Source organism: Flavobacterium sp. JLP, assembly GCF_015350755.1.
Classification (GTDB): Bacteria; Bacteroidota; Bacteroidia; order Flavobacteriales; family Flavobacteriaceae; genus Flavobacterium.
In genome coordinates, this window is the sequence record NZ_JADKPS010000009.1 from 1 (window position 1) to 57,671 (window position 57,671).

Below are 57,671 nucleotides of genomic sequence, written 5' to 3' on the forward strand. Positions count from 1 at the left end.
TGTATCATCAATAATTACATTTTGAGCAGCTGTTGCAATATTTCCGTTTCCGTCATCAAATGTCCATGTAACCACTGTTGTTCCTTGAGCTGTTATTGGGAAAGCTGTAGTGGTTGTTCCTGTTATTGTACCTGCGCAGGCGTCTACTGCTGTTGGTACTGCAGGGGTTGCATTACATTGTCCTGTTACATCTGCCAATACTGGTGCAACCGGAGCAATCGTATCATCAATAATTACATTTTGAGCAGCTGTTGCAATATTTCCGTTTCCGTCATCAAACGTCCATGTTACCACTGTTGTTCCTTGTACTGTTATTGGGAAAGCTGTAGTGGTTGTTCCTGTTATTGTTCCTGCGCAGGCATCTACTGCTGTTGGTACTGCAGGGGTTGCATTACATTGTCCTGTTACATCTGCCAAAACAGGTGCAACCGGCGCAACTGTATCATCAATAATTACATTTTGATTCGCTGTTGCAATATTTCCGTTTCCGTCATCAAATGTCCATGTAACTACTGTTGTTCCCTGGGTTGTAATTGGGAAAACGGTAGTGGTTGTTCCTGTTATTATACCTGCGCAGGCATCTGCTGCTGTTGGTTCTGCAGGGGTTGCATTACATTGTCCTGTTACATCTGCTAAAACTGGTGCAACCGGAGCAATCGTATCATCAATAATTACATTTTGATTCGCTGTTGCAATATTTCCGTTTCCGTCATCAAATGTCCATGTAACTACTGATGTTCCTTGTGCTGTAATTGGGAAAACGGTAGTGGTTGTTCCTGTTATTGTTCCTGCGCAGGCATCTGCTGCTGCTGGTGCAATTGGAGTTGCATCACACTGACCTGTTAAATCTGCTAAAACTGGTACAACTGGCGCAACAGTATCGTCAATGATTACATTTTGATTTGCTGTTGATGTATTTCCGTTTCCGTCATCAAATGTCCATGTAACTACTGTTGTTCCCTGGGTTGTAATTGGAAAAGCTGTAGTCGTTGTACCTGTTATTGTTCCTGCACACGCATCTGTTGCTGTTGGTGCACTAGGTGTTGCATCGCATTGTCCTGTTACATCTGCCAATACTGGAGCAACCGGTGCAATCGTATCATCAATAATTATATTTTGAGTCGCTGTCGATGTATTTCCTGAACTATCTGTAAAGTTCCAAGTAACTACAGTTGTTCCCTGTGTTGTTATTGGAAAAATAGTAGAAGTTGTACCTGTTATTACGCCACTATCACAATTATCTGTAGTAGTTGGTGTCAGAGGCGTTGCCGAACATTCTGCTGTTACATCTGCTAATACCGGCACGACTGGTGCTGTAGTATCTGTTATAATAACATTTTGATTTGCAAATGATATATTTCCGTTTCCATCATCAAATGTCCACAAAACAATAGTTGTACCTTTTGCTGTAATTGGAAATGCAGTTGTTGTTGCTCCAGTAATTGCTCCTGTACAGGTATCTGTAGCTATTGGTACTGTTGGTGTTGCAGAACATTCTCCTGTTACATCTGCTAAAATTGGCATAACAGGCCCCAATGTATCATCTATTATTACATTTTGATTTGCAGTTTGTGTATATCCGTTTCCATAATCAAAAGTCCAAGTAACTACAGTTGTTCCTTGAGTTGTAATTGGAAATAAAGTTGTTGTTGCTCCGGTAATTGTACCTGCACAAGGATCTGTAATTGTCGGTGCTATTGGTGTTGCTTCGCATTGTCCTGTAATATCTGCTAAAACTGATGGAGCTACTGTTGCATTTATAGTGATACTTGCAGTTGTTGTTCCTGAACAAGTTGCATTACTAAAATTGTAAGTAATCGTATGAGTTCCAACTGTAGAAAGTGCTAAATCTATTGTTCCTGTTGATGGGTCAATAATTAAACCAGTATCTCCGCTGTAAGTACCGCCTGCTTCACCTGTTTGAGTTACTGTGGCTGTACCCCTATTACAATAAGGACTACTTGAGTAAGCAATTGATGCAGTTGGCAATTCATTTATTTCAATTAACGCTATGTCTGTACTAGAGCAAGTACCATCAGTGAAACTATAAGTTACCGTATGATCTCCTATCGTAGAACCAGCTAAATCTATAGTTCCCGTTACAGCATCAATAATTAAACCCGCATCTCCACTATAGGTTCCTCCTGTTGTACCTGTCTGGGTAACTGTCGCAGTACCTGTTTGACAATATGGAGTGCTTGGATAGGTTATTCCTGCAATAGGCAACGAATTAACTATAACCGTTACAGGCTGTATATTACTACAAGTTGCATTAGTGCCTTTTATGTAATATGTGCCGCTAACATCTATAATAGTTGGATCAACTATTGGATCTGTACCTTCTGAATCTGTAAAATAAGAGTATGTTAAACCTGTTTCACTTCCTGCAGTTATTGCTGGTGCAGTAATATCTACTGTATTAGGAAAACAAACAGCTGCCGGATTTGTTATTGAAACAACAGGAAGCGCTGTTATATTTATTGTTAAATTTGAAACTGTAGTACTGCTGCATGGAGGCCCAAAAGTTACGGAACAAGAAAAATTATTATTTCCAACTGATAAAGCATTATAATTTACCAGAGGGCTTTTAAGAGTTTCATTAGCTGTAGTAATTCCAGGTCCAGTCCATAAATATGAAATTGCACCCACAGTATCTACATCTAATTGTAATGTTCCTGTACTAAGATTACAAAATGTTGCTGGAGTTGACTGACCTTCAGCCGTAGCTGTTGGAGCCGCTGCTACACCTATCTGTGCCGATTGAGTTATGATATTTCCACAACCGTCTTTAATTCTAAAAAAATAAGTGTTATCTGTTAAACCCGAAAAAGTATTACCACTTTGATAAGCACCAAAATTAGTTCCACCATCTGTACTAAGAGCATACTCTAAAACATTTCCAGGTGCAGGCGAGTTTGATGTTGCTGCGATAGTTAAAGTTCCATTAGTCGCGCCACTGCTGCAAACATACCCACCAGTATTAGTTTTATCCACAGTAATAACATTATTAGAATCATAAGTCAAGGTTTGAGTAAGGACATTCACAGTTCCTCCTTTTATTCGTAAACCAAAAACATAAGTACCATAACTTAATCCGTTAAAAGGAAGTGATGCTGTATTACTGGCTAAATCTCTAACCTGACCAACACTTGATGGACCAGAAACAATAATAACCTGATAAGCACTTACACTATCAAAATTTCCATTCATTACATAATTAAATCCTCCGCAAACAGGCGTTATAGTATTTCCGTTTAAAGTAGCATTATAACCTGAAACTGTAGCATTTATAGTTCTTGTACCACAAGGAATAGTCATATCTAAAGTATAATGACCTGATGGCCAATAATCTAAAGGATCTGAAGCATTTACTCTAGGTAATGTAGCGCTTCCTGAAGTAGCATTTAATGGAGTACTGCTTGTGTATCCTACAGGTACTAAAGGATTATCTGATGCTGTGACTGTATAATTAATAATATCTCCAGCCTGAACAGGAGTTACTGTTAAAATTAGTCTTCCGTAACCTAAAACATTTAAATTTTGCTGTACTCCAGTAAGAACCTGACTAATAGTAAAAGTTGAAGCTGCGGGAATTGATATATTTTGAGAAACTGGAAGCGTATCAAAACTTCTTGTAGTACTCCCTTGTGCATCTACATAAGTCACATGGTAAGTAGCTCCTGCTGTAAAACCAGCAATAAGTTGTGCAGTACTGTTAATAGTAGTTGTAACAATATCTGCAGGATTTGCTATGTTAGTAAATGTAACATTCAAAGGAAAACAGCTTAACCTGTTAGGTACCGCTCTAATAAGTCCTGCTCCTGCACAATTACTTGGTCCCATAGTACCGCCGCTATTATATTGCGTAACATTAAATTCTTTAGAATTACCACAATTATCACTCAGAACTACCTTCATAGTGCCACTTGCTATTTCTGCTAATACGCCAGCTTTTGTAGCAACTAGTGGTAATCTAACTGTATTAAGCAAAGGTGAATAACCCGCTCCACCTACATCACTATATCCATCAGCGTTAGTATCCTGACCGTAGAGCTGTCCTTGATATAATATTTTCCAGCTAAATCTTGCCGCATCGCTTGGCGAAATAGTAGTGCTATTAGCTATATATTGAAATAATAATTCGTTAATAACATTCAGAGGCGTAGAACAGTTATTTGTTGTATTAAAACTAGGATAGGCTAAACTTCCTAATTTAAAATCATTTACCGTTACTGTAGGATTAGAAATAGATGTTGCTCCAGTAATAGTCTGTCCGCAATCATCAGTCACGCTTACTAAATAGTTATTAACTCCCAACGGATTAAAATTAAAAGTAGTTGCACTTATTGGTCCGCTATTTTGCAAAATAACACCTGGCGCTGACTGTGCAGCTATAGTATATGTATAAGGTGCCTTTCCCGCTGTTACTGTCGATGTTAATGAAGCCGTTCCTCCTACGCAATCTGCTACCTTTGTAGGCGTAGAAACAGTCATGGCAGTGTAGCCATCTGTAACCGTGATATTTGTGCTTGAAAATACAGTTCCTCCAGCAGTTGCTCTAGCATTTACAACATAAACTCCCGAACTTAATCCTGTAAAAACATTAGTGTTTGTAAACTGTGTAGGATCTCCAGAAACTGGTGCCACTACAACACCAGCTTTTGACAATTGGTATTGCGGAGTAGCACCCAAACCTGTACTGCTTGCAGTTACAATTCCACTGTTAAAACATCCTGTGTTGCTCGCGATGCCAGAAACAGTTTGAGCAAAAGCTTCATTACCCATGAAACTCATTACTGGTAATATAATTAACAGTACTAGTAAAGTAATTTTTGATTTCATAATTGTTTTTATTAATTAAAACAGGCTTACTTTGAACACGATATCTTTTTTAAATAGTAAAAGATATGCTGTTATTAAAACAACTGTTTTGTAATTAAATCCTATATTTTATTGATTTACACCCTCTTACGAAAGCGGGCGCAAAAGTCTAGCTTGTTCAATTTTGTTATTACCCTTAAAAGTTTAAAAAGTTATAAAATAGGGTATTTATCGTTTGGAGGAAAGATTCTCCAAATAAATGGAAATGAACTGAACAGCAACTAAACAATAATTAAAAGACTTAATTACAGATAGTTAAACAATAATTTGAAAAATTATTTTATTATAAAAAAAGGTACGGGCGTAATAAAAAAAAATAGCTCTTTAAGTGTGGCTTATAGTAATGGCCTTATAACACCTGATGAATTATCCTACTAAAGATTTTGTAATTCAACTATCAAATGTAAATAAACCAAATTATTAGTTTTTTACCTTTAAAACACAAAAGTACTGAATTTCAACACATTAATAAAATTTTAACACTAAAAAAGTTAGGAAAGTATTTATAAAAAAAAAGAGATTACTACTATATTTTAATTTATTGCAAAAAATAAAGAGCTAAAAAAAACATTTATAAAAAAAAAGAGAGGACATTTATCCTCTCTTTTCTAATTTAAAGTTTTACAATCAAGTTTATTTGATTCCCTTTTTAAGTTTATCTACTGTAGAATCCTGTAATAGTTTAATTTGATCTACCACAATTTGAGCAATTGCTGTTGCCCCTTTCAGAGAAAGATGAGTATCATCAGCTTTATCTTTATCGTAATAGGCATTTTCACCTGCTTTAAAATGTAAATGCAATTGCTTTGATTTTTCTGGACCATAAGATTGCTCCAACAATTCTGTATAATATTCTAAATCTATAAATGGAACTTTATATTCCTGAGCAACCAATCGTGTTTCTAACGGATAATCGCCATGTGTTGGCACTAATACACCTTTTTCATTGAAGTTTCGTCTGGATATAGACGTAAGCAATATTGGTGTTGCGCCTTTTTCTCTAGTTTCTTTTACAAACCGAATTAGATTATACCTGTAAGTTGTATGCGGATTTGTATATCTCGTAGAATCTTCTATTTTTTCATCATTATGACCAAATTCAATAAAAACATAATCACCTTTTTTTAATTTTTTATAAATTGAATCCCAACGGTTTTCATTTATAAAGCTTTTGGTACTTCTGCCATTTACAGCTTTGTTTACTACAAGAATATTATCTTTAAAAAATGGCTGAAGCACCTGCGCCCAACCATGTTCCGGATTGCGGTCTGGATCTTTTTTATTCGCCATTGTCGAATCACCAATTGTATATAATGTTGTTTTCTGAGAAAAACAAACTGACGAGATTAATAATGTTATTATGATATATTTTTTCATTTTTTTGATATTAGACTTCTTAGATACTAGACTTATTAGACATTAGACTTCTTAGATATTAGACTTCTTAGATACTAGACTTCTTAGATACTAGACTTCTTAGATACTAGACTTCTTAGATACTAGATTATTAGATTATTAGAATATGCTTTTTTTGTTTCTTTGAACCTCCAAAAAACCTATTTTGCAGCTGTTGGAACTGTCGCCTTCTTGCCAATAAAAACATCTGTCATCAAAACATTTTCAGCATTTTCGTTTGAAATCGCGTTTTTAGCTTCTTTAATTTCAATATTATTCAAACTGATATTTCGGATTTTTTTATCTGCAAATCCTTGAATTACAATTCCAGATTCAGTTGCTTTATTACATGAGATATTTGAAAAATGAATATTCGAGATGTCTGATTGAAAACCTTTTCCTTCTCCATGGTAATTAGCAGTGATGTACAAACAATCTTCTACTTCATCCAACTTAATATTTCGGACAAAAATATTTTTTATAAATCCACCACGATCTGCATTGGTTTTTACATAAATACCTCTTTTTAAATACCCAACTGTTTTACAATTCTCAACAAAAACATTTTGAATTCCAGCTGACATTTCGCTTCCCAAAACAACTCCATGAAGTCCTTTAAAATTGCAGTTTCTAATGACAATATTTTGGCTCGGTATTGCTGTATTCGCTCTGCCTTCATGATCTCTGCCTGCTTTTATAGCTACGTTATCATCACCATTATTGAAAGTTACATTTTCAATTAAAACATCTTTTGCATATTCTGGATCAATTCCGTCATTATTATAATTTAAGGCTTTATAACTGATGCCTCTAATCGTAATACTCTGTGATTTTAAAAGATGCAGACACCAGAAAGGGGAATTTTCAATACGAATATTTTCAACTAAAATATTTTTGCAATTAAAAAACTGAATCAGCTGCGGACGCAAAAAATAACCTTCACCAAATTTCCTGTCTTTTAAAGGAACATTCGTGTGATTCATTTCACGGCTCAAATCTTTTCCCTTCCCTTCTTTTTCTTTAAAACTTTTCCATATTTTGCTTCCTTCTCCATCAATTGTTCCTTCTCCTGTAATAGCAATATTTGTACAATCATAAGCATAAATAAGCGGACTGTAATTATACAGCATCGTACCTTCCCAACTGGTTAAAACCATTGGCAGATAGTCTTGAGGATTGTCACTAAATTTAATTTTCGCTCCTTTTTCAAGCTTAAGATTTACATTGCTTACAAAATGAATTGGTCCGTTAATTTTATAAGTGCCTTTAGGAACTATAATGGTTCCGCCATTATTCTTTTTGCACAATACCATTGCTTTATCAAATGCAATTTTATTATTTGAAATTGAATCTCCTTTCGCACCTAATTTTGCAATATTTATTTGATAAGAAGGAAAAACAGGAAGCTGAATTCTATTAACAATTGAATCAACCTTTGCACTCGGAAATTCGTTATTCTGCGCGAAAGAGCTTAATGAAATCAATAAAAAAATAATGCATTTAAATTTCATAATATCGTTTGCTAGTTCCTGATTTTATTTAGAGTACCAGTTTGGTATTTCATCTTTAAGAATGTTTTCAATTGTATATTTTTCAGCCTCATTTTTTTGAAGCTGATGTGACCATGCTACTCTTTTAGCTGGCTGAAAACCTTCACCTGAACAATTGTATTCAGCATAAAAAGATGTTTTTTCAGCTTCTGGTTTAGACCAATTTTCCCAGCCCTCTGGTCTTATTTGTTTTCCTAATTCACAACTTATAAAAACAGTTTTAGCATAAATTCGCCACGGTCTTCCTAAATAAACTGCTGTTGCTTCTGGATTAGCTGTTAATTTGCAATTTTTAAAAACAAATCCAAATGCGGTTCCTTCTGGAGTTGATGCTGCGGTGATGTACGAATTTTTAATGCTGTTGATAGTACAATTTTCAAATAATGAAGTGGCACTTCCAAAGATAAAGTCCGTAGTTCCTTCAATGTAACAATCTTTAAAATATTGTTTTGCTTCTTTACCGGATAAGTACAAAGTATCCTGATTTCCTAAAATAGAACAGTTAGAAACCTTAGCGCGATTTGCCACAATTGATAAAGCAATTCCTTGGCCATTATCGCCAGAAGTATTTTTAATCGTTAAATTGGCGGCCGAAAAATCATCGCCTTCAACCAAAACTGTATAAGTATAAAAAGTACTGTTTCTTCCTAAATTGATTTTTTTAAAATTATCATCAAAGGTAATAATAGTATTTTCTCTGCTTTCTCCAACGAGAGCAACATTTGTATTCCATTCAGGAACACGAATTTTCTCATTATAAATACCATTTTTGACAAGTATAGTTACTTTTTCATAAGGAAAAGCTGGACTTGCATAAACTGCATCCTGAATTTTAGTAAAATCGCCTGATCCGTCTTGGGCAACAGTTATAAAATTATCTTTTTTTTTTGCCGAAGCTTCAGTTGAAGAAACTTTTACTCCATTTTTAATGGCCCAGGCTGCATATTTCTTCAGCACTTCTTTTGGCGCATCAGAATACCAAGAATAACCGTTTCTTCTTTCAGACCCAATTTGATCGAGAGATTTTTTCCTTATTCCATCGCGGTCACAAAAGAAAGGTTCATTAGTTTCAAGATCCATAAATCGAGCCCATATTGGTCCAGCATTTACGGCAGGAATCATTTTTTTATCTACAATTTTTCCGGTGTCGTCTAAAACTCTTTTCTCTTCAAGATTGGTTATTTTTGTTTTCTCAAACCAAGCCTGCGCGCTTTTAACAGCGGTAATAATTTCTGGAGAAGGTTTTTCGATTGACATTAAAAGCAATACAATTTTTGTCGATTCATAACCGCTTAACGATGCTAGTTCAAAAGCTCTTGCATTGGCCGGAGCCAGAGTAACTTCATCATGCTGTGCACACCAGGCTGTTAAAACGCCATTTTGCTTATACTGGGTTTTCAAAATACAGTCTATTCCTTTATCAAAAGCTTTTTTTGTTTTTTCAACAATTGTCTGTGATGGCTTAATACTATAATAATCAGTTCCTTCACTGACTTGCTTCATTACATTCAAGATGTTAACCATCGAATCGTCATTGTAGGTAATATGCGTATAATATCCTTTTTTTAATGGATAAAATTGAGGCCAGCCTCCATTTTTATATTGAGCTTCAAGAAGATAATTCAATCCCTTTAAAAAAGATTCTTTGTAACGCTCATCTTTTACCTGCGCATACATTCTAGACATAAAAAGCATTTCCTGACAAGTTGCACCATTATCTGTTGTAGTTTCTACAGCTGTTTTTTTAAGTGCAATCAAATCTTTTTCTTCCTTTTGAGTCAGTTCTTTCTGCATCTGGATATTTTTTGGCCAGCCGCCAATATCTCTTTGATACAACAAAACATTCTCAGCTATTTTTTTGGCTTCCGCCGAACCAAACCAAGATGCTTCATTTTTGCGAATAATATCAGGCCAGTTTTTATAAGTATTTTGAGCATTCGATGCCAAACTTACCAATACAAAAAGGAATACTGCTGTTCTTTTTAATTGAATCATTTTTAAGTTATTTAGTAATTCTAAACCAATCTATTGAAACGTTTCCGGAGTCATTTGTAACTTTTTCGCTCAAAGCAAAAAGTCCAACTTTCGCGCCAATCCATTTTCCTTCTTTTGATACAAATTCATTCCCAATTTGCTGATATTTTTTATCATCTAAACTATATAAAAAACTGCAGATACCTCCTTTTTTAATTTGAACTCTCAAATAGATAGTAGAATTTGGTATCGCAATCGGACTTGTTTCTGTTTCCGTTATCTTTTTATCAAAAGTTCCTGTTTTTTGATTTAAAAATAATTTTCCATTGTCATTTTTCAGAGATAAATAACTGTAATCCAAGCCCATTATAATCAAACCCGTTGATTCACCGTTTAGTCTTGTATTAAAAGTCATTTTGGTTGTAACTGTGAATTCTTCTGCTGGAAATTTCTGCAGCAATAAATTGGGCGCTTCAAAAATCTTTTTACTGTCTTTAATTGTAGGCAGACAATACAAATTTAAATAACCTAAACTTGTGGGAAATCCCCAATTTGTCTGCGCATTTGCCTGCCATTGCCATTGTAAACCTAATTTGGGTAAATTAAACTCATCTGATTCTGCCGGAGTTTCAATTGGATATTTTTTTCCAACATTTGGTTTTTTAAAAGTTGTTACAGGCTCACCAATTCCGTTTCTATCAAAATCTTGTCCCATAATAGGCCAGTCATTTTCCCATCTCATTGGCTGTAAATGTACAATTCGTCCGTAAGCCCCTTTATCCTGAAAATGTATGAACCAGTCTTCTCCAGTTTGTGTTTGTACCCAAGCTCCTTGATGCGGACCATTAATTTTTGTTTTTCCTTGTTCTAAAACTTTCTTTTTCTCATAAGGCCCAAAAACATTTTTAGATCTTAAAACGGTTTGCCAGCCTGTAGAAACACCGCCTGCGGGAGCAAAAATATAATAGTAATTGTTTCGTTTGTAGAATTTTGGACCTTCAATTGTGCCTTCGCTTTCATGACCGTCAATAATCATTACTTCATCGCTCTTAGCAAAGGTTCCTTCTGGATTCATACTGCAAACTGTGATTAAGCTTTTAATCTGCGCTCGGCTTCCTGCATAAGCGTGAACCAAATATGCTTTGCCGTCATCATCCCACAACGGACTCGGATCAATTAATCCGGTTCCGCCTTTTACCAAAACAGGTTCTGACCAAGGCCCTTCGGCTTTTTTGGCTTTAATCATATAAATTCCGAAATCAGGATCTGGGTAATAAATATAAAATTCATTTTCATGGAAGGTAATACAAGGCGCCCAAACTCCATTTCCATGCTGCACTTTATCAAAAGTCTCAGTTGGTATTTGCTTAATAAGCGCATAGCTTATAATCTTCCAATTCACTAAATCTTTAGAATGCAAAATAGGCAAACCCGGAATACAGTTAAAAGAAGATGCTGTCATATAAAAATCATCACCAACTCTAACTACATCAGGATCTGAATAATCTGCATGAATAATTGGGTTTGTATACGTTCCATCACCATTGTCAGGCACCCAGACTTGAGCAAAATTTTTCTGCAAGAAAAATATGGATATTAAAAAAAAGATGACTTTTATATTTTTCATTGTATATTATTTCTAATTATCTAATTGTCCTAATTATCTAATTATCTATTCAATTCTAAAGCTGCTAAAATAAAAGGTCCAGTTGCCTTAGGATCATTATCTTTCTTTTTTTCGTTTACATAATAGTCATAAGAGCCATCTCTATATGGAGTTCCGCCTAAACCAGCAACCTGACAAGCCTGCGTTAAAGTAATACCTCCATCTGCATCAACTTTTATTAATTTTGTTGTTAAGCCATCAAAAGCTTTATTCGCTAATTTTTTATATTTTGCAGGCAAATATCCTTTGTTAGCTCCTTTTGCAAAAGCATAAGCAAACATAGAAGATCCTGAAGCTTCTAAATAATTTCCTTTTTTGCCAACTTTGTCCGTCACTTGATACCACAAACCTGATTTATCTTGAAATTTGGCCAAAGAAGCCGATACATCATTTAAATATTTTACCAATTCTTTTTGTTTTGGATGCTCTTTTGGAAAATAATCTAATGCATCAACAAGTGCCATTGCATACCAGCCTAAAGCTCTTGACCAAAAATTAGGAGAGTTTCCAGTTTCTTTATTTGCCCATGGCATTGCTTTGCTTTCATCCCAACCATGATATAATAATCCTGTTTTTGGATCTGTTGCATGCAATTGAATCTGTTCGAATTGTTTTGCAACATCATCCAGGCTTTTCCCTTCTTCAAACGTAGCAGTGTATTGTGCATAAAATGGTTCTCCCATATATAATCCGTCAAGCCACATTTGGTTCGGATAAATATTTTTATGCCAGAATCCGCCGCTTTTTGTTCTTGGCTGTTCAGCGATTTGCTTACGCAATAACTGCATTGCTTTCAGGTATTTCTCTTCTTTAGTTTTATCATATATATTAAAAAGAAGACGTCCAGATACTACCATATCAATGTTATATTTGTCTAGTTCGTATGTTTTGATAGTTCCGTCATTTTGCACTAAAGCATCAACGTAACCTTTTACGTAAACAGGATATCTTGGATCTGGATTTACCTTATACAACTCTTCAATTGAATGCAAAACCAAACCATGAACATAATCCCATTTTGGTGCTTTCGAATCATCAATCATATAAGCTTCTGGATGGCGTTTCATTAATGTCAGAGCCATTTTATCAGACCATTTTAAATCTTTAGAAATTACGATATCTTTTTTTGCAGGTTCTTGCGAAGTCACTTTACAGCTTGTAAATGCGATTAAACAAACCACAACTGCTGCTGTAAAATAACCTCGTTTTTTATTATTTTTCATTTTAAAATATATTTAAATTTCACTATTATCTAATTCAATTGCTGCAAAAATAAAAACCGCCACCGCTGGCGAACCGTTGTCTTTGCTTTTCCGTTCACATACTATTTTCATTTGTTCCGCTGCGAAAAGGTTTTCCTGTTTTATTTTATGGAAATTGTCATAAAATATAAAATTACATTTTTCCTTTTTTGTTCAGCAATTCTAATTTTTCATCAAGATATTTTATAAATTCTTCTTTTGATTTTATGCCATTTTTCTCTTGTTCCCAAGCGCCTAAAAGATAAAAAGAAGTCGATTTTGTTGTTGGTTTAAAAACCAAAAGATAATCCAATTCTGTATCCGCAATATTTTCAATTGTATTTACTTCATAAAAAAGCGCCATTCCTAATTTGTCTGGAACTAGCGATTGTTCTCCGTAAGTCGCTAAATAGGCCCATTTTTTATTTTTGCTTTCTTTTTTAAGCAATTCTGTATTTTTTTGTTTTACAATTCCGGTACAGATTCCTTTGATTTCTTTTGAAGCCTGAATTGTATGCTGTGTGTAGAGCTGATCTGGCTTAATGGTTAAAATTGAAGTGAAATCAATTTTATCAGCCGCTGTTTTCCATCCGTAATAATTCACTTTTACAGCTGATTCATTTGTTTTATTTGAAACAACAGCAATAGTTGAATCTACTTCACGAAAGTGGAGTTTTTCATTGTTTAAATAACGGTCGATTGATCCGATTCCTATTCCTTTTCCGGCTTTCAAAATATCAGCTCCCCAATCGCTCATTTCATGATACGAATCAAAATTATCCTGACCCACTTTCGGCAAAATAATATCTGAAGTTTTTTTTCCAAAAATATCAATAGCATTTCTCCAGTCTAAATACAAACGGTATCCAATTCGGTTATTTTCCCATCCTGGGCCTTCGTAACGAATATCGAAAGAATGGTCTGTATGTTCAGGAGCCAATTTTAATCTGTCAACATTTTTAAAAACAGTGCCGCCAATATATTTGCGTCCTTCCCACTTTCCATCTGTTTTTGCTGCTATTTCAGCATATGTTTTTGCTGTTTTTGAATCGTTTTTTTGAGCATTTACAGCTGTAAAACCCATTAAAAATAAAGCCGCTATTTGAATTTTTGCTTTCATTCGTATTGTATTATTTAAACATTTTATCTAAGAATTGCGCTGTGTAAATTATCATTTCATCAAACCAAGGCTGAAAAAACCAAAAAGAATGAGGTGAGTTTTCAATTGTTTTTACTTCACTGTAAATTTTATTCTGATTTAAAATTGTAATCATATCATCTCTTCCAGCATGAAACCTTTCAAAACTGCTGTTTATAAAAAGTATCGGCGGTGTATTTTTATCAGTGTGATTTAAGGCCGATGCATTGTTCCAGTTTTCTGGATTTTCTTCATAACTACCTTTAAGCCAAAACCCTGCCATTTCTCCTTCTTTCGATTCTGGATGCTTAAATGCTAAAATTCCATCAACATCGATAATTGCATTTACTTTTGATGATGATTTACTTTTAAAACCCGCATCTTCAAAAGATGGATTATCATTTGTTGTACCTATCAAAGCGGCCATCTGACCTCCTGAAGAACATCCTAAAACCGCAATTTTGTTTGTATCTACATTGAATTTCCTTGCATTATCTTTTATGAATTTAATGGCATTTTTTACATCATAAATTGCTTCAGGATATTTTGCTTCTAATGATAATCTGTATTCAACTGCAAAACAAGAATACCCTTTTGAGGCAATTTCTTTTGCAAAAACCTGCATTTGGCTTTTATTTCCTGATCTCCATCCGCCACCATGAATCATGATTACTGCGGGATTCTTTTTTTTCTTCTTATAAAAAAAAGCATCTAAATGTAATGCCCTATTTTCCTTCAAATCATAAACAACATCGCTTATCTGATTTACATTTTTATCTGTTTTTGCCTGAACAATTGTAATGAAAGGATACTGTTTAATCAATTTATTGTATGTACTCTTTACAGTATAAGACGTATCTATACTATATTGATTTTGAGCTCTTACGACTCCAGAAAGCAACAATAAAAATAATACTATTTTCTTCATTTCAGGACTTCTAATTTAGTTAAGAAAGGAGTTCGATTCAGGATCAAACTCCTTTTTAACTTCTTCAAAAAACAATAATCTCAAAAAACTAAAAATTACTAATAACCAGGATTTTGAGGAAAATTTTAATTCTGATTTTCAAGTTTAATTGTTTGGTTAAAATATAATAGTTAAGTGGTTTTAATTTTTAATTGATTCAATTTTCTTTCCATTTATATAAGTGTTAATGAAATTTATGTTTTTTACATTCTTTAGCGAATAAACCGAATCTACTTTTATAATTTCAACATCTTTAAATGTTATGTTTTCTATTGGAGACTCTTTATAACCATCGGCCAGAATACCAAATTTACCTCCATTTTTAACTTTAATATTTTCCATATTAATATTTCTGATGGTTGGTATGTATTTTCCAACTTGGCTGCCGTATAAATCATAAAACATGGTTACTCTCAAAACGCATTCTTTTACTGTTCCAACTTCAAGATTTCTAACGTAAATATCTTCTGTAGTGCCTCCACGTTTAGAGTTTGTTTTGATGCGGATTGCCCTGTCAAGATTCGGACTGTCCATTACGCAGTTTTCTACAAACACATTATTAACTCCAGCTGTAATTTCGCTTCCCATTACAACACCTCCGTGTCCGTCGATCATTTTGCAATTTTGAACAATGATGTTTTTACTCGGAATTCCAACTCTTCTTCCATCTCCGTCTCTTCCTGATTTTATTGCAATACAGTCATCACCAGTATTAAAAGTACAGTTTCTGATGATTACATTTTGAGAATATTCGGGATCACAGCCGTCATTATTAGGTCCGTGGCTGTTAACTGTAACACCGTCAACAATTACGTTATTAGATTTTAAAGGATGCAGAATCCAAAACGGAGCATTTATTACAGTAATATCTTTTACTAAAATGGTGTTGCATTCGAAAAATTCAATAAAATTTGGACGCAGGTAATGTCCTTCTCCAAAAATTCTTTCTTCAACCGGAACTCCTTTTTCAGCCATTTCAACTAAATTATCACGGTTAAGAGGATCATGCTGTGAAGGCTGTCCTTTTTCCCAGCCATAACCTTTACTGCCACACCAAGGCCACCAATTTGTATTATTTGCCTGTCCATTCAAAGTTCCTTTTCCTGTAATCGCAACATTTGTTTTGTTTCTTGCTGATATAAGAGGAGAATGATTCATCAGTTCGGTTCCTTCAAAAGAAGTATGGATCAAAGGATATTCTTTTGAATTAATAGTAAAAAGGATTTCAGCTTTATCTTCTAGATGCAGATTTACATTACTTTCTAAATATATTGGACCGGTTAAATATTTCCCATTTGGCACAATAACTTTCCCGCCTCCATTTGCTGTACAAGCTTTAATTGCTTTCGCAAAAGCCTGTGTATTTGATGTTTTGCCATCGGCTACAGCCCCATAATCATTTATATTATAAGTTTTATTTAAAAAGTGCGTTTTTGGAATGCTTTTAATGATTAAATCCATTTTTTTCCATGGATCAGATTCAGAAACATTCGAAACTTGTTTTCCACATGATAAAATCAACATAGAAACAGCAAAGAAAATCGCAATTGATCTTAACGTTAAAGACTTACTTGTAAACATTTACGTTGTATTTTGGTTTTTAGGAAGTAAAACATCAATTATTTTGTAATCGATTACACGAAAGTATAAAATTTGTTTCAACAGACCAAATTTATTTAGAAATAATTTATATATTTAATTTTTATTTGCAATTATATTTACACTTAATGTAAAAAAATACATAATTTTTTATCATTGTAGGATTGCAAACGTTTTAGTTATCATTTCTGGTAATCGATAACAATAAATATTGAATTATATAAAAAAAATGTATTTTTGTCTAAGAATTAATCTGAAAAACCTTTTCGAATGAGCGAAAAAATAACCATTTATGATATTGCCAAGAAGCTGAATATCACTGCTGCGACTGTTTCCAGAGCGTTAAACAACAATCCGAAAATAAAAGAAAGCACACGTGACTTGGTAATCAAAACCGCTGCCTCGATGAACTATAAGCAAAACAAACTTGCTTTAGCATTAAAAAGCGGCCGTAGTAATAATATAGGTGTTATTGTTCCTCGTATAGACAGCAACTTTTTCGCTTCGGTAATTCGAGGTATTGAAGAAGAACTGCATCCTCATGGTTATCAAGTAATTATTTGCCAGACACACGAGAGTCCGAAAAGAGAAAATGAAAATTTATACACTTTAATCGATGCTCAAGTCGACGGAATCATGATGTCTGTTACCGATGTAAACAACGAAAATGACGGTGCTTTTCATAATGTATTAGAAAAAAATGTACCGCTTATCTTTTTTGATAGAAGCAAACATATTGACGGAGTAAGTTCTGTAACTATTAATGACTTTAAAGGAGGTTATATCGCTACCAAACATCTTATAAATGAAGGATGCAGAGCAATAGCACATTTATCTGGAGATCAATCTCTTGAAATCTTTAAAAATAGGTTTTTAGGATATAAACAAGCTTTATTAGATAACGGAATGACTTTTAAAGAAGAATATGTTATTCCGGTAAAAAGTATGGTTGACGCTGGAAAAGATGCTGTTGATGTTTTACTGGCTCTAGAAACACCGCCTGACGCTATATTTTCTTCGAGTGATTTCGCCGCTTTAGGTGCCATTCAGGAGTTAAAAGAAAGAAATGTAAATATTCCAAAGGAGTTTTGCGTAGCAGGCTTCAGTAACGAACCTTTTACCAAATTTATGGAGCTCTCTATAACTTCAGTAGATCAGTCTCCGCTTGAAATGGGAAAAATGTCAGCTCGTGTCTTCTTGGAACAAGTAGATAAAACCGACACTATTAAAATAGAAAAAAAGGTAGTTCTCGCTCCAGAATTACACATTCGTAAATCTTCTTCAAGAACTAACTTCTAGTTTTAAAAAAACTGTATAAGCGATATAAGTTCATTTAACATACAATACTTAGTAAAAAGGCAGCTCATTGATGAGCTGCCTTTTAGTTTTGAATTATGTGACTTTATATCACTGATATGATAAAAAATCCTATAAAGAAACTCCTCTTTTCCAAGGAATAAATACATCTTGTTTCAACTGGTCTGCCTTTGTTTCCACTTTTCCGCTCGCCAATTCTATAATGTAATCTACGATTTCTGCTCCAACTTCGGAAATTGTTTTTTCACCAGTAATCACAGTTCCAGCATTTACATCGATAATATCCGACATTCTATTAATTAATGCAGTATTCGAAGAAATTTTCACAACGGGTGCAATCGGATTTCCCATCGGATTTCCTAAACCTGTGGTAAATAAAACAACTGTTGCTCCCGCCCCAACCAATCCTGTGGTGCATTCGGCGTCATTTCCTGGCGTATTTAAAAGATTTAAGCCTGGTTTTGAAATATATTCACCGTAGTCTAAAACATCTACAATAGGTGAAGTTCCGCCTTTTTTAGCTGCGCCAGCAGATTTCATAGCGTCTGTAATTAATCCGTCTTTGATGTTTCCTGGAGATGGGTTCATATCAAACCCTGAACCTGCATCTACAACTGATTTTTCAAAAGCTTTCATTAAAGTTAAAAACTTATCTGCTTTTTCTTCGTCCACACATCGGTTCATCAATTCTTGTTCAACACCACATAATTCTGGAAACTCTGCCAAAATTGTTTTCCCACCCAAAGCTGCAAAAATATCTGAAACAATTCCTAATGCTGGATTAGCAGAAATCCCTGAAAATCCGTCGGAACCTCCACATTCTAAACCAATACTTAGCTTTGAAAGAGGAGCAGGTTTGCGTTCAATTTTGTTTGCTCTTTTAATGGCTTCATAAGAATCTTTAATCACCATTTGAAACATTTGATCCGTAGTTCCAATTTGTTGTTGTTCATAGATCAAAATTTCTTTATCACTATTGGGACTCATTTCTTTCAATGCCTTCTTTAAAATATCTACTTGCAAATTTTGGCAACCCAAACTTAAAACGGTAGCACCTGCAACATTTGGGTTATTCACATATCCTGCAAGCAGTTTTGCCAACAATTCAGAATCTTGTCGAATCCCGCCACAACCACCTTGATGATTAATAAATTTTACTTCTATATTATCTAAAAGATTTTCATTTAAATTTTTATCAGAAACTTCTTCAATGCTTTTTTCTTCAATTAAAGAGCGTAACAAATTTTTATAAGAAACTTCTTTTTTGGGCATTAATTCGTTTTCGAAAATATCTTTAAGTTTTTCGATATTTTTGTTTTCACAAAAAACCAATGGAAAAAACAACCAAACGTTTTTGGTTCCAACTTGTCCATCAGTACGATGGTATCCGTTAAAAGTTTTGTCTTTCCAACGATCTACATTTGGTGGAGTCCAACCTAAATTTCCGTTTTTACCAAAAACTTTTTCACTTTGATGTTTTACATTTTCGGTAGTAATGACTTCTCCTTTTTTTATAGGTTTAGCAGCTTTTCCTACCAAAACGCCATACATTATAATATCACTACCAATTGTAAAATCTTTCTCAGCGATTTTATGTTTTGCTTTAACATCAGTTGTTGGTGAGACGGTAGTTCCTTCAAATATAATTTGTTCGTTTTGTACCAAGTCGGTCAAAGCAACAATTACGTTATCTGCTGGGTTTACTTTTATTAATTTTTTTTGCATGATCGTTTTTTTTTTTAAGTTGCGAAGTTTCTAAGATGTGTTCAAAAACTTAGGACCTTCGAATCTCAGAAACTATTCTAATTAATATTGTTTGCTGAAATTAGCAAATCCTTTTTCTATTCCGTTTTCTTCAATTTCATTTAAGGCCAATACTAAAGCTTCAGATAAGCCTTTTACTTTAGTTAAATCTTCGCCCCAGAATTCAGTGTTCGCTAATATTTTAGCTACAACTAAATCTGAAGATCCTAATTGCCAAGCGTTTTTAAATGCCTCAACTATCTCTGGAGAATCTTTTACAGGTAATACTTCGTTATTCCAAGTCCCTTTGTAGAATTGAATTAAACTCGCTAAAGAAAAAGTCAAATTAACTGGCAATTTGTTGTTAGCATTATAATATCCCAATAAACTTGGTAAAACTCTTACTTTGAATTTTGAGATAGAATTTAATGCAATATCAGCAAGTGCATGTTTGATAAATGGATTTTTAAATCGGTCCATTACCTCTTCAGAATAGGCCGTAATTTCATTTTTGTCCATATCAAGAGTTTCGCTAATTTCACTAATAACACTGTTTACGAATTTTCCAGTAAAATCTCCGTTAACAGTTTCCATTACTAATTTGTTACCATACAAAAGTGAAAAAGGAACCATTGCCGTGTGTGCGCCGTTTAAAATACGAACTTTAATCATTTTAAAAGGACGTATATCATCGACAATTTTTACATTCAAATCTGTTTTATGAAAAGGTAATTTTGATTTTAAAGCATCGCCACCTTCAATAGCCCAAAGAAAGAAAGGTTCAGCAGCCACGATTAAATTGTCCTGATAATCTAATTTATTGTTGTATTCTTCAATTTCAGCTCTTGGATATCCAGGAACAATTCTGTCAACCAAAGTACTATGATAGGTACAAACATCTGACACCCAAGTTTTAAATGCATCCTCTAACTTCCATGTATCGCAATATTGCAAAATATATTTTTTCAGCGTCTCTGAGTTATAATCAATCAACTCACAAGGAATGATTGTTACTCCTTTAGAAGTATCTCCGTTGAAATGTTTGAATCTTTCATATAATAAAACAGTCAGCTTTGCAGGAAATGAAACTGGCGGCTGCATGTCTGGAGTATCACTTTCAATGAATTCAATTCCAGCTTCAGTAGTATTTGAAACAATAAACTGAAGTTCTTCTTCTTTAGCTAAAGCTAAATAATCAGCAAATTCAGTATACGGATTTATAGCTTTTACAATATTAGTAATCAACTCAATATCTTGTATCTTTTCGCCTTTTTTAATTCCGTTCATAAACAAAGTATAAAGACCGTCCTGATCATTAATCAAGTTTACCATACCGTCTTTCAAAGGTTGAACCACTGCAATACCAGCATTAAAATCAACTTCTTTATTTAGTTTGTGAAAAGCGTAATCAACAAAAGCTCTTAAGAAATTTCCTTCTCCAAACTGAATTACTTTAATTGGCTGTAATTTTTCTAATCCTGTATTTTTTCTGTTTAACTGTTTCATTTTAAATCATTAATGCGTTATAAATAACCACGTTAAATACCTTATTAACTTATTATTTTCTGTTTCTATATTGTAAAAGAAACATTACACCGTTGGGTAAAATAAAACCAGCTGTGAGGAATGGCAAGATTTATTTTGCAAGCGTAATGCTCAATTACAACATCTAAAACTCTAAAAAAAACTGCAAGCCAAATAAAGGAATCGGTATGATTACTCCTTATTTATTTTTAATATTTTTGATGATATCCAGAACCTGACTTACTTTGTTTTTTAAACCGTCAAAATCTTTATTATCAAGTATTTCTTTTGAAATTAACTGCGATCCAATACCCACGCAAAATGCGCCTGCACTAAACCATGAAGCCAAGCTTTCTGCAGTTGGCAAAACGCCTCCTGTTGGCATAATGCTGGTCCACGGACATGGGCCTTTTATCGCTTTTATAAATTCTGGACCGTAAATATCGCCGGGGAATAATTTTACAATTTCACAGCCTAATTCTTCGGCCCTAGCAATTTCAGTAAGCGTTCCGCAGCCTGGTGACCACAATACTTTGCGTCTGTTGCAGGCAATTGCAATGTCTTCCCTGAAAACCGGAGTTACAATAAAGTTAGCTCCCAGACTCATATATACTGAAGCCGCAGCGGCATCTGTAATAGAACCGACTCCCAACATCATTCCCGGAAGTTCTGCCAAAGCATATTTGTTTAAAGCGCCAAAAACTTCATGTGCAAAGTCGCCTCTGCTGGTAAACTCCATTAAACGGGAACCGCCATCGTAGCAGGCTTTTAAAACCTTTTTGCTTAATTCTATATCAGAATGAAAAAACAGCGGAACCATTCCGTTTTCTTTCATTGTCTGCGCAACTTCAATTCTTGAATATTTTGCCATATTTATAGTATTATCGTGATACTAACGCAGCGCCGTCACCATCAATCATATTTTCAACTTCTTTCAGTGTAGCCAAGTTGTAATCCCCTGCAATGGTATGTTTTAAACAGCAGGCCGCAACTGCAAAATCTAATGCTCTCTGATTATTGTTTTGGTATTTTGTCAAGCCATAAATTAAGCCTCCCATAAAAGCATCTCCGCTTCCTACCCTATCTACAACAGGTGTCACTTCTTTGACAGCTGCATTGTAAATCGCTTTTCCATCGAACAAAATACCGCCAATTCTTTGATGAGAAGCACTAACAGAATAGCGCAGGGTCGTAGCAGCAATTTTCAAACTCGGAATCAAATCAAACAATTTTGCATATAAAACCGGAAGTGATTTTTCATCCTGATAATTTGGATTTACTTTCGGAATTCCCAGCATAAAATAAGCTGTATCAATATCTCCTAAAATAACATTGCTGTATTTAAGCATTTCCGGCATAACATCGCTTGGCTTTTTGCCGTATTGCCATAATTTTGATCTGTAATTCAAGTCGCATGAAATTGTAATTCCCAGTTTGTGAGCCACTTTAATAGCTTCTAAACAAGCTTGGGCAGCACTTTCAGAAATTGCCGGCGTTATGCCGCTCCAGTGAAAACAATCTGCACCTTCAAGCACTTTCTCCCAGTCAATATCTCCTTTTTGAATAGTTGCCATCGAACTGTGCGCGCGATCGTATACTACATTGCTCCCGCGGGTTCCTGCGCCAGTTTCAAGAAAATAGATTCCCAGGCGTTCTCCTCCAAAAATGATATTTTTAGATTCTACGTTCATTTTTCTCATTTCTTTTAATGCAGATCCTCCAATTTCATTTTCAGGCAATCTGGTAATAAACTCAGCATTTACGCCATAATTTGCCAAAGAAACACAAACATTAAATTCACCGCCTCCATAAGAAGCTCCAAACTCTTTTGCCTGAGAAAAACGAAGATGTCTCTCTGTTGAAAGACGCAGCATTATTTCGCCGAATGCAACTACTTTACTCATGTTTTTTTATTGTTTTTACCAGTAAAAAATATTTTTTCCACCATTTAGCTATTAAGAGAATTAAGCTTTGAAGCCAAAATTAAAACTCTTTATTTCTTTTAAATACTAAGTTCTACACTTAATTTTCTTACTATCTTAAAAGTAAAACTTATTTAAAATTTGAAATATTCTTTTGCGTTGTTATACGAAATATCAGCAACCAATTTTCCAATCCATTCCATATCAGCAGGAAGTTCTCCTCTTTGAATTTCATCTCCTAAAAGATTACAAAGAATACGTCTGAAATATTCGTGTCTTGGAAAAGATAAAAAGCTTCTTGAATCTGTCAGCATTCCAACAAAACAACTGATTAATCCCATGTTTGAAAGGGCATTTAATTGCTTTGTCATTCCGTCTTTCTGATCTAAAAACCACCATCCTGAACCAAATTGTACTTTTCCGCGAACGCTTCCGTCATTGAAATTTCCAATCATTGTAGCCATAACTTCATTATCTGCTGGATTTAGGTTATAAACAATGGTTTTCGTCAATTTATCTTTGCTGTCTAAGGCATTTAAGAAAGAAGATAATTTTTGCGCCTGCGGATAATCTCCAATAGAATCCCAGCCAGTATCCGGACCTAAAATTCTGTGCATGCGCGCATTATTATTTCTTAAAGCACCTAAGTGAAATTGCTGTACCCATCCAAATTCATGATAGGTTTCAGATAAGAACAATAAAACTGCACTTTGAAATTTTAATGCTTCTTCAGGAGTTAAAACCCCATTTTCTCTTTTCTTTTTAAAAATTGAATTGATTTCACTTTCAGTAAAATTCTCAAAATAAATCTGATCCAAACCGTGATCACTCAATTTACAGCCATTTGCAGCAAAAAATTCGATTCTCTTTTTTAATGCCGATTGTAAATCTGAATACGTATTAATCGCAATTCCGGACACATCCCCCAACGTGTCCAGATATGCGTTATAACCATCATTTGAAATTAAGATGGCTTTATCGGGTCTGAACGCAGTGCTGACTTTAGTTCCGAAAGGATTTGAAGCCAGTTTTTGGTGATGTTCGAGATTATCAATTGGATCTTCTGTCGTACATACTAATTCGGCATTTACTTTTTTAAGTAAATTTTGAGTGCTGTACGCTTCAGAATTTATTTTTTCAGAAGTTTCTATATATATTTTCTCAGCCGACTTTTCATTTAATAAATCATAAATATCAAAATAGCGGGCCAATTCTAAATGTGTCCAGTGATATAAAGGGTTACGCATTGTATACGGAACCGTTTTTCCCCAGTTTAAAAATTTATCTTTGTCAGATCCGTTTCCAGTAATAAACTGCTCGCTGATCCCTAATGTACGCATAGCACGCCATTTGTAGTGATCACCGTTTATCCAAACTTGAGTGATATTATCAAAGATTTTATTATCTGCTATATTTTGTGGCGACAAGTGATTGTGATAATCAATTATAGGCTGATTTTTAGAATAGTTATGATATAATTCTTCAGCATATTTGTTTTCAAGCAAAAAATTATCGTTTATGAAAGTCTTATTTGAGCTCATGTTCTTTTAATTATAATTGAGAATTATTCGTTTGATGGTTTGCCAATTGTAGCCAAAATACCGCCATCTACATATAAAATATGACCGTTTACAAAATCACTTGCCTTAGAAGACAAGAATATTGCAGCTCCTGCCAAATCGCTTGGATCACCCCATTTTGCAGCAGGAGTTCTGCTTATTATAAAATCATTAAAAGGATGTCCGTCAACTCTGATTGGTTTTGTCTGTTCTGTTGCAAAATATCCAGGCCCGATTCCGTTGATTTGAACATTGTATTTTGCCCATTCTGTAGCCATATTTTTAGTCAGCATTTTTAAACCGCCTTTTGCAGCAGCGTAAGCACCAACTGTATTTCGGCCCAATTCGCTCATCATAGAACAGATATTAATGATTTTTCCTTGCTGTCTTTCGATCATTCCTTTGGCAACATGTTTAGAAACAATAAACGGACTTACCAAATCAATATCTATAACTTCTTTAAAATCTGACACTTCCATTTCAATCAGCGGAATTCTTTTGATGATTCCAGCATTATTAATCAAAATATCAATGGGTCCGACTTCACTTTCTATTTTCTGAACAGCAGTTTTAACTTCCTGTTCATCAGTTACATTAAATTTATACCCAACTGCATTTATACCTTCATTTTGAAGTTCTTTTACAGCATCATCAATTTTTTGCTGTGATGAATTTCCGTTCACCACAATTGTAGCACCAGCTTGTCCTAAGCCTTTTGCCATTGCCATTCCAAGTCCGTGTGTACTTCCTGTAATCAAGGCAACTTTCCCTTTTATATCAAATAATGAGTTTGTCATAATTATTATCTTAGTTCGGTTATTTTGCAAACATCCATATCTCCGTAATCTAAATTCTCTCCTGCCATTCCCCAGATAAAAGTGTAATTACTGGTTCCTGAACCTGAGTGAATAGACCATGGCGGAGAAATAACCGCTTGATGATTGTTCATCCAGATATGTCTTGTTTCTTGCGGCTGTCCCATAAAATGGCACACTGCCTGATTTTCTGGAATATCTAAGTAAAAATAAACTTCCATTCTACGATCGTGTACGTGTGCTGGCATGGTATTCCAGACACTTCCTGGACGTAATTCAGTCATTCCCATCTGCAATTGGCAAGTTGTTACCACACTTCCAATAATCATTTGATTAACTGTACGGTGATTTGCGGTTTCCATCTTACCTAATTCTAATTTATTTGCTTCTGCCAAACTAACTTTTACCGTTGGATAAGAAGTATGAGCCGGAGCAGAATTAATATAAAATTTAGCAGGATTTTTGCTGTCATCGCTTTTAAAAATTACTTCTTTATTACCTTTTCCAATATAAAGTGCATCTTTAAAACCTAACGGAAAAGAAGTTCCTTCTACAAGTACAGAACCGCTTCCTCCAACATTTATAATCCCTATTTCTCTTCTTTCTAAAAAATAGCTTGCCTTAAGCGGATCAATACTTTCCAGTTTTAAATCACTTACAGGAACTGCTGAACCAGCGATATAACGATCATAATGCGAGTACGTTAAAACAATTTCGTTTTCCTGCATTAAGTCATCAATTAAGAATTCGTTTCTTAATTCTTGAGTATCATATTTTTTTACTGCTTCAGGGCTAGACGCGTATCTTGAACTATATTTTGTCATAATAAATTTTTAAAATGTAATCGATTGCACAAAAGTATATTTTTATCTTTAAAAACCATAATTCCAACCAAAATTTATTCTGTTTTTAAGTAAAATTTACAATTCTACCTTTTTCATTCTCGGAACTAAAATGTGCATTATCAGCCAAGCCAATAAATAAGATGCACCGCAAATGCAAAACATAATAAAATATCCGGTTTCTATTTTTCCAAGTTTGGTGTAATAAACAAACATATTTTTCTGAACTACTAAAGTCAGTAAAATTCCTCCAAGCGCTCCAAACATACCTCCAATTCCTGTTACAGAAGCTGTTGCTTGTTTAGGAAACATGTCAGAAACTGTTGTAAAAATATTAGCACTCCAGGCCTGATGAGCAGAAACTGCCAGACCAATAACCAAAATTGCAAGCCACATATTTATAGCTCCCAAATACTGAGAGAACAATACTGGCAAAACTGCAAATGCATACAATAACATACTCGTTTTTCGCGCTTTATAAGCTGGCCAGTTGTTATTAATTAATTTTAATGGAAGCCAGCCACCGCCAATACTTCCAACGCTTCCAATCATATAAACCAAAGCACAAGGCCAAATAATTTCTGTAGATGAAAGCTTGTATTGTTTCATTAAAAAATCTGGAAGCCAGAACAAATAAAACCACCAAACCGGATCTGTCAATAATTTTCCGATGGCAAAAGCCCAAGTCTGGCGAAAAGAAAGCAATTTCATCCACGAAACCTTTTCTGTATCTTCTGTTTCAACTATTACTGTTTTATCTGAATTAATATATTCTAATTCAGCTTGTGACAAACGTTTTTGTTTTTCAGGTACTTCGTATAAAAGAAACCATAATCCGAGCCATACAAAACCAACAATTCCAGTTAAAATAAAAGCCCATTGCCATCCATAATTTGCAGCAATATGCGGCACAGTAAGCGGCACAATGATAGCACCAATATTACTTCCTGAATTAAAAATTCCTGTTGCCAAAGCTCTCTCTTTCTGCGGAAACCATTCTGCTGTAGCTTTTATCGCTGCAGGAAAATTTCCTGCTTCTGTAATTCCTAAAAATACACGGGCAATTAAAAAACCTCCTGTTCCTGTTGCAAGTGCATGACCAATTGCAGCCAAACTCCATAAGCCAGTTGCAATCGCATATCCTAATTTGGTTCCTAGTTTATCTATAATACCTCCAGCAACCAACATTCCCATTGCGTAAGCAATTTTGAAAGCAAGCTCAATATTTGAATAATCTATAACTTCCTGTTCTGGTGTCCAGTGAAAAGCTTCTGCCAAAAAAGGACGCAGGTAACTTATTACATTTCTATCCAGATAATTAACAGTTGTTGCAAAAAAAACTAAACTACAAATAGTCCAGCGGTATTTTCCTATTTCTGCATTAGCTTGATTCATAATTTTGAGTTGGTTAGTTAGTTGGTTTAGATTTATCGCAAATCAGTAATAGGTCTATATTTAGGAACTAAAGTTTTCATTACCACCCATCCAATTAAGTAACAAACTGCACAGATTGAGAAAATAATCATATAACCTGAGTTAATACCATTTACAACAGTATCTCCGGATTCTGATAATAATTTTAAGAAATCACCTAAATTACCAACACCTTTTTCTTTTAAAAATATCTTTTCTGTTTCTGGATTCAAAAATTGAGGATACTTCTCTAATAAAGATTGTCCGTTTATCAAACTCCAGTTCCTTTGCGTAAAATCAAATAAAAGTCCTGATCCTTTATTAATTAGAGTTGACCCTAAACCTCCTGCTAAACCTCCAATTCCTGTAACTGTGGCAATTGCTTTTTTAGGAAACATATCGCCAACTGTCGTAAAAATATTAGCCGACCAAGATTGGTGTGCTGCTCCTGCAATACCAATAATAATTACCGGTACCCAGTAGCTGATATATCCTAAAGGCTGAGCTACTAAAGCAAGCAATGGAAAGAATGCAAAAATCAACATCGCTCTCATTCTGCCTTCGTACGGGTTCATTCCTTTTTTCTCTACAAAATAAGTGGGCAGCCATCCGCCAATAATTGACAATAAGGTAATCATATAAAGTACAAACAGCGGCAAGGCAGCTTGTGTAGAATCCATTCCGTATACAGAACTTAAATAAGCTGGAGTCCAGAATAAAAAGAACCACCAAACACCGTCTGTCATAAATTTTCCAAAGGCAAAAGCCCACGTTTGTTTGTATTTAAAACATTCTGCAAAAGATACTTTTGTTGAAGTTTCAGGCACGTAACCAATTATTTTAGCATCAGCAATATCATCTTGCTGAATATATTCTAATTCTGCAGCATTAACTCTTTTATGTTTTTCTGGTTTATCATACATAAAAACCCAAAATCCCATCCAGACAAAACCTAGTGCGCCAATAATAATGAAAGCCATTTCCCATCCAAAAGATTTTGCAATAAACGGAATAGAAATTGGTGCTGCCAAAGCTCCAACTGTTGCTCCGGCATTAAAAATACTGGTAGAAAATGCTCTGTCTTTTTTTGGAAAATATTCTGCAGTTGTTTTAATTGCTGCCGGAAAGTTTCCTGCCTCGCCTATTGCCAAAACAAAACGTGCAAAAATAAAGAGCGTAACACTGACATTAATAACCATTCCAGTATCATTGACAGTGCGAATTGCTTCTTTTGCTCCTTCAAAACCAACAAACCAGTTTCCTGTAATTATTCCAGCAGTTGCAATACCGCAAAAAGCATGGAGACAAGCTCCTATAGACCAAATCCCGATGGCCCACAGAAATCCTTTTTTGGTATCCATCCAATCCACAAATCGTCCGGCAAACAATAATGAAACAGCATAAAAAATAGAAAATAAAGCTGTAATATTTCCGTAATCGTTATTTGTCCAATGAAATTCAGGTGCAATAAAATCACTCCATGTCAATGAAAGTACTTGTCTGTCGAGGTAGTTAATTGTAGTTGCAAAAAAAAGCAGTGCACATATACTCCAACGATACTTTCCTATAGATTTATTGGTCTGGCTCATTGCAGCGGTATTTTTTTGGTTCATGGTAGATAGTGTAAAATTTATAATCTTTTGGTTATTTAATTTTGCTCTTCAACTCCAATTTATAAACACTTAAAATCAACGAGTTAAACATATCAAAATCAAATAATGTAATCGATTGCACAAATATAGTTTTTAATCTTTATATTCCAAATAAATTGTATAAAAAATTATTTTACACAATTAAATAAACATATCACATAAAAAAAATAATACAAAATTACATATTAAACAATATATTTGTTAAAAGACGACATATGAATTTTGTCCTTTTTAGGGGGTAAAATCGTCCTGAAATAACCAGTACCCAAGCCCTACTGAATTTTTAAATAAAAAGATCTTTTATAATCAGTCCAAAACTAAGAATTCATACAAAAAATTTAATTTTGGCTTTATACTATTATAGTAACCTTAATCCTTTTTGAAATTGAAAAAATTTAAAATACACTTAGTAAAACCTTTTAAATTATTAGTTCTATTTTTAGCAATAAGCAATCTGACGCAGGCACAGAATCAGATAGTTCCTCTATGGAATAAAATCCCAGATGAAATCAAAGCTCCGGATTATAAAGAAAAAGAAATAATCAAGGACGGACTGGTTCAAAGTACAAGTCTGGTTTCAATTCCAACTTTAAGCATTTTTGTTCCTACAGCAGTTAAGCCAAATCAAACAGCGGTAATTATTTTCCCCGGCGGAGGATATTCACATCTTGCTATTGATAAGGAAGGAACAAAAGTTGCAAATTGGCTTAACAGTTTAGGAATTACGGCATTTGTACTAAAATACCGTTTGCCAAGCGATCTGATTATGAAAAATAAAAATATCGGCCCGCTTCAAGATGCTCAGGAAGCAGTAAGATATGTGAGAGAAAATGCTGCAAAATGGAATATCGACACCAATAAAATTGGAACAATAGGGTTTTCTGCTGGCGGACATTTGGCATCGACACTGGCAACGCATTACGATGATAAAACATATGAATCGGCTTCAAAAATTAGTGCGCGCCCTGATTTTTCACTTCTGATTTATCCTGTAATTTCGATGCAAAACGAAGTAACACACAAAGGCTCTCAAACCAGTTTATTAGGCAATAATCCATCACAGGATTTAATTGATTCATTTTCAAATGAAAAAAAAGTTACACCACAGACACCTCCAACTTTCTTGGTTCATGCCACAGATGACGGAGCTGTTATTCCAGAAAATAGTATTTATTATTATCTGGCATTAAAGAAAAACGGAGTTACATCTGAACTGCATTTATATGAAAACGGCGGTCATGGTTTTGGCTTAGGCGTAAAAGACACGAGTAAAAACTGGACAAAAGACTGCGAAGAATGGCTTAAAAGTCATGGATATTAAACCGTACATTTATAATAAAAAAAGGGTTTTTAAATTTGATTAACGTGTAATCAAATCTAAAAACCCGATAAAAATTAGATCTTATTGTATGCTTGCAAATTTATACAATAACCCACGATCTTATGAAAGTGGCAAATTTCATTAACTAGATTGTTTCTCCAAAAACAGTAATCTAATAGAAGTCTTTAATGATGATTAAAAAGGCAAAAACATCTTAAATATCGACTTCTACAGCACAAATCTACAAGCCTGTTTAGAGAAATCATTACGGGTTTCCTCATTTTAGTAAAATATTTTTTTAGTTACCAAGTCGATAAACTGTTACGATTCTTTCCCGAGACTTGGGAATGAAAAACTTAGTTGCTTTTTCTTGTCCTAGATTAAGTTGAAAATACTTCTTTAAGACATAAATTTGTTTCATCAATTAAAAGTTCAATTAATAACTGAAAGTTAAACCGAAATAGATATAGAATTTTTTCTTGTCCTAGATTAAGTTGAAACTAATTTTTAACTGATAAATTTGCTAAAGAAATTACAAGTTATATAAACTTAGCAACTCAGTCCCGATGCTTCGGGATAGAAACTAAGAAGCTTAAAAAAACTGATTATGAAAATATTTGAATTCTTAATACTCGGAAAAAACGAACCAATTTTAGAGATCTTACTAAGACTGGTAAATGCTTACGAAAACTGGAATGCAGTTGGTTTTAATGACGAAAAGGAGGCTCAAGAATATTTTCTAAACAACGAAATCGACATTGTTCTATTGAGTTCCGGAATCGAAGATCATGTCGAAAAAGAATTTACTTCTTTTTGCTTAAAACAACAGCCCGATGTCGAAGTAATTGAGCATTTTGGTGGCGGAAGCGGTTTACTAAAATCAGAAATACAACACCGACTGTATCTGAAAGGAAAAATTTAGGTATATAACTTCTAATAAAATGGAAAAGAAATATTCAGTTGCTATTTATCCTTCGCAAGAAGTTATTGATGCTGTCAAAACAATGAAAGATTATTTAAAAATCAAAATTGATTGGTACAGCAGCTGTAATTCAACCGCGCATATTACGATTTGCGAATTCACAATTGACGATTCTCAAATCGATAAATTCAAACAGAAACTTCTCAAAATTTGTGATACTTTTTTACCATCTCAAGTGTATTTCGATCACTTCGGATCCTACGAAAGCGGTGCGTTTTATATTGCACCAAATGAAAAATCAAAAGTAAATCTTAAACCCATTATGAAAAAGGTTCAAGAAATTTTGAAGCCTTTAAAACTTAAAAAAAGCGAAGATCCTCATATGTCAATCGGCAGAAAATTAACGCCCGAAAATCTCAGAATAGCGTCAGAACTTTTTACCACAACTGAAATAGATTTTTTATGCAAAGAAATTGTGTTGAGGGAACTTGATCCAATTAAAAAACAGTTTTTCGTAATTAAAACTTTCCCTTTTGGAAGCAATCCGCAGCCTGAGTTTGTTCAGGGAAGTTTGTTTTAATCATTTACTACAAAGGCACTAAGACATAAAGTTTTTTTTAATAATTCCTAAGATTTTAAGGAACGAAAAGTACCATAAAACGAAAAAAAAACTTTGCATCTTTATAAACTAATTATAAATACCACAAGATAAGCTTTGCGTCTTAGTAACTTCGCAGCAAAACTTCATAAACTTTTTTTCGTATATTTGAATTTTACAATTCATAACTATATGAAATCTCTAGATTCATTTTACCAAGATATTACGGAAGGCTCTACAATCGAACCAAGTTCATTATTGCCCAATGACATTCAAAAAGAAATTGGTCATTTTAATGTTTTTGATATTAAAGAACTTTTAGAACGACTTCAAGGAAAATCAGTAATGCCTTATGACAGACGCGCTTACTATAAAATCAGTTTAATTAGAGGGAAAAATCGAGCTGAATATGCCGATAAAATAATCGACATAGAAAAGCAAGGATTATTATTTGCTACTCCAAAAATTCCGTACAATTATTTACCGCAAGACACGAATCAATCCGGGCAATTTTGTGTTTTTACAAGTGAATTTTTATCTAAAAACAAAAGTGGCATCGATCTCGACGAACTGCCTATTTTTGCTTCAGACGGTTATCCGATTTTTCAGCTTACAGATGAAGAAGTTGAAGAGGTTGCATTGATTTTCAATAAAATACAAAAAGAAATCAATTCTGATTACATCTATAAATACGATTTGATTCGAAATTATGTTGCTGAACTGATTCACTTTGGACAAAAATTACAGCCTATAACAGCGCTTTATTCTAAACATAATTCTGCTGCAAGAGTTTCGTCTTTGTTTGCTGAATTATTAGAAAGACAATTTCCTATAGAATCGCCAAACCAGCGATTAGAACTTCGAACAGCCAAAGATTTTGCATCAAGATTATCGGTTCATGTCAATCACTTAAATAAGGTTTTAAAAGAAAACACCGGAAAAACCACAACTGAATTAATCAGCAGCAGATTAACAAATGAAGCAAAAATTCTTCTAAAACAAACGGATTGGAATATCTCTGAGATCGCATATTCACTAGGTTTTGAAGAACTGGCTCACTTTTCAAATTTTTTTAAAAAACAAACTTCTATAACACCTTTGGCTTTTAGATTGTAGATTGATGATTTTTTTAGATTTTAAAATTCTTAATTTTTCTTTTCTCTGATTTGAATTTTGCAAACATCGGTTTGATATTTACAATTCCCCAACGCTGCTTCACTCCTACCTTTGTCTTATCAATTTAAAAGATCGAAAAGATGAATTTATCAAACAACAAAATTTTAATAACAGGCGGTGCCAGCGGTATCGGACTTGGACTTACTGAAAGATTTCTTCAAGAAAATAATACTGTAATTATTTGCGGACGAAGAGAATCTGTTTTAAATGAAGTAAAGACAAAATTTCCATCTGTCATTACAAAAGTATGCGACTTATCTTTAGAAGAAGACCGCATTGCACTTTACAAATGGATTCAGGAAAATCATCCAGATTTAAATATTTTAATCAATAATGCCGGAATTCAAAAATGGGTTTCTGTTACAGATGCTGATTTCTACGAAAGTATGAAAGCTGAACTGGCAACAAATATCGAAGCACCGCTTCATTTAACTTCTTTATTTATTGAGTTGAAATCTTTGACAACGGTAATGAATGTAACTTCTGGATTGGCTTTTTCGCCTTTTGCAAAAGTTCCGGTTTATTCTGCTACAAAAGCATTTTTCCGTTCGTTTACGATTTCACTTCGTCATTTATTAAAAGCAAAAAAAATTGAAGTAATTGAAATTATTCCGCCTGCACTTAATACAGATCTTGGCGGTGTTGGCTTGCATGACGCGCATCCGAGTGTAAGCGATTTCATTGTTTCTATTTTTGAACAATTAAAAGAAGGAAGAACAGAACTTACTTTTGGCACAAGTCAAATCAGATTAAATGCAAGTGTTCCGGAATTAAAGGCTTCATTTGAGGCTTTGCATTCTAACTTATAAGTTAACTTAAAATTTGAACACATATAAACATAGATATTGTAAACCGTTAAAAGGCATTTCATTTATTTAAACAAGCATAGCAATGCAGTTAAACAGCTATGTGTTAGAAACTAGTTTCTTTTTTTATTCTTTACAAATTAAAATAAAATCTATGTTTCTATGTGTTTAAATTTTTCTCTCGCAGATTTATCAGATCTGGCAGATTTTGAATTTTTAATTATATAACAAAATACAAATGGCAGTAAATACAAAAATAGCTCTAGTTACAGGCGGTAGCAGAGGTTTAGGAAAAAATATGGCAATTGCGATTGCAAAAAAAGGAATTGATGTAATTATAACTTATAACAGCAAAAAAGAAGAAGCTGATTTGGTTGTAAAAGAAATCGAAAGCTTAGGTCAAAAAGCGGCATCACTTCAATTAAATGTAGCGGAGTCAAGTACTTTTGATACTTTTTTTGAAAGTATTTCTTCAACTTTAAAAAACACTTTTAAGACGGATAAATTCGACTTTTTGGTAAACAATGCCGGAATCGGAATTCACAATTCATTCATCGGAACAACAGAAGCTGAATTTGATCAATTGACTAATATTCAGTTTAAAGGTCCGTTTTTCTTGACTCAAAAAGCGTTGAATGTAATGAATGACGGAGGCGGAATTGTAAATATTTCTACCGGTTTAGCGAGATTTTCTTTCCCAGGTTATGCCGCTTATGCTTCGATGAAAGGTGCGATTGAAACTTTGACAAAATATCAGGCAAAAGAATTAGGCGCAAGAAAAATCAGAGCAAATGTAGTGGCTCCAGGTGCAATAGAAACTGATTTTGGCGGAGGTGTCGTTCGCGATAATGAGCAAATGAATCAGCAGATTGCATCGGTTACTGCTTTAGGAAGAGTTGGTTTGCCAGATGATATTGGCGGTGTGGTTGCTTTTTTATGTTCTGAAGAAGCGCGCTGGGTAAACGCACAGCGAATTGAAGTTTCTGGCGGAATGATGTTATAATTATCAAATAACTAAGGATAAAAATAAACCCGGCAAGTTTTAAAAACTTGCCGGGTTTGGCATTTAACCATATTGAATTAGTAAGCAATATTCTCTTTAATTTTTCTCAATTATGACATCGAAACCTCCGTTTTTATCGAATACGACGTCATAAAATTTAGAACTTTTTTCTACTCCAACTTCATAAGTTGTTTCGTTTTTATAATCGACGACCACAGCAATTTCTCGAATGGCATTGGCCGGATAATTTTTCTTTAAATAAGTTTGCGCTCTTGCAGGCAATTGGCTTAACAGAATCTGTAATTCAAATGCTTTTAAAACTCCCAAACTATCATAAACAGCCAGCGCTTCGGCATTTGTATCTGTTTTAAATTTGGCCTCATACCGAATTTCATCATTATCATCTCCAACATATTCTACCGACCAAAGCGGTATTTTATTTGGATATTCTTTCTGAAAAGTAAACAGCACTTTTTCAGGTGGCGTTATTTTTTCAGGAGAAACTCCGTTTTGACCGATTATCAAACTGCTGTATAAAAAGAGAAAAACAAGTAAAAAATTTTTCATAATTCATCATTTTTAAATTAACAACTTCAAAATAACGTATTAAAATTACTACTTTAAAATGAAGAATAAATGAATTTTTTGAAAATGTTTTTTGTCTCAGTATTCAGTCTCAGTGTTCAGCCTCAGTGATCAGTCTCAGTGATCACACTCACAATTCATAACTCATAACTCACAACTCACAACTCACAACTCAAAATTCACAACTCACAACTCACAATTCACAATTCACAATTCACAACTCCTTCTTAACCCTATCCAGCAATTCCCTCTTATAAGTTATGCCAATTGGTAGTTTTTCGTTTTTAATGACAACAAAATCTTTTTCTGTCACTTCTATTTTGTCGAGCGCCACGATATACGATTTATGAATTCGCATAAAGCTTTTCTCCGGAAGGCATTTCTCTAATTCGCTGGTTGTTATAGAAGCCAGATACGTTCTTTTTATAGTATGCAATTTGACGTAGTTGCCAAAACTCTGTGCAAACAAAAGCTGTTCCAACTCAATATCCATAAAATAACCGTCGACTTTTACACTTACCGTATTTACAATTATTTCATCTTCTTTAATTTTTACATTTTCTGTCGAAAAAAAGCGATCAATAGCTTTTAAGAATCTTGGAAAATAAATAGGCTTCAGCAAATAATCAATAACACCATAATCGTAGCTTTCGAGTGCAAACTCAGAATAAGCCGTCGTTAAAATGGTTTTAGGATGATTCGGAATAATCTTTAATAATTCCATTCCAGAGATTTCTGGCATATTAATATCCAAAAACATCAAATCGACATGGTTTTCACGAAGATAATCCATTGCTTCAATACCATTATAACCCTGAAAAACCAATTCTAATTGCGGATTTTGCTTGATGTAATTCGCCAGCACGTAATGTGCTGCCGGCTCATCATCTACAATTATACATTTTTTTGGTTCTTTCATTCTACAAACTTTTTCAATTGTAATTTCAAATCTACGATGTATGTATTTTTATCGTCTTGAATATTTAATTTATAGTCTTTTCCGTAAATCAAATTCAAACGTTCAATTGTATTTTTCAAACCAATTTTAGTCGAAATCACATCGGCTTTTTTCTTCGGAATTGAATTTACAAGATGTAAATGCAATAAACCGTTTTCTACTGTAATAAAAATGCGGACAAAACATTTTTCGATGGCACAGGTTCCGTGTTTAAAAGCATTTTCAATAAATGCGATCAACAGCATCGGTGACACTTTATATGCATTTTCGTTGTCAATTTTACAGTCGTATGTTATTTCACAGCGGTAACCCACTCGCTCTTTTTCAAGCTGCACATAACTGTTTATAAATTCTAGTTCGTCTTCTAAAGATACACATTGTTTGTTATTGCTTTCCAATTGATAACGCATCAATTGCGAAACTTTCATAATCAAATCTGGTGTTCTGTCCGGGAATTCTAAACTGATTCCGTAGAGCGTATTGAAAGTATTGAATAGAAAATGCGGATTCAATTGTCCTTTTAAAGAATTCAATTGCATTTCATTGAAAAGCAGGGCTTCGTCAGTGCGTTTTCTATGAATTCGGTAGAATTTAAAAACGATAATCGGACTTAAAATACAAACCAATGTTCCTAAAACACTTGCCAATTGGTATACATAACTTCGTTGATGCGAGTTTTGATACAAACGAAAACTGCTGAACATATCGAGCATTGTAATTTCATATAAAATGACCGAAAATACGAATACTCCAAAAAGAGTTAAAAAGATGTATGTTACTGGGCGCTGTGTTTTAAATAATATAGGAAGCAGAAAAAAACGATTAAATTGGGCATGCATGTATAAAATAAAATAGAAAAAAATGCCCATTAAGATGGAAGCTGCTGAACTGAACAGCATCCAATCATTTTTCAGCGTATATATGGTAAAGGAAAAACCAACAACAGCAATTTCCTGCCACCATTTGTTATCCAATATGTTATCAAACTTTTTATTCATTTTTAAAACTTAAATAGTTTACAAATTAACCATAAATTTTTAATTTTTATTCCCAATAAATGACAAATTGAATTGGTCATTTATTATCGCAGTACATCATTTATCAAGGCTAAAATCGGAGCAAGAGAAATAATTTTGTTAGATAATTTCACACTTTGAGTTTTATGTATTTCAAAAAAATTACTTTATTATTTTTCTTGATTTTTGCCTCCATTGGTTATTCTCAAAACTTGTCTTTAAAAGAAGCTATAAAAACAGGTCTTGAAAACTACGGTTCAATCAAAGCAAAAACCAATTACACCAGCGCCTCAAAAGAGACTCTAAAACAATCTCGCCGTGATTATCTTCCTAATCTAAATTTATCTGCTCAGCAGGATTATGGAACCATCAACGGACAAAATGGTGCTTTATACGGATTTAATGGTTTAGGAACTGCTTCTTCCGGACCTGCCTTACCAGACCAAAACTGGAACTCAGCTTTTGGGGCTTTGTATTTAGTCAACATGAACTGGGATTTTTTCACCTTCGGAAAAATTCAGGAGAAAATCAATTTGGCTAAAATGGATGTTCAGGCCAAAGAAAAAGATTTAAGGCAGGAAATGTTCCAGCAGGAAATTAAAATTTCAGCAGCGTACTTAAATTTATTGGCAAGCCAAAGATTATTGATTTCACAGCAAAAGAATTTAAGCCGTGCAGAAGTTTTCAAAAAGACAGCTGTTGCGCGAGTTAAAAACGGATTATTGGCTGGAGTTGATTCGACTTTGGCAACTGCAGAAGTTTCTAAAGCTAAAATTGCTTTAAACCTGGCTCGCAACTTTGTTAAAGAACAAAACCACAAATTAGTCGATCTAATGGGTGTTGCTCCTCAGGATTTTGTTACCGATACCCTTTTTGTAAATCAGATTCCGAAAGAGGTTTTAAAAGCAACTGCTTCTACAGACAGTCTGCATCCACTTCTTCAATATTATAAAACGAAGATTGACTACAGCAATCAGCAAGTTAAATTATACAAGCGTTTTTATTACCCTACAATGAGTGCTTTTGGTGTTTTGCAGACAAGAGCATCAGGTTTTCAATCGGATTATATAACCGATCAGACCGCTTTCAGCAGAAATTACTGGGACGGCGTGAACCCGGATCGTACCAATTATTTGGTTGGAATTGGAATCAGCTGGAATTTAACAACTCCATTTAGAATGAGCAAACAAGTCAGCGCTCAGAAATTTGTTTCGCAAGGTCTTCAGGAAGAATACAATCAGGTTGACAGAGAATTAAAGTCACAATTAGCCTTGGCTGATGATAAAATCAACATCACACTTGACAATTATGCCGAAGCGCCAATTCAGGTTGATGCAGCGAAAAGAGCATATTTGCAAAAATCAACTTTATACAAAAACGGATTAACGGATTTAACCGATTTAACACAAACAATTTACACATTAAATCGTGCGGAAATTGACCGTGATATTGTCAACAACAATGTATGGCAGTCGTTTTTGCTTAAGGTAGCCGCAACCGGCAATTTTGACTTATTTATAAATGAATTTTAATTATAGAGCCTAATGAATTTAATACGTTTCGCACTCCGCAAACCCATCTCCATATTAGTATTGGTTGCGGGTCTATTTTTCTTCGGAATTGGTGCCATCAAGGACATTAAGGTAGATATCCTTCCGAAGATGAACTTGCCGGTTATTTATATCGCGCATCCTTTTGGAGGATACACTCCAGACCAAATGGAGGCTTATTTTGCTAAAACTTATGTCAACATTTTACCTTTTGCAAATGGTGTAAAATCTGTTGAAACCAAGAATATCCAAGGGTTAATGATTATGAAATTAACCTATTATGAAAACACAAACATGGCGCAGGCAGCAGCCGAATTAAGTTCGCTTTCGAACAGGATTCAGGCAGCATTTCCTCCGGGAACACAGCCTCCTTTTATCATTCGTTTTGATGCTTCTTCGTTGCCAATCGGGCAATTGGTGTTGAGCAGTAAAATCAGATCGAATAACGAATTGCAGGATTTAGCTAACGTTTATGTTCGTGCTTCATTTACTTCGATTCCAGGTTTATTATCGCCAGCACCTTTCGGCGGAAGCCCAAGAACTATTGAGGTTAACGTAGATCCAGATTTATTGCGTTCGCATAATATGACGCCAGATCAAATTGTTGAAGCCATTCGTATCAACAACCAAACGGCGCCTTCTGGAAATGTTAGAATGGGCGATGTAAACTACATTACGCCAACGAACAATACCATTAAAGAAGTTAAAGATTTTGAAAATATACCGTTGTTTAAAGGGAGCGTTCAAAACTTAAAATTAGGCGATGTTGCCACTGTAAAAGATGGTGCCGATATTACCCAGGGTTATGCTTTGGTAAACGGAAAACGTTCAGTTTATATCAGTATTGCAAAAGCGGGAGATGCTTCGACTTGGGATGTGGTTCAAAAATTAAAAGCCGAATTGCCTAAAATTCAGAGTACACTTCCTGAAGATGTAAAATTATCATACGAATTTGACCAGTCGGTTTATGTAATTAATTCGGTTAAAAGTTTAGTTACAGAGGGAATTATCGGAGCCGTTCTAACCGGTTTAATGGTTTTATTATTTTTAGGAGACAGACGTGCCGCTTTAATTGTAATCTTAACGATTCCGATTTCGATTATTTCTGGCGTTTTATTCCTTAAATTATTCGGACAAACGATCAACTTAATGTCTTTAAGCGGATTGGCTTTGGCAATTGGTATTTTGGTGGATGAAAGTACCGTAACCATCGAAAATATTCACCAGCATCTTGACATGGGAAAACCAAAAGCACTCGCGATTTGGGATGCCTGTCAGGAAATTGCGTTGCCTAAATTATTAATCTTGCTTTGTATTTTGGCCGTGTTTGCACCCGCTTTTACAATGGTTGGTATTCCTGGAGCGTTGTTTTTGCCTTTAGCATTGGCAATTGGTTTTTCAATGGTAATTTCGTTTTTACTGTCTCAGACTTTTGTGCCTGTTATGGCAAACTGGCTGATGAAAGGACACGATAAACACGAACATACTCCAGAAATCACAGATGATGAAGCAGAATTTAATGCATGCGGTTTGACTCCAGAATCTGAAAAAGATCTGATCACGCAGAAAAAGGGATATGTTGAAAAAATAGATACAGACAATAACGGAAAAATTGGCGCTTTTGAGCGTTTCAGAATCCGATTCATGAGAACTTTGGATCGTTTGTTTCCTTTTAAAAGAGCAGCTGCCTTAATCTATTTAATTGTAATTACGCTTCTTGCTGTAGTATTTCTTAATTTCATCGGAAAAGATGTTTTCCCAAAAGTAAACTCAAGTCAGTTTCAGCTGAGAATGCGCGCTCCCGATGGAACACGTTTAGAAAGAACAGAAGAAAAAGCCATTATTGTTCTGAAAGAATTAAAGAAAATGGTTGGGCCGGAACATATCGGAATCTCATCTGTATACGTGGGTCAGCACCCGTCTTTGTTCTCGATTAACCCAATTTATTTGTTCATGGCAGGTTCGCACGAAGCTGTTTTTCAAGTAAGCTTAAAAGAATATCATACGGATATGGACAATTTTAAAGATGAATTTAGAAAACGTCTTAAAAAAGTGCTTCCGGATGTAAAAATCTCTTTTGAACCAATTGAATTGACTGATAAAGTTTTAAGCCAGGGTTCTCCTACTCCAATCGAAATTAGAATTGCAGGAAAAGACAAAAGAAGAAATGAATTATACGCAAATCAAATTGTAGACAAACTAAAAGCGATTTCGTATTTCAGAGACGTTCAAATCGGGCAGCCAATTCACTATCCAGCAATGAATATTGATATTGACAGAACTCGCGCAGCCGAATTAGGCGTAGATATGAATGATATTTCTAGATCGTTAGTTGCTTCGACCTCATCATCTCGCTATACAGAGAAAAATACTTGGGTAGATGAAAGAGCAGGATTATCGTATAACGTTCAGGTGCAAGTGCCTTTGAACAAAATGAAAAGCAAAACAGATATTGGCGAAATTCCGGTATTAAAAAACTCGCTTCGTCCTGTTTTGAGCGACGTTGCAAAAATTACACCGGGCTTTGTAAGCGGTGAAAATGACAATTTAGGGGCTATGCCATACATTACCGTTACAGCAAACATTTACCAGACCGATTTAGGGACGGCAACAAAAGATGTTGGTGCAACAATTAACTCATTAGGCGAATTACCACGCGGTTTGTTTATTACGCCAATTGGGTTAAGTAAAGTATTGGAAGAAACATTAAGCAGTTTACAAGTCGGATTATTGGTTGCCATCTTTGTAATCTTCTTAATGTTAGCCGCTAATTTCCAGTCGTTCAAAGTTTCGCTGGTCATTTTAACAACAGTTCCGGCGGTGGTTTTAGGAGCATTATTAATGTTGTCTATTACAGGTTCTACCTTAAATTTACAGTCGTATATGGGAATCATCATGTCGGTTGGGGTTTCGATTGCCAATGCGGTTTTATTGGTTACGAATGCTGAGCAATTGCGAAAACGAAACGGAAACGCATTAGAATCTGCACGTGAAGCCGCGGCGCTGCGTCTTCGTCCTATTATCATGACTTCTGTTGCGATGATTGCGGGAATGCTTCCAATGGCAATTGGTCACGGCGAAGGAGGCGATCAGGTTTCTCCGTTAGGAAGAGCTGTTATTGGCGGATTATTATTCTCAACTTTTACTGTTTTATTAATTTTGCCGTTAATTTTCGCTTGGGCCCAGGAAAAAACAACAACACAATCGGTTTCTTTAGATCCGGAGGACGAAGAAAGCATTCATTATATCTCATCATTAAAATCGAAAAATGAAATCACCACTAAAAACTAATTTGTTGAAAACAATTACCAATAAATTAAAAGGTGATACCATAAATGACCTTTATAAAATAACTTTCACATTTATGAAAAATAAAATAGTATTATCAACCGGATTATTTTTTGCATCCTTATTTTTTCTAAGCAGTTGCAATTCAAACAAAAAAGAAGAAGCTGTTGCCGAGTTAGAACCTAAAACAGAAACGATACTTTTAGAAAAACAAAAACTGACAACCGAATTGCGCCTGCCAGCCGAAATAACAGGTTTCCAGCAAGTTGATCTTTACGCAAAAGTAAGCAGTTTTGTAAAATTGCTTAAAGTTGATATTGGAACAAAAGTAAAAAAAGGACAGCTTTTGATTGTTTTAGAGGCGCCAGAAATAAGTTCGCAATTGGCTGCAGCCGAATCGAGATTAAAATCGATGGAAGCGATTTACGCAACCAGCAAAAGCACCTACAACCGTTTGTACGAAACAAGCAAGGTAGAAGGAACGATTTCTAAAAATGATTTAGAAATGGCAAGCGGTAAAAAGAATTCTGATTACGCGCAATACCAAGCCGCAGTTGCAGGACACAAAGAAGTTTCGATTATGAGAGGCTATCTTGAAATTCGCGCTCCTTTTGATGGTGTTGTAGCGGCAAGAAATGTGAATTTAGGAACATTTGTAGGTCCAGCCGGAAAAGGTTCTGATTTGCCTTTATTAACGATTCAGCAGCAAGATAAATTGCGTTTGGCTGTTTCGGTTCCGGAATTGTACACAGGATATTTGCACACAGGCGACGAAATGAGTTTTAATGTAAAATCATTGCCAGAAAATTTTAAAGCTACCATTACAAGAATGTCTGGCGCTTTAGATTTAAAATTAAGATCTGAAAGAGTAGAAATGGATATTCATAATACCAAAGGAGATTTATTGCCAGGAATGGTAGCCGAAGTTTTATTGCCATTGAACGCGAAAGACAGCACTTTTGTGATTCCAAAAACGGCTTTAGTAAGTTCTGCCGAAGGTTTATACGTAATTAAAGTACTAAACCACAAAGCAACGCGAGTTGATGTAAAAAAAGGAAGAGAAATCGACGATAAAATTGAAATCTTCGGTGATTTAAACCCGAAAGATAAACTGGTAAAAATTGCCAGCGAAGAAACTAAAGAAGGCGATATAATAAACGAATAACCTGCGTTTGAGTCTTCTTCTAGTAGATTACCCAAAAACTGTACGCATTTTTCGGAATGCAAATTTAAAAATTTGCCTAAAAGGGCAGTTCTTTTTGAAGAGCTGTCCTTTTTTTTTTGTTTAATAATTTCAGGTAAAAATACGTGGTTGTTGAGATTGCTAAAATTATATTTTTGATTGATTTGATTTTAATTTTAACAACAAAAATTCTAAACAATGTATATTGATGATATTTTATATAAAATAATTAATGGTCAAAATGGTTTTTATTCTTTTGAAACTTTCATCTTAAATTTATTAAAAGTCCATTTAAAAACTCAAGAAAGGGAACTACATGTGAGTGATAGTCATACAACTTCTATTGATGCTATTGTCCCAAAAGGTTTTGATGACTTTAATGGTTCAACCATAATTGATATTAAACTGAATTTTGGAAGAATGTTGCCAAGAATATATTTTGAAAAGCTTTTTAGACCGTCTCAAGAGTTTTTAGAATTAGATCCAAAATATTATCTAATTATAAATGGGAGATCAATTAATCAGAGATTAAAATATAAGTATATATCTGAATTCAAATTACTTTATCCAAATATAGAATTGGTAATTTGGGGACCAGAAGAAATCAATAGTATAGCATATAAACATCGAGCTGAAACAAAGAAAATAGTTGATAATATATTTTCTTTAAGAATAGAACAAGTTATAGAAAATGATAATATTGATTGGAAAGATGAGAGAGAAAAAATAATTCTCTCACTTATTGAGACTTTTAAAAATAAACAGTTTGCATTGTTTTTAGGTGCAGGGGTATCAAGTAGTGCAGGAATGCCTAATTGGAATAAATTATTAAACTCTCTATTTGTTTCTTATCTAACAAATGAATTTGACAAAAGTAAAAACATTTCTGATGATGATATAACTGAAATTGTAGATAGACTAAATCAAGTAGATGAGCAATCCGCACTTATGGCAGCAAGATACCTTCGAAAAGGTTTATCAAAACAACAAGTAAACGATGATACATTTGTAAGCACTATTACAAATAGTTTATATGAGTTACGAGACAAATCTAGGGAGGAGAACTCAACACTACTTACTTCTATAACAAATATTTGTATGCCACGACAAAATGGTGCTCGCATTAGATCAGTCGTAACATATAACTTTGATGACTTACTAGAAAAAAATTTGAGTCAGAAATCTATCAAACATCATAGTATATATACTGATAATGAAAATCCAAGTTCTGATGAATTACCAATTTACCATGTGCATGGATTTTTACCAGAAGATCGTAGTTTATATGCGTCATTAGATAAAACAACATTAGTTTTCTCTGAGGAAGGTTATCACCATATTTATTCTGATCCATACCATTGGTCAAATTTAATACAGTTATATAATCTAAAGGAAAATAATTGCTTAATGATTGGTTTGTCTATGACTGATCCAAATCTTAGAAGACTACTTGATATTTCTGCTAAAAACTCAGAATTGAATCGTCACTTTGTTTTTATGAACCGCCTTTCTAAAGATAAATTTATCTATGATACAATTGATGATAAAGATGATAATGGTATAAAAATTAAAAACAAAATACAAAAATTAGAAAATTTAGAAAGCGCCGAATTATTTCTAAAGCGACATCATAAGTTAAATGAAGAAATAATGAAAGAGCTAAGTGTAAATGTAATTTGGTATGAAGACTATGAAGAAATTCCAGAGATTTTAGCAAGACTAAATAACGAATAAAAACAATACTACACTTTTCTTTATCACATTGTGAACAGTATCGGCTATTGTGAGCGTCTCGCTCGTGAACAGAAAATGGAAATCAATCTAAGTAAAAATTAAATTATTATATAAAAATAACTAAAAGAAGGTTTTCCGTAATAATTAGATAATGATTGGTTTTAAGTTTACTAATTATTAACCCTTAATTGTTTAAATTATGGCATTACCATTAGGAACGACTGGCAAAACCGGTGAAACATGTCCTGAATCAGGAGTGTGGGAAGCACAATCTTCTCCATCAACAACTATCCCTTTAGCAAAAGGTAATCAATTTCCTCCTTACAACAACAAAGCTGTAACATGGAAGTTAATCCGACATGCTTAACAGCTTATTGTTTATTTTAAGACTTCCAGAAAAATGGAAGTCTTATTTACTTGAAAATGAAAACCAAATAAAAATATTATGAAAAAATCGAATATTATACTTATAGTTTTTGCTGTTATAATTTTGGCTGCAGTTTTAACTAACCCAAGTAGCGATGAACATAAACAAGCTGTAAAATCAGTAATAAATCAAGTTGTTCAGAATTCTATCTCAGAAAATGGGTCTGATATGGAAAAATTAGGAATTTTGTTTGGAAGTTCTTTGGCAGAAAAGTTAATTGAGAATTCTGTAACAAGAGACAATTATGTACTATTTTCAATTACTAAAATTACGTGGCAAGGTAAAAGCAAAAGTATTGGATACGGTCTATTTGGAAATGTTTTTCTTTCTGAAAAAGTAAATAAAGCATTTAATAATGATGAAATAACAGCTATGAAAATAGTTCAGAAGCAGTTGATACTATGGCTGTAAGTGTAGACTCAATGGCTACAGAATGAATTGATAGTTGATAGTAAATAAACTCTATCTATAATAGATAAAACCTCGATCTTAAAAAATCGAGGTTTTATCCATTTTATAAACCTTACTCCTCACTCAAATAAGGATTCAAAATCTCCGCCAATTCATTGAGCCAATAATAATTATCTTCAAAATTTAAAAGTCCGATTTGGAGGGTTTGTGTTGTCGCATTACTCCGAGAGCTAAAATGCAGTTTACTTGTCTTACTATTTTATAATTGGAGATTTTTATATGACGTTTAGTTTGTCATTTCGACCGAAGGGAGAAATCACACAAGAAACTCCGCAATACAAATCATCAATCTTTGTCGATATACGCGTGTGATTTCTCCCTTCGGTCGAAATGACAAACTGCACGCATTCATCTAATATAAGAATTGACACAAGCTTGTCATTTCGAGCGAAGGGAGACACGAGCGATAGCGAATTGACGAAGTAAATCGCACTAGAAACTCCTTAAAGTGAGTCGACAATCTTTGTCTATATACGCGTGTGATTTCTCTCCCATAGCCTCGGGATCGAAATGACAAACTGGACGAATGTACAAACTGCAAGCATTGGTCTACTCTACAAATTGACACAATATTGTCATTTCGACGGAAGGGAGAAATCACACAAGAAACTCCGCAATCAATATTCCCAATCTTTATCGATATACGAGTGCGATTTCTCTCCCGAAGCCTCGGGATCGAAATGACAAATAATAATAAATATGTATATTCGTACAAAAAAAACAAAATGTTAAACCCGCAAATTGGCTTTCATAGTTATTACGTTTATATTATCACTAATGAACATCGTACTTCTTTTTATATTGGTGTAACCAATAACTTAAAGCAGAGACTTGCTAAACACAAGGAAAACATTGAATTAAATATCAATTCTTTTGCTGCAAAATATAATATTCAATTTTTAGTTTATTACGAAAAATTTACTTGGATACAGGAGGCAATAGCACGAGAAAAAGAATTAAAAAAATGGCGAAGAGATAAGAAAATTGAATTGATAAGAAGTTTTAATGAAACTTTTGAATTTCTTAATTTTCATTTTGAGTAGCAACTTAAATTTTAATCCGTCATTGTCATTTCTCTCCCGAGGACTCGGAATCGAAATGACAAACTTTACGTGTTAACTGATAATTAAAAAAAATGCAAGACCAAAATTGATCTTGCATTTTTTATAACTTGATAAATAAAAGCATCTTTTTACACTGTCTGACGCTCGTGTTTTCCTTCTTTAATTTCCTCTACCATTTTTTTATTAAAAGCGGGCAAATCATTAGGGTTTCGGCTGGTTACTAATCCATTGTCTACGACTACTTCTGAGTCTTCCCACTGTGCTCCGGCATTTTGCAAATCTTTTTTAACGGAGAAGAACGAAGTTACTTTTCGACCTTGTAAAACATCAGCATTTACAAGAATTTGAGGTCCATGACAAATAGCTGCTACTGGTTTTTTACTTTCAAAAAAGGAACGTACAAAATTTACTGCTCCCTCTTCTCTTCTTAATAAATCCGGATTTATAACGCCACCAGGAAGAACCAAAGCATCGTAATCTGCTTCATTTGCCTGATCTAATACAACATCAACATTATATTCTTTGCTCCAATTGCCGTCTTTCCAAGATTTGATAGTTCCTGATTTCAAACTGATGATATCTGCGTTCCAACCTTGCTCTTCTAGATAGGCTTTAGGAGATGATAATTCTGATTCTTCAAAACCGTCTGTGGCTAATATGGCTATATTCTTTTTCATAATTTTAAATATTAAAATGTTATTAATTTGATTTTAGTTAAAATTAGTTATTTCAGACAGCCAGCGAAAACAGACTATGTTAAACCTTTCTTTAATAAAAGTTAATTAATTGAAATTCAAATTATTATTAAAAATTAAATTGAAATTATATAAAATTCATGTCAATTGAGTTTACTATTTTATAGGATGAAAGCTGAAAAAACAATTCTATAAATTAGTTATACAAAATAAAAAACTGCCCATTTCGAAGTTTTTCTCAGCTAAGCAAATACCTTTTTTCTGGATAATTCTAAAAATTCAAGATCATAAAAAATTGAATACCAGCATAAATAAACTACCTTCACTAAAAAACACAAATGAACAAAGCCGGCCCAATCATTATTATTGAAGACGATTTAGAAGATCAGGAAATCTTGAACGATGTTTTTAAAGACCTCAACTATAAAAATGAAGTCATCTTTTTTGGAGAAGGAGAAAAAGCACTAGAATATTTGACCAAGACAGAAGTTGAACCTTTTATTATTTTCTCTGATATCAATATGCCAAGGCTAAGCGGTATGGAACTGCGCGAAAAAATTCATCAAAATGAAGATTTACGATTAAAGTCGATTCCGTATTTGTTTTTTTCTACAAGTGCCGAACAAAAGCATGTTGTGGATGCTTATTCAAAATCTATTCAAGGATTTTTTGTAAAGCCTTCAGACTATAGCGAAATAAAAGAAACTATTAAAATCATTGTAACTTATTGGCAGTCTTGTGTATCTCCCAACTATGTTAAATAAGTAAGTAAAAAACGCACTGCAAAATCACACGCTGCGCAAAGTCTCCTGACTTTGCGTTTTTTTTAATCTTAAAAATTCTAAACGAATTAAAGTCTACTGACTTTTTTTTAAAATACGGCTTATAATTTTAATTGTAATTCTTGTTACCTCCAATTCTGAGGCATTTGCAAAGTAACTAAAAAAGGCCAACTTCACAATTAAAAACTTATTTATCAGATACTTTAGTATATTATTTTTACTCGTTTCTAAAAAATAATAGCTGAAAAATTTGCGAAACCGAATAGTTGCATTTATATTTGCAACCAATTGGTTTCTTAAATATTAATTTAAAACAGAATTTATGGCACGTATTAATCCTTACATTCACTTTAATGGAAATGCCGAAGAAGCATTTACATTTTATAAATCGGTTTTTGGCGGAACGTTTTCAAAGATTTCCCGTTACAAAGACATAGCAAGCGATGAATATCCTATTCCAGAAAATGATGCTCAGAGAATCATGCATATTGCCCTGCCTATCAGCAAAGATAATTTGTTAATGGCCAGTGACACTTTAACAAGTATGGGAGAGGTAATGGAAACCGACAATAGATATACGGTTTTTATTAGCGTAGAAAGCCAGGAAGAAGCCGTTAAATTATTCGTCGGACTTTCGAATGGCGGTACCATTGAAATGCCAATAAGTTATGGTCCTTCCGGAAATTACTTTGGTATGTTTGCTGATAAATTTGGCGTACAGTGGATGGTCGATTTTGATCCTAAAAACACATGAGGCGAGACATTTTTCAAGCTATTGCAGACCCAACAAGGCGATCAATTATTACACTAATTGCTCTTCAGTCTATGACGCCAAATGCCATTGCAGCGAATTTTGATACAACCCGACAGTCGATTTCAAAACATCTTCGCATACTCACAGAATGCGAAATTATAAAACAGGAACAACAAGGAAGAGAAATTTATTATTCACTTCAAATTGAAAAAATGAAAGAAATTGATAAATGGCTGAACCAATTTAGAGAAATTTGGAAAACCGCTTTTAACCAGCTTGATGACATATTATTAACTATGAAAAACCAGAAAAAATGAAAAACGATTTGCTATTTGATTTTACCTTAGACAAACCATCAAAAACAGTATTTATAACACGCGAATTTGATGCATCTTTGCCGTTAGTTTGGGATGCTTTTACGAAAGCAGAGCTTTTAGACCAATGGGTTGCACCAAAACCTTGGTCGGCCAGAACAAAACACATGAATTTTGAAGTTGGCGGAAGAAGATTTTATGCCATGGTGAGTCCTGAAGGACAAGAGCGCTGGTCGGTTCAGGAATTTACTTCTATCACGCCAAAAACCAATTTTAAAATGTACAATACATTTTCAGACGAAAATGAAAATCGTCAATTACCTGGTTCAGACTGGGATTATAATTTTAGCGAACAAAACGGAATAACAAAAGTAAAAATCACTATTGTAAATGAATCTCTAGAACGTTTAGAAAAAATGATTGAAATGGGCTTTACAGAAGGATTTAAAATGAGTATCGATAACTTAGAAAAGTTATTAGAAACCCTATCTCAAAAATAATTTAAAATAAATTACAGCAGCGCATTACTCCTTACAATTACTGTAACGGAATAGGTTAAGAAGATCTTGGTTATTAATCAGCATTTATTTTAAATCCTTCTTAATAACCAAATACTTCAAATCTGTATTTCCAACATTTTTTATCCCGTGTTCGACATTCGAGGGACAGTAGAAGCTTGTATTTGGTCCTGCTGTAACAGTTTTTCCGTCAAGGAAAAATTCGGCGGTTCCTTCTAAAATGTAGAAAAGTTCTTCTTCAATATGATGGTGCGGTGCGTGCGTTGATTTTCCGGGTTCGACAATACTCATTTTGAGTGTGTTTTCCTGAGTGAAGTTTTTATCGGCAAACCAATATTGATATCCTGATTTTGTTTTTGTGGCTTTGTCTAATTCAAAGTGATTGACACAGTTTTCGATTGTATATTGCTGTCCAGCTGGAGCAGTATCTTTCTTTGCTTCTTGTGAAAATGCAAACTGATGAAAAAACAAAAATGCAATTGCTGTTTTTATAAGTGTTGTTGTTTTCATTTTTTTATTGCAATGTTACGAAAAAATGAAATTGCTAGAAAGTCTACAATTTATAGTTCTACCGCTAAAAGTTCTTTTTCTAAAGTGTGCAAAGCACTTTCTATTTTTAAACGTTGTTCTGATCTTGGATTTCTGTGGCCTGATGTGTAATGCTGTATTTGTTTTTCTATTGGTTAACTTATAAGAAAAAAACTTATTTTTAGTATTGCTGATGAAATATCTGAACATTAAAATATTATAAAAAAGATATCTTCTTTCATAGTCCTCCCCGAAGTTTCAGGAGAAACTGAATCCTTTTATGATGCCATTAAGCCTTGGTACACCATAAAAGATACAATCAATAGCGTGAAAAATCGTCCTAAAATCACGAAATGCTCCACTTCTAAAAAATATTATCATTCAAAAACCTTTTATTTTACAAGGCTTTTGCAAGTTTTTGCAACACTCTATCGTACGATAAGAAAATATTATAACTAAATTGTATTGTAATCAGAAAAACGGCTGTATATTTGCCTAACGGTGTTAAACAATTTAATACTCAAATAAAATGGCTAGTAAAGATCGTATTTTAAGACAAAAAGAAGAGACAAGAAATAACATTCTTGGCGCTGCTTATGATATCGTAAAAGAAGAAGGCTGGAATGGTTTGAGTATGCGAAAGATTGCTGACAAGATCGAATATACTGCTCCTATTATATATGAATACTTCTCGAATAAAGAAGCCATTTTATTAGAATTGACAGGAAAAGGGTTTATCAAACTAACCAAAGAATTGGAAAAAGCGAAAGCTAAGTTTGAAAAACCAGAAGAACAATTAGAAGCCATGTGGATGGCCTATTGGGATTTTGCTTTTACGGATACCGAAATGTATCAAGTAATGTTTGGTGTTCAAATGACTTGCTGTGCGCAGCGATGTTCTGCTCAAGAGGCACCTTACAAATTATTCACAGGAGTAATTGCTGAAATTATGAAAAACAGCAACCCTACTGACGAAGTTATTAAACAAAAATATTTTACTTTCTTTTCTGTCATTCACGGTTTGATTGCTATTAACATTATCAACAAAAGTGACATTTTAGAAACGATCAACAATCAAATCTTAAAAGATGCGATTGGCGGAATCATCAAATCAATACAATAAAAAAATTTTCAATTTCACTTAACAGTGTTAGAAAATTTAATAGAGTAATATAGAAGTTTTTTTACTATTTTACTTAACAGTGATAAATAATTTAATACCAATTATGAAATAGAATTGGAAGGCTTAATTATATAACCATTTTGCGCCAATTTACTTAACAACGTTAGATAATTTAATTCAATTAAATATGAATTCCAGTAATGCCAGATTAACAAATATTTCAACTCAAAAGAATGTCCAACAAATTAAAACCAATATGAAAATGAAAAATGTAATTATAACCAGCTTTATTCTGGCACTTGTTCTAAGTAGCTGTGCCGATAAAACGCAAGCTCCTGCTCCTGCAGCGCCACTCCTGCCAGTAGCTTTAATAAAAATTGAAAACACGAATACTGATACTGAATATCCTGCCTCAATACAAGGAACAGTTGATGTTGAAATTCGTCCGCAGGTAAGTGGAAATCTAGACCGCGTTTTGGTAGATGAAGGTTCTTATGTATCAAAAGGACAATCTTTATTCAAAATTAATGAGCGTCCGTTCCGTGAGCAACTAAACAATGCATTGGCTAATCTTCATGCTTCTGAAGCGGCCTTAATAAACGCTCAATTAGAAGTAGACAAATTAACTCCTTTAGTACAAAACAAAGTAGTTTCAGACTATCAATTGAAAACAGCTAAAGCTTCTCAAAAAATTGCTGCTGCAAATATTGAACAAGCCAGAGCAATGGTTGAATCAGCCAAAATTAATTTAAGCTATACAAATGTTACGGCTCCAGTAAGTGGTTACATTGGAAGATTGCCTAAAAAACAAGGAAGCTTAGTGTCTTCGAGCGATGTTGAACCATTAACTACATTATCTGACGTACATGAAGTTTTTGCTTACTTCTCTTTAGGAGAAACAGATTTCATCAACTTTAAAGCGCAGTATGCCGGAAATTCTATTGGCGATAAAATTAAACACCTTCCTCCTGTTTCTTTAATCTTAGCTGATAACAATGCGTATCCGCAAACTGGAAAAATTGATATGGTTGACGGTCAGTTCGACAAAACTACCGGAGCCATTACTCTAAGAGCGACTTTCCCAAACAAAAACGGAACGCTTCGTTCTGGAAATACAGGAAAAATTCGATTGGGAATTCAACACAACGATGCGATTTTAGTACCGCAGTCGGCTACTGTAGAAATGCAGGATAAAGTATTTGTTTTCACAGTAAGCAAAGACAATAAAGTAAACAAAATGCCAATTACAGTTGTGGGCAAAAGCGGTACCAATTATTTAATTAAAGACGGAGTAAAATCTGGCGACAGAATTGTTTTAAGCGGTATCGACAAACTTCAGGAAGGACAGGTAATTCAGCCTGAAAATTCTTCTAAAGTTGCAGAAGTAATTAATCAAAAATAATTAAAAGAGAAATGTTCAAAATATTTATACAAAGACCCGTACTGGCGACCGTAATTTCCATTCTATTGGTTATTCTGGGTGTACTTGGCCTAACAAAACTGCCCTTACAACAGTTTCCTGATATTGCACCGCCATCGGTTTTGGTTACTGCAGTTTATCCGGGAGCGAACGCAGAAACGGTTTTGCGTTCTGTTGCACCTTCTTTAGAAGAATCTATAAATGGGGTAGAAAACATGACGTACATGAGTTCTACAGCCAGTAACGACGGTTCATTAGCGATTACTGTTTTCTTTAAATTAGGAACAGACGCAGATCAGGCCGCAGTTAACGTTCAAAACAGAGTTGCTCAGGCAACAAGTCAATTGCCTGCAGAGGTTGTACAGCAAGGTGTAACCACTGCAAAACAACAAAACAGTTTTATCATGGCAATTGGTATGTATACCGAAGATGAGTCAAAATACGACCAGACTTTTATTGCCAATTATGCACAAATTAATATTATTCCAGAAATCAAACGTATTCCTGGTGTTGGTGCAGCAAGTATTTTTGGAGGTGTAAAAGATTACTCAATGCGTGTTTGGTTAAACCCAACACAAATGTCTACTTATAAAGTGACGCCAAACGAAATCATGAGCGCGATTCAAGACAAAAGTTTAGAAGCCGCTCCGGGTAAATTTGGAGAACGAAGCAAAGAAGTTTTCGAATATGTTATTAAATACAAAGGAAAACTGACGAAGCCTGAAGAATATGAAAATATTGCCATTCGTTCTAATGCAGACGGATCTGTTCTTCGCTTAAAAGATGTCGCCAGAGTTGAACTTGGTGCTTACTCTTACAACAGTTTAACACGTTTGAACGGTAAAAAAGGAGTTGTAATGGGTATTATTCAGTTAGCAGGTTCTAACTCAAATGAAATCCAGATTGCAATTAATAAATTGATGGAGAAATCAGCTAAAGATTTCCCTAAAGGAATAAAACACAATATTTTCTACAGTACAAAAGTATCATTAGACCAATCTATTGAACAGGTTGAACATACTTTGATTGAAGCTTTTATATTGGTATTTATCGTAGTATTTATCTTTTTACAGGATTTTAGATCAACATTAATTCCGGCAATTGCGGTACCGGTAGCGATTTTAGGTACGTTCTTTTTCATGCAGTTGTTTGGATTCTCAATTAACTTACTGACATTATTTGCTTTAATTCTGGCAATTGGTATTGTGGTCGATGATGCTATTGTCGTCGTCGAGGCGGTGCATGCTAAAATGGAACATAAACATTTATCTCCAAAGGTAGCCACACACGAGGCGATGCACGAAATTACGGGTGCAATTATTTCGATCACTTTGGTAATGGCAGCGGTATTCTTGCCTGTTGGTTTTATGGAAGGTTCTACAGGAGTTTTCTATCGTCAGTTTGCTTTTACCATGGCAATTGCAATTGTAATTTCAGCGGTTAATGCATTGACTTTAAGTCCGGCTCTTGCTGCTTTATTCTTAAAAGATAATCATGCGGCAAACGGTGATACTCCATACGAGAAAAAAGGATTTAAAGAAAAATTCTTTAACGGATTTAATAAAAGTTTCGATTCCTTAACCAACCGTTATGTTGGAGGTTTGAAATTTTTAATTCGCAGAAAATGGCTAAGCTTAGGTGGATTGGCTTTAATTACTGTAGCAACAGTCATAATGGTAAAAACAACTCCAGCTGGATTTATCCCAACAGAAGATCAAGGATTTATTGCAATTGCGGTTAATACACCTTCTGGAACCTCTTTAGACGGAACTCAAAAAGTAATGACTGAAGCTGAAAATACATTAAGAGGTTTAGATGCTTCTCGATTTGTAACGGCTATTTCAGGTTTTAACTTATTGACCAATTCTACAAGTCCATCTTCAGCCGTTGTTTTTGTATTGCTTAAACCAAATGAAGACCGTGGCGATGTAAAAAATATTGACGAAATCATGAATCAGGTTCGTGGAAAATTAGGTGCTATTTCTGGAGGAAGTTTCTTCGTATTCAGTTTCCCAACCGTTCCTGGATTTAGCAACGTTGAAGCTTTAGATTTAGTGCTGCAGGATAAAACCGGAGGAAAACTGGATAAATTCAGCGGAATTTCTCAAAACTTCATCGGAGAATTGATGAAACGTCCAGAAATTGCAGTAGCGTTTACTTCTTTTAAAGCAGATTATCCTCAATTGCAATTGGACATCAATGATGAAAAAGCAAATCAATTGGGCGTAAATGTAAAAGACATTTTACAAACAATGCAGACGTATTTTGGTAGCGCACAAGCCTCTGACTTTAACCGATTTGGTAAATATTACAGAGTAGTTGTTCAGGCAGATATTGCCGACAGAGCTGATCCGTCATCAATTGACCGTGTATTTGTAAAAAACAAAACAGGCGAAATGGTTCCGATAAATACTTTAGTAAAACTGACTCGTATTTATGGTTCTGAAACCGCTTCTAGATACAACTTGTTCAACTCGATTTCGATTAATGCGATTCCGAAACCAGGATTTAGTTCGGGAGACGCCATCAAAGCAATCGAAGAAGTTGCAGCACAGCAATTGCCTGCAGGTTATGGTTATGAATTTTCAGGACAAACTCGTGAAGAGATTTCTTCTGGAGGGCAATCGGCAACCATTTTCTTATTGTGTTTGATATTTATCTATTTCCTGCTTGCTGCACAATATGAAAGTTACATTTTGCCTTTGGCCGTAATCTTATCAATTCCTGCAGGTATTTTTGGAGTATTTGTTGCCATCGGCTTGACCGGAATTGAAAACAACATTTACGTTCAGGTTGCGCTTGTCATGCTGATTGGGCTTCTTGCTAAAAACGCCATTTTGATTGTAGAGTTTGCAGTTCAAAAAAGAAAATCAGGCCAAGCTTTAGTCAAAGCTTCAATAGATGCGGCGAAACTTCGTCTGCGACCAATTATAATGACATCACTTGCCTTTGTCGTGGGATTAATTCCGATGATGAGTGCTAAAGGTCCATCAGCTCAAGGGAATCACTCGATTAGTATCGGTGCAGCTGGCGGAATGATTTCAGGAGTAATTCTAGGTTTGTTTATCATTCCGGTTTTATTCATCATATTCCAATATTTACAAGAAAAAGTTACCGGAAAACCAGTAGCCGTAATTCATAACGAAGAAAAATAAAAATGGAAAACTATATAACGACAGTGCTTGTGGCCATCATATTTGGCATCGGCTATATATCGTACAGAATCTCAAAAGATCTTGAAACCAGAAAAGATACTTGTACAGAAATTTAATGACAACATATAAAATGAAAAATTATATAACCAAAATCGTGATGATCGCCATTTTGATCACCACATTAATATCCTGTAAAGTTTCTAAGGATATTGAAACTCCAAAAGATGCATTTCCTGAGAATTTCAGGAATGCAGCAGTTTCAAAAGATACGGCAAGTATTGGCGATTTGGAGTGGAAAAACTTCTTTACAGAAAAAGATATTATCCAGTTAATAGACAGCGCAGTTGCAAGAAACAACGATTTGCAGATTGCCACAAAAAACATCGAAATTGCACAATACAGATTTACGCAGTCAAAATGGGGAAATGTTCCTCAGGCTAATTTATTTGTAAATGCAAGTACAAGCAATCCGTCAGACAATAGTTTTACGGGAATGAATTTGAATCAGGCTTTGGGCCAAAAACATATTGACGATTATTCTGCCGGAGTTTCACTTTCGTGGGAAGCTGATATTTGGGGAAAAATCCGCAATCAGAAAAAAGGTGCTTACGCTGGATATCTTCAGTCAGAAGAAGTTAAAAAAGCATTGCAAACTAATATCGTAGCCAATGTTTCTAAAGGATATTATAATCTTTTGATGTTGGATGCACAATTGAATATTGCGAGACAAAACTTGAAATTGAATGACAGTACAACTAACATTATCAAATTAAAATTTGATGCCGGACAAGTTACTTCATTAGGAATTCAACAATCGGAAGCACAGAAATTAAGTTCTGAGCAATTGATTCCGTTATTAGAACAAAACATTGCGATTCAAGAAAATGCTTTGAGCGTTTTGACAGGTTCTTTTCCTAATTCAAAAACGAGAAGTACTAGTTTGACCAATATTACAATTAAAAATAATAATGCAATCGGAATTCCGTCTTCATTAGTAAGCAGAAGACCTGATGTAAAAAGTGCCGAATTAGCATTAAAAGTGGCTAACGCAAATGTTGGAATTACAAAAGCAGATTTATATC

At 34.2% G+C, this 57,671-nt stretch carries 45 protein-coding genes (1 of these 45 running past the window's edge); 22 read left to right on the forward strand and 23 right to left on the reverse strand.

All coding sequences use genetic code 11. The features are described 5' to 3' along the window. The 9 genes from IRZ83_RS18050 to IRZ83_RS18090 all read right to left on the reverse strand — a co-directional run. A partial coding sequence (locus tag IRZ83_RS18050) for a beta strand repeat-containing protein (RefSeq protein ID WP_228520724.1) occupies positions 1 to 4,842 on the reverse strand: 4,842 nt, incomplete at its 3' end. 672 nt (positions 4,843 to 5,514) lie between these two features. After that, on the reverse strand, positions 5,515 to 6,258 hold the full coding sequence (locus tag IRZ83_RS18055) for a rhamnogalacturonan acetylesterase (protein WP_194570577.1): 744 nt from the start codon (positions 6,256 to 6,258) through the stop codon (positions 5,515 to 5,517). Between the two features lie 179 nt (positions 6,259 to 6,437). Next, complete coding sequence (locus IRZ83_RS18060) at positions 6,438 to 7,787, reverse strand: glycoside hydrolase family 28 protein (RefSeq protein ID WP_194570578.1); 1,350 nt, start codon at positions 7,785 to 7,787, stop codon at positions 6,438 to 6,440. Positions 7,788 to 7,811: 24 nt separating this feature from the next. Next, positions 7,812 to 9,821, reverse strand: a complete 2,010-nt coding sequence (pelA, locus tag IRZ83_RS18065) for a pectate lyase (RefSeq protein WP_194570579.1) — start codon at positions 9,819 to 9,821, stop codon at positions 7,812 to 7,814. 7 nt (positions 9,822 to 9,828) lie between these two features. Further along, positions 9,829 to 11,427, reverse strand: a complete 1,599-nt coding sequence (locus tag IRZ83_RS18070) for a glycoside hydrolase 43 family protein (protein WP_194570580.1) — start codon at positions 11,425 to 11,427, stop codon at positions 9,829 to 9,831. Positions 11,428 to 11,468: 41 nt separating this feature from the next. Further along, positions 11,469 to 12,689 carry a glycoside hydrolase family 105 protein gene (locus IRZ83_RS18075; protein ID WP_194570581.1) on the reverse strand — a complete coding sequence of 407 codons (1,221 nt, stop codon included), beginning with the start codon at positions 12,687 to 12,689 and terminating at the stop codon, positions 11,469 to 11,471. 172 nt (positions 12,690 to 12,861) lie between these two features. After that, complete coding sequence (locus IRZ83_RS18080; RefSeq protein ID WP_194570582.1) at positions 12,862 to 13,827, reverse strand: DUF4861 family protein; 966 nt, start codon at positions 13,825 to 13,827, stop codon at positions 12,862 to 12,864. 10 nt (positions 13,828 to 13,837) lie between these two features. After that, positions 13,838 to 14,773 carry an alpha/beta hydrolase gene (locus IRZ83_RS18085; RefSeq protein ID WP_194570583.1) on the reverse strand — a complete coding sequence of 312 codons (936 nt, stop codon included), beginning with the start codon at positions 14,771 to 14,773 and terminating at the stop codon, positions 13,838 to 13,840. Positions 14,774 to 14,953: 180 nt separating this feature from the next. After that, positions 14,954 to 16,393: a glycoside hydrolase family 28 protein gene (locus IRZ83_RS18090; protein WP_194570584.1), complete on the reverse strand. Its 1,440-nt coding sequence runs from the start codon at positions 16,391 to 16,393 to the stop codon at positions 14,954 to 14,956. Between the two features lie 288 nt (positions 16,394 to 16,681). Here IRZ83_RS18090 and IRZ83_RS18095 point away from each other — a divergent pair, with 288 nt between their 5' ends. Beyond that, entirely contained in the window at positions 16,682 to 17,710 is a 1,029-nt protein-coding gene (locus IRZ83_RS18095) for a LacI family DNA-binding transcriptional regulator (protein WP_194570585.1), read from the forward strand. 129 nt (positions 17,711 to 17,839) lie between these two features. On the opposite strand, the gene IRZ83_RS18100 is transcribed toward IRZ83_RS18095, so the two are convergent. The 9 genes from IRZ83_RS18100 to IRZ83_RS18140 form a co-directional block, all read right to left on the reverse strand. Next, positions 17,840 to 19,453 (reverse strand): UxaA family hydrolase, encoded by a 1,614-nt coding sequence (locus IRZ83_RS18100; RefSeq protein ID WP_194570586.1) that lies wholly within the window; start codon positions 19,451 to 19,453, stop codon positions 17,840 to 17,842. Between the two features lie 81 nt (positions 19,454 to 19,534). Continuing rightward, on the reverse strand, positions 19,535 to 20,977 hold the full coding sequence (locus IRZ83_RS18105) for a tagaturonate reductase (RefSeq protein WP_194570587.1): 1,443 nt from the start codon (positions 20,975 to 20,977) through the stop codon (positions 19,535 to 19,537). A 217-nt stretch (positions 20,978 to 21,194) separates the two neighbouring features. After that, positions 21,195 to 21,866, reverse strand: coding sequence for a bifunctional 4-hydroxy-2-oxoglutarate aldolase/2-dehydro-3-deoxy-phosphogluconate aldolase (locus tag IRZ83_RS18110; RefSeq protein ID WP_194570588.1), 672 nt, complete (start codon positions 21,864 to 21,866; stop codon positions 21,195 to 21,197). A gap of 10 nt (positions 21,867 to 21,876) precedes the next feature. Then, a complete protein-coding gene (locus IRZ83_RS18115) occupies positions 21,877 to 22,899 on the reverse strand; it encodes a sugar kinase (RefSeq protein WP_194570589.1) in 1,023 nt (340 codons plus the stop codon). A gap of 152 nt (positions 22,900 to 23,051) precedes the next feature. Continuing rightward, a complete protein-coding gene (gene uxaC / locus IRZ83_RS18120) occupies positions 23,052 to 24,458 on the reverse strand; it encodes a glucuronate isomerase (RefSeq protein WP_194570590.1) in 1,407 nt (468 codons plus the stop codon). A gap of 23 nt (positions 24,459 to 24,481) precedes the next feature. Beyond that, entirely contained in the window at positions 24,482 to 25,273 is a 792-nt protein-coding gene (locus IRZ83_RS18125) for a gluconate 5-dehydrogenase (RefSeq protein ID WP_029273504.1), read from the reverse strand. Positions 25,274 to 25,278: 5 nt separating this feature from the next. Further along, a complete protein-coding gene (gene kduI, locus IRZ83_RS18130) occupies positions 25,279 to 26,115 on the reverse strand; it encodes a 5-dehydro-4-deoxy-D-glucuronate isomerase (RefSeq protein WP_194570591.1) in 837 nt (278 codons plus the stop codon). A gap of 96 nt (positions 26,116 to 26,211) precedes the next feature. Then, positions 26,212 to 27,528 (reverse strand): MFS transporter, encoded by a 1,317-nt coding sequence (locus IRZ83_RS18135; RefSeq protein ID WP_194570592.1) that lies wholly within the window; start codon positions 27,526 to 27,528, stop codon positions 26,212 to 26,214. A 32-nt stretch (positions 27,529 to 27,560) separates the two neighbouring features. Beyond that, complete coding sequence (locus IRZ83_RS18140) at positions 27,561 to 29,135, reverse strand: MFS transporter (protein ID WP_029273508.1); 1,575 nt, start codon at positions 29,133 to 29,135, stop codon at positions 27,561 to 27,563. A 448-nt stretch (positions 29,136 to 29,583) separates the two neighbouring features. Here IRZ83_RS18140 and IRZ83_RS18145 point away from each other — a divergent pair, with 448 nt between their 5' ends. The 6 genes from IRZ83_RS18145 (at position 29,584) to IRZ83_RS18170 (ending at position 35,024) form a co-directional block, all read left to right on the forward strand. Next, positions 29,584 to 30,519, forward strand: coding sequence for an alpha/beta hydrolase (locus IRZ83_RS18145; RefSeq protein WP_194570594.1), 936 nt, complete (start codon positions 29,584 to 29,586; stop codon positions 30,517 to 30,519). 607 nt (positions 30,520 to 31,126) lie between these two features. Further along, entirely contained in the window at positions 31,127 to 31,441 is a 315-nt protein-coding gene (locus IRZ83_RS18150) for a hypothetical protein (protein ID WP_194570595.1), read from the forward strand. A gap of 19 nt (positions 31,442 to 31,460) precedes the next feature. Next, positions 31,461 to 32,021: a 2'-5' RNA ligase family protein gene (locus IRZ83_RS18155; RefSeq protein WP_194570596.1), complete on the forward strand. Its 561-nt coding sequence runs from the start codon at positions 31,461 to 31,463 to the stop codon at positions 32,019 to 32,021. A 210-nt stretch (positions 32,022 to 32,231) separates the two neighbouring features. Next, a complete protein-coding gene (locus IRZ83_RS18160; RefSeq protein WP_029273512.1) occupies positions 32,232 to 33,155 on the forward strand; it encodes a helix-turn-helix domain-containing protein in 924 nt (307 codons plus the stop codon). Positions 33,156 to 33,295: 140 nt separating this feature from the next. Beyond that, the gene (locus tag IRZ83_RS18165; RefSeq protein ID WP_194570597.1) at positions 33,296 to 34,024 is read left to right on the forward strand and encodes an SDR family oxidoreductase; all 729 of its coding nucleotides are present in this window, start codon (positions 33,296 to 33,298) and stop codon (positions 34,022 to 34,024) included. Between the two features lie 235 nt (positions 34,025 to 34,259). Further along, positions 34,260 to 35,024: an SDR family oxidoreductase gene (locus IRZ83_RS18170; protein WP_194570598.1), complete on the forward strand. Its 765-nt coding sequence runs from the start codon at positions 34,260 to 34,262 to the stop codon at positions 35,022 to 35,024. 96 nt (positions 35,025 to 35,120) lie between these two features. On the opposite strand, the gene IRZ83_RS18175 is transcribed toward IRZ83_RS18170, so the two are convergent. The 3 genes from IRZ83_RS18175 to IRZ83_RS18185 all read right to left on the reverse strand — a co-directional run bounded on the left by IRZ83_RS18175 (position 35,121) and on the right by IRZ83_RS18185 (position 37,565). After that, complete coding sequence (locus IRZ83_RS18175) at positions 35,121 to 35,591, reverse strand: hypothetical protein (protein ID WP_194570599.1); 471 nt, start codon at positions 35,589 to 35,591, stop codon at positions 35,121 to 35,123. Between the two features lie 232 nt (positions 35,592 to 35,823). Then, entirely contained in the window at positions 35,824 to 36,528 is a 705-nt protein-coding gene (locus IRZ83_RS18180) for a LytR/AlgR family response regulator transcription factor (protein WP_029273516.1), read from the reverse strand. Continuing rightward, on the reverse strand, positions 36,525 to 37,565 hold the full coding sequence (locus IRZ83_RS18185; protein ID WP_029273517.1) for a sensor histidine kinase: 1,041 nt from the start codon (positions 37,563 to 37,565) through the stop codon (positions 36,525 to 36,527). The genes IRZ83_RS18180 and IRZ83_RS18185 overlap by 4 nt, the downstream gene beginning before the upstream one ends. 164 nt (positions 37,566 to 37,729) lie before the next feature. Between IRZ83_RS18185 and IRZ83_RS18190 the strand changes: the two genes are divergently transcribed. From IRZ83_RS18190 to IRZ83_RS18220, 7 genes are all read left to right on the forward strand, one after another. Continuing rightward, positions 37,730 to 39,115, forward strand: a complete 1,386-nt coding sequence (locus IRZ83_RS18190; RefSeq protein WP_194570600.1) for a TolC family protein — start codon at positions 37,730 to 37,732, stop codon at positions 39,113 to 39,115. 12 nt (positions 39,116 to 39,127) lie between these two features. Beyond that, positions 39,128 to 42,424 carry an efflux RND transporter permease subunit gene (locus IRZ83_RS18195; RefSeq protein WP_194570601.1) on the forward strand — a complete coding sequence of 1,099 codons (3,297 nt, stop codon included), beginning with the start codon at positions 39,128 to 39,130 and terminating at the stop codon, positions 42,422 to 42,424. Positions 42,425 to 42,497: 73 nt separating this feature from the next. Continuing rightward, positions 42,498 to 43,586, forward strand: coding sequence for an efflux RND transporter periplasmic adaptor subunit (locus tag IRZ83_RS18200; protein ID WP_194570666.1), 1,089 nt, complete (start codon positions 42,498 to 42,500; stop codon positions 43,584 to 43,586). A gap of 216 nt (positions 43,587 to 43,802) precedes the next feature. Then, positions 43,803 to 45,338 carry an SIR2 family protein gene (locus tag IRZ83_RS18205; protein ID WP_194570602.1) on the forward strand — a complete coding sequence of 512 codons (1,536 nt, stop codon included), beginning with the start codon at positions 43,803 to 43,805 and terminating at the stop codon, positions 45,336 to 45,338. A gap of 199 nt (positions 45,339 to 45,537) precedes the next feature. Further along, positions 45,538 to 45,705 (forward strand): hypothetical protein, encoded by a 168-nt coding sequence (locus IRZ83_RS18210; protein ID WP_194570603.1) that lies wholly within the window; start codon positions 45,538 to 45,540, stop codon positions 45,703 to 45,705. Between the two features lie 78 nt (positions 45,706 to 45,783). Further along, positions 45,784 to 46,176: a DUF4359 domain-containing protein gene (locus tag IRZ83_RS18215; protein ID WP_194570604.1), complete on the forward strand. Its 393-nt coding sequence runs from the start codon at positions 45,784 to 45,786 to the stop codon at positions 46,174 to 46,176. A 785-nt stretch (positions 46,177 to 46,961) separates the two neighbouring features. Then, positions 46,962 to 47,279 (forward strand): GIY-YIG nuclease family protein, encoded by a 318-nt coding sequence (locus IRZ83_RS18220; protein WP_194570605.1) that lies wholly within the window; start codon positions 46,962 to 46,964, stop codon positions 47,277 to 47,279. Between the two features lie 149 nt (positions 47,280 to 47,428). Here IRZ83_RS18220 and IRZ83_RS18225 read toward each other — a convergent pair whose 3' ends face one another. After that, a complete protein-coding gene (locus IRZ83_RS18225; protein WP_029273523.1) occupies positions 47,429 to 47,977 on the reverse strand; it encodes a type 1 glutamine amidotransferase domain-containing protein in 549 nt (182 codons plus the stop codon). Positions 47,978 to 48,333: 356 nt separating this feature from the next. Between IRZ83_RS18225 and IRZ83_RS18230 the strand changes: the two genes are divergently transcribed. The 4 genes from IRZ83_RS18230 to IRZ83_RS18245 all read left to right on the forward strand — a co-directional run bounded on the left by IRZ83_RS18230 (position 48,334) and on the right by IRZ83_RS18245 (position 50,345). Next, positions 48,334 to 48,759, forward strand: coding sequence for a response regulator (locus IRZ83_RS18230; protein ID WP_029273524.1), 426 nt, complete (start codon positions 48,334 to 48,336; stop codon positions 48,757 to 48,759). Between the two features lie 340 nt (positions 48,760 to 49,099). Beyond that, positions 49,100 to 49,531 carry a VOC family protein gene (locus IRZ83_RS18235; RefSeq protein ID WP_029273526.1) on the forward strand — a complete coding sequence of 144 codons (432 nt, stop codon included), beginning with the start codon at positions 49,100 to 49,102 and terminating at the stop codon, positions 49,529 to 49,531. After that, positions 49,528 to 49,848 carry an ArsR/SmtB family transcription factor gene (locus IRZ83_RS18240; protein WP_194570606.1) on the forward strand — a complete coding sequence of 107 codons (321 nt, stop codon included), beginning with the start codon at positions 49,528 to 49,530 and terminating at the stop codon, positions 49,846 to 49,848. Before IRZ83_RS18235 ends, IRZ83_RS18240 begins: the two co-directional genes overlap by 4 nt. Continuing rightward, complete coding sequence (locus IRZ83_RS18245; RefSeq protein WP_194570607.1) at positions 49,845 to 50,345, forward strand: SRPBCC domain-containing protein; 501 nt, start codon at positions 49,845 to 49,847, stop codon at positions 50,343 to 50,345. Before IRZ83_RS18240 ends, IRZ83_RS18245 begins: the two co-directional genes overlap by 4 nt. 84 nt (positions 50,346 to 50,429) lie before the next feature. On the opposite strand, the gene IRZ83_RS18250 is transcribed toward IRZ83_RS18245, so the two are convergent. Next, positions 50,430 to 50,873 carry a cupin domain-containing protein gene (locus tag IRZ83_RS18250; protein WP_194570608.1) on the reverse strand — a complete coding sequence of 148 codons (444 nt, stop codon included), beginning with the start codon at positions 50,871 to 50,873 and terminating at the stop codon, positions 50,430 to 50,432. Between the two features lie 547 nt (positions 50,874 to 51,420). Between IRZ83_RS18250 and IRZ83_RS18255 the strand changes: the two genes are divergently transcribed. From IRZ83_RS18255 to IRZ83_RS18270, 4 genes are all read left to right on the forward strand, one after another. Then, on the forward strand, positions 51,421 to 52,014 hold the full coding sequence (locus IRZ83_RS18255; protein WP_029273530.1) for a TetR/AcrR family transcriptional regulator: 594 nt from the start codon (positions 51,421 to 51,423) through the stop codon (positions 52,012 to 52,014). Positions 52,015 to 52,201: 187 nt separating this feature from the next. Further along, on the forward strand, positions 52,202 to 53,416 hold the full coding sequence (locus IRZ83_RS18260) for an efflux RND transporter periplasmic adaptor subunit (RefSeq protein WP_029273531.1): 1,215 nt from the start codon (positions 52,202 to 52,204) through the stop codon (positions 53,414 to 53,416). A gap of 11 nt (positions 53,417 to 53,427) precedes the next feature. Further along, positions 53,428 to 56,589 (forward strand): efflux RND transporter permease subunit, encoded by a 3,162-nt coding sequence (locus IRZ83_RS18265; protein ID WP_194570609.1) that lies wholly within the window; start codon positions 53,428 to 53,430, stop codon positions 56,587 to 56,589. A 130-nt stretch (positions 56,590 to 56,719) separates the two neighbouring features. Further along, positions 56,720 to 57,671 carry the 5' portion of a TolC family protein gene (locus IRZ83_RS18270; protein WP_194570610.1) on the forward strand. Its footprint extends 467 nt past the window's final position, so 952 of the gene's 1,419 nt are visible here — the first part of the coding sequence; it begins with the start codon at positions 56,720 to 56,722; its stop codon lies beyond the right edge, outside the window.

Coding starts and splice junctions, on each gene's coding strand:
- IRZ83_RS18170 (WP_194570598.1), top strand. CDS start 34,260: ATGGCAGTAAATACAAAAATAGCTCTAGTTACAGGCGGTAGCAGAGGT.
- IRZ83_RS18210 (WP_194570603.1), top strand. CDS start 45,538: ATGGCATTACCATTAGGAACGACTGGCAAAACCGGTGAAACATGTCCT.
- uxaC (WP_194570590.1), bottom strand. CDS start 24,458: ATGAGCTCAAATAAGACTTTCATAAACGATAATTTTTTGCTTGAAAAC.
- IRZ83_RS18175 (WP_194570599.1), bottom strand. CDS start 35,591: ATGAAAAATTTTTTACTTGTTTTTCTCTTTTTATACAGCAGTTTGATA.
- IRZ83_RS18250 (WP_194570608.1), bottom strand. CDS start 50,873: ATGAAAACAACAACACTTATAAAAACAGCAATTGCATTTTTGTTTTTT.
- IRZ83_RS18070 (WP_194570580.1), bottom strand. CDS start 11,427: ATGAAAAATATAAAAGTCATCTTTTTTTTAATATCCATATTTTTCTTG.
- IRZ83_RS18230 (WP_029273524.1), top strand. CDS start 48,334: ATGAACAAAGCCGGCCCAATCATTATTATTGAAGACGATTTAGAAGAT.
- IRZ83_RS18060 (WP_194570578.1), bottom strand. CDS start 7,787: ATGAAATTTAAATGCATTATTTTTTTATTGATTTCATTAAGCTCTTTC.
- IRZ83_RS18100 (WP_194570586.1), bottom strand. CDS start 19,453: ATGCAAAAAAAATTAATAAAAGTAAACCCAGCAGATAACGTAATTGTT.
- IRZ83_RS18075 (WP_194570581.1), bottom strand. CDS start 12,689: ATGAAAAATAATAAAAAACGAGGTTATTTTACAGCAGCAGTTGTGGTT.
- IRZ83_RS18085 (WP_194570583.1), bottom strand. CDS start 14,773: ATGAAGAAAATAGTATTATTTTTATTGTTGCTTTCTGGAGTCGTAAGA.
- IRZ83_RS18155 (WP_194570596.1), top strand. CDS start 31,461: ATGGAAAAGAAATATTCAGTTGCTATTTATCCTTCGCAAGAAGTTATT.
- IRZ83_RS18090 (WP_194570584.1), bottom strand. CDS start 16,393: ATGTTTACAAGTAAGTCTTTAACGTTAAGATCAATTGCGATTTTCTTT.
- IRZ83_RS18255 (WP_029273530.1), top strand. CDS start 51,421: ATGGCTAGTAAAGATCGTATTTTAAGACAAAAAGAAGAGACAAGAAAT.
- IRZ83_RS18140 (WP_029273508.1), bottom strand. CDS start 29,135: ATGAGCCAGACCAATAAATCTATAGGAAAGTATCGTTGGAGTATATGT.
- IRZ83_RS18135 (WP_194570592.1), bottom strand. CDS start 27,528: ATGAATCAAGCTAATGCAGAAATAGGAAAATACCGCTGGACTATTTGT.
- IRZ83_RS18125 (WP_029273504.1), bottom strand. CDS start 25,273: ATGACAAACTCATTATTTGATATAAAAGGGAAAGTTGCCTTGATTACA.
- IRZ83_RS18115 (WP_194570589.1), bottom strand. CDS start 22,899: ATGAGTAAAGTAGTTGCATTCGGCGAAATAATGCTGCGTCTTTCAACA.
- IRZ83_RS18095 (WP_194570585.1), top strand. CDS start 16,682: ATGAGCGAAAAAATAACCATTTATGATATTGCCAAGAAGCTGAATATC.
- IRZ83_RS18235 (WP_029273526.1), top strand. CDS start 49,100: ATGGCACGTATTAATCCTTACATTCACTTTAATGGAAATGCCGAAGAA.
- kduI (WP_194570591.1), bottom strand. CDS start 26,115: ATGACAAAATATAGTTCAAGATACGCGTCTAGCCCTGAAGCAGTAAAA.
- IRZ83_RS18260 (WP_029273531.1), top strand. CDS start 52,202: ATGAATTCCAGTAATGCCAGATTAACAAATATTTCAACTCAAAAGAAT.
- IRZ83_RS18215 (WP_194570604.1), top strand. CDS start 45,784: ATGAAAAAATCGAATATTATACTTATAGTTTTTGCTGTTATAATTTTG.
- IRZ83_RS18220 (WP_194570605.1), top strand. CDS start 46,962: ATGTTAAACCCGCAAATTGGCTTTCATAGTTATTACGTTTATATTATC.
- IRZ83_RS18080 (WP_194570582.1), bottom strand. CDS start 13,827: ATGAAAGCAAAAATTCAAATAGCGGCTTTATTTTTAATGGGTTTTACA.
- IRZ83_RS18190 (WP_194570600.1), top strand. CDS start 37,730: ATGTATTTCAAAAAAATTACTTTATTATTTTTCTTGATTTTTGCCTCC.
- IRZ83_RS18110 (WP_194570588.1), bottom strand. CDS start 21,866: ATGGCAAAATATTCAAGAATTGAAGTTGCGCAGACAATGAAAGAAAAC.
- IRZ83_RS18225 (WP_029273523.1), bottom strand. CDS start 47,977: ATGAAAAAGAATATAGCCATATTAGCCACAGACGGTTTTGAAGAATCA.
- IRZ83_RS18245 (WP_194570607.1), top strand. CDS start 49,845: ATGAAAAACGATTTGCTATTTGATTTTACCTTAGACAAACCATCAAAA.
- IRZ83_RS18165 (WP_194570597.1), top strand. CDS start 33,296: ATGAATTTATCAAACAACAAAATTTTAATAACAGGCGGTGCCAGCGGT.
- IRZ83_RS18150 (WP_194570595.1), top strand. CDS start 31,127: ATGAAAATATTTGAATTCTTAATACTCGGAAAAAACGAACCAATTTTA.
- IRZ83_RS18200 (WP_194570666.1), top strand. CDS start 42,498: ATGAAAAATAAAATAGTATTATCAACCGGATTATTTTTTGCATCCTTA.
- IRZ83_RS18240 (WP_194570606.1), top strand. CDS start 49,528: ATGAGGCGAGACATTTTTCAAGCTATTGCAGACCCAACAAGGCGATCA.
- IRZ83_RS18105 (WP_194570587.1), bottom strand. CDS start 20,977: ATGAAACAGTTAAACAGAAAAAATACAGGATTAGAAAAATTACAGCCA.
- IRZ83_RS18185 (WP_029273517.1), bottom strand. CDS start 37,565: ATGAATAAAAAGTTTGATAACATATTGGATAACAAATGGTGGCAGGAA.
- IRZ83_RS18160 (WP_029273512.1), top strand. CDS start 32,232: ATGAAATCTCTAGATTCATTTTACCAAGATATTACGGAAGGCTCTACA.
- IRZ83_RS18195 (WP_194570601.1), top strand. CDS start 39,128: ATGAATTTAATACGTTTCGCACTCCGCAAACCCATCTCCATATTAGTA.
- IRZ83_RS18265 (WP_194570609.1), top strand. CDS start 53,428: ATGTTCAAAATATTTATACAAAGACCCGTACTGGCGACCGTAATTTCC.
- IRZ83_RS18055 (WP_194570577.1), bottom strand. CDS start 6,258: ATGAAAAAATATATCATAATAACATTATTAATCTCGTCAGTTTGTTTT.
- pelA (WP_194570579.1), bottom strand. CDS start 9,821: ATGATTCAATTAAAAAGAACAGCAGTATTCCTTTTTGTATTGGTAAGT.
- IRZ83_RS18180 (WP_029273516.1), bottom strand. CDS start 36,528: ATGAAAGAACCAAAAAAATGTATAATTGTAGATGATGAGCCGGCAGCA.
- IRZ83_RS18205 (WP_194570602.1), top strand. CDS start 43,803: ATGTATATTGATGATATTTTATATAAAATAATTAATGGTCAAAATGGT.